This window comes from Amnibacterium endophyticum, from assembly GCF_042680685.1.
GTDB lineage: Bacteria > Actinomycetota > Actinomycetes > Actinomycetales > Microbacteriaceae > Amnibacterium > Amnibacterium endophyticum.
The window spans coordinates 1-53597 of record NZ_JBHUEA010000019.1 but is presented as its reverse complement, the minus strand read 5'-3'; the positions used below and the strand labels follow the sequence as shown (position 1 = coordinate 53597).

The following is a 53597-nucleotide window of genomic DNA, read 5'->3' as shown; positions in this document are numbered from 1 at the left end:
TGTTGTTGAACAGGAGCGGCCAGAAGGGCAGGTCCGGTCGGTCCGTCGGACTGGCGAACGCCGCGATCGTCGTGCCGTTCCGGCCGACCGCGGCGTCGAGGTCGATGTTCGCGCCGAACGCGACCTCGATGATCCGGTCGACGCCGTCAGGTGCCAGAGCGCGGATCCGCCCGACCGGGTCCTGGTCGAGCGCCACCGTGCGCTCGTCCAGGTCGCCGCCGTCAGGCGCGGAGCGCACCGTGCCGATGACCGTCGCACCGTTCCAGCCCGCCAGCTGCGCAGCGAGGCTCGAGACCGCGCCGCGCACGCCGTGCACGAGGACGGTCCGTCCCGCCACGGGGCCGTCGGCGAAGACGGCCCGGTGCGCCGTGATCCCGGGGATGCCGAGGCAGGCGGCGAGATCGTCCGAGAGGCCCTCCGGTGTGGGAACGGCCAGCTGCGACGGCAGCACCGTGTACTGGGCCGCGGTGCCGAACGGCCGGTACGACTGGGCTCCGTAGACCCAGACGCGCTCGCCGATGCGCCTCTCCTCCTCGGCGGAGCCCACCCGGTCGATGACTCCCGCGCCGTCGCTGTGCGGCACGATCCGCGGGTACGGCATCGGGAGCCCGAACGTCGCACGGCGCTTCTTGGTGTCCCCGGGGTTGATGCCCGACCGGGTGAGCCGCACCCGCACCTCACCCGGTCCGGGCAGAGGATCGGGCAGCTCGCCCACCTGGAGCACGGTCGAGGGGCCCTGCTCGTCGTACCACGCCGCCAGCACGTGGTGCAGTGTCGCACCGAGCGGCGCAGGGTTCCCCGATGATGCTCGAGCACGCTGAACCGGGCTGTGGTGGCGAGCAGCGATCGCGACGGCGTGGTTGCTCGCAACAACTATCGTCTGGCTGGTGCTGCTGGGCCGGACCCCCGAGTTGACGAGCCTCGCCCGGCTGGCCTCCGGAGTCGCGGTCGGCCGAGGCGGCGCCCGTGTCGTCCGCGGCCCGATCGGATCAGGCCGGACCTCCCTGCTCGATGAACTCGAGCGACGCGCGACGGACCTCGCCGTGCTCCGCCTGCAGGCGCCGACCACCTCGCAGTCGTCCCCGTACGCGGGCCTGCAGCAGCTGCTGCCCCAGCTCCGATGCCCCGAGGGCTCGATCGAAGGCGGGCCGGGGGCCGACCTCCTCATCGAGGTGGCAGGATCCGACCCGGAGCACGCCGAGCGCCCGGCGCGTCCGGACGCGGTGGGCGCAGCGCTGCTCGCAGCCCTCGATCGCCGAGCCCGTGACCGCCCCGTCCTCGTGCTCGCGGACGACGCGGACACCTTCGACGACGAGACGATGCTCGCACTGCGCTTCGTCGCCGGCCGGGCGTCCGCCCGTGCGATCGGTGTCGTCTTCACCACCACGCTGCAGCTGCGCGTCCTCGAGCAGATCGGCGAGCTGGAGCTGACACCGCTCTCCCCTGCGGACTCGTCCTCGCTGCTGGAGGAGCACCGTCCCGGCACATCAGCGGCGGAACGCGACGTGCTCGCAAGGACGGCGAACGGCAACCCGCTCGCGTTGCTCACGGTGCCCGTCCCGCGGACGCCGGAGAGCGGGCTGCATCCGATCGAGATCGGGGGCGCGCTTCGCGCAGCGTTCGCCCGTCGCGTGCCGCTCCTCCGACCGGAGGTGCGTGCGGCGCTCGCCGTGCTCACGCTCGTGCCCGACCTTCCGCTGCACCAGCTCGAAGCCGTCACTGCGCACCTCGGGCAGGACGTGCTGCCGCGGGTCGTACTCGGTGCGGCCGGCTGGGTCCGCATCGAGGCGGGGCGAGCAGGCCTGCCCGACGCGATCACGCGAGCCGCGCTCGTGGACGTGCTGCCCGCCGCTGTGCGTCGGGAGGCGGCGGACGCGCTGCTGGCGACGCTGAGCCGTGGGGACGACCTCAGAGCACGCGTCCTCGCCGCGGTGTCGACGGCTCCGGACGCCGCCGTGGCGGAGGAGATCGCTCGAGCGGCGAGGAGGATCGGCAGCCGGCGGGGGCCCGCCGAGAGCATCCCGCTCTGGTCGGCGGCGGCGCGCCTCTCCCCCGATGCCCGCTCGGCGAGCGCGCGGCTCGTGGCAGCCGGTGTCGACGAGTGGACGCGTGGATCCATGGGTGCAGCTCGTGAGCTGCACCGGCGGGGCCGCCTGGCCTCCCCCGATGCCGTCGTCGACGAGCTCGGCGCGCTGCTGGAGCTCACGGGAGGCGATTGCTCGACGGCGGCGAGGCTCGTCGCACGAGCCGCGCCGGGGCGCAGCGAGCCCGAGCTGCTCGCGGCCGCGGCGATGTGGATCACCGCGGCCTGGCGGGCGGGATCGTTCGATCCGCTCGCGATGCCCGACGACCAGGTGCTGCTGCAGTCCCTGGCCGGGCCCATGCGAGCGGCCGTTCGGCGGGTGCTGGAGGCGTGGCGGTTCGCGGGCGCCGACGCGGCGGACCAGCAGGAGCTGTGGCGCATCCCGCCCGCGGCCCTGGCCGCGGCGACGGGGGTGCAGGACGAGGCGCTGCGGCGGTACCGAGCCTTCGTCGAGGAGTCCCGTGCGCGAGGCGCGTCGACGCTGGTCAGCACGGCGCTCGCCGAGCAGTCGTTCCTCGAGGCGTTGAGCGGCCGACTGCCCCGGGCTGCGGCGGCGGCCGCGGAAGCCGCCGACCTCGCGACAGCGTCCGATGCGCCGGTCGTGCTCGCGCACGCGCTGCTCGCGCAGACCTGGATCGCCGCGCTCCGGGGCGACCGGACCGAGACGGAGCGGCTCGCTGAGCACGTCGGGGCGCTCGCGCGGGCTTCCGGCAACCGGGTCGCGCTCGGTCTGGTGCGATGGCATCGCGGTGCCGCCGCCCTGTTCACCGGGGCGACGGAGGCAGCAGTGGATCTCCTCGCACCCCTCCGCGACCCCCGGAGCGAGTCCCACCACCCGACCGCCGCGCTGCTCGCGGCGGTCGACCTCGGCGAGGCCGCCGTGCGCATCGGCGACATCGCGCTCGCGCAGCAGCAGCAGGCCCTCCTGCACCACGCGGCCACCTCCACGGGGTCGACGTGGTCCGGCGCGAGCGCGCGGTTCATCGGGGCGATGATCGCCGACGGGGACGCGGTCGAGTCCGAGCTGCACGGGGTCCGGGCGGACCTGATCGGCGAACGCGGTCCGTTCCTCCGCGCCCGCGTCGAGCTGGTGCTCGGCGAGTGGCTGCGACGGGCCCGCCGCCGCGAGGACTCGCGCGCGTTCCTCGCCAACGCCGCGGACGAGTTCGACGCCCTGGGCGCGCCGACACTCGCGGCCCGAGCGCGCGAAGCCCTCGCGATGACCACGGGTGCGCACCGCACGGGGAGCCCGGGCGAGGAGGAGGTGCTCACCGCTCAGGAGGCGCGGATCGCCGCCCTCGCGGCGGACGGCGCGTCGAACAAGTCGATCGCGGCCGCCCTCTTCATCAGCCCGAGGACCGTCGGGCACCACCTGTCCGTCGTCTACCGCAAGCTCTCCGTGGCGTCCCGGTCCGACCTCGCCGGAGTGCTCGCGCCGTCGGCGGAGGCCTGACGGCTCGCGCTCGGTGTCGGCACGGTCTCGAGGTCGTCGACGCCCGCTGCGCGACAGGAGCAGCGCGGTCGACGGGGCGGCCCGCAGGAGGTCGGTGACCCCGATCAGCGTCCGCTGCGCCTGCGGTCGGCGCGCGCGACGGCGACCTGCAGCTGCTCGAGGTCCAGGTGCGCGATGAACGCCGGCTGCCCCCGATCGATGCGCCACGCCTCGTCCAGCCCGCCCAGGTCGAGCGCGTCGAACCCGATCGCGTCGTACAGCGCGGCGACGGCGGCACCGGCGCTCGAGTCGTCACCCGCGAACGCGAGCGCGCGCCGGTGCGGAGTGCCCGCCGGCGACCCGTCCGTCGTGAGCTCGGCGGAGGAGATGTGGCTGAAGGCCCGGACCACCCTCGATCGCGGCAGCACGGCTTGCAGGATGCCCGGCACCGTCGTCCGCTGCTCGTCGATGGCGAGGACCGGTCCCTCGCGGTCCCGGTTGTAGTTGCTGGTCACCGCGACGACCTTCCCCGCGAGGGCGTCGGCCGGCAGGGCGGAGAACGCGCGCATCGGCACCGCGACCACGACCAGGTCCGCCCGCGCCGCGGCCTCGGGCACGGTCGCGGCGGTCGCGCGGGGGGCCAGCTCGGACACCAGGCCTCCGAGCGTCCCGACACCGCCGGCGTTGCTGAGGACGACGTCGTAGCCCGCGACGGCCACGGCGCGGGCGATCTGCGCGCCGACGTGGCCGGTGCCGATCATGCCGATGGTGCTCACGCGTGCTCCTCCGGTTCCGTTGGCGGTTCGACGGCGAGCGCGAGCTTGCCGCCCGGATGGTGACCCATCAGCCTCGCGAGCGCCTCCGGTGCCCGCGAGAACGGATAGATCTCGCTCACCGGGACGCGCAGGTCCCCGGAGGCGGCGAGACCGATCACCCGGCCTCGGACTCCGGCGCGGAACGGCGCGGAGCGAGGATTGCGCGCGCCCACGGCGGTGAACCCCGCTCGTGCTGCTCGAGCGAACGCGGCGGTCGTCGCGATCCGGGCGCGGTCGGCGACGAGGGCGATCGAGACGTCGATCGCCTCGTCGGTGCCGACGGTGTCGATCGCCGCCGTGATCCCCTCCGGAGCGAGCTGGCGGACCCGGGACTCGAGGCCGTCGCCGTAGGCGACCGGCTGCGCGCCGGCCGCTCGGACTGCGGCGAAGTGCTGCTCGCTCGCGGTGCCGATCACCCGAGCGCCGACCAGCGCCGCCTGCTGCGCGACGCTGGTCCCGACGGCCCCGGACGCGCCGTGGATCAGCACGGTGTCGCCCGGTCCGACGCCGGTGACGTCGACCAGCTCGGCGGCCGTCGACCCGGCCACGATCAGGTTCGCCGCCTCGGCCATGCTCAAGCGCTCGGGCTTGGCGAAGACGTCCGCGGCGCTCACGACCACGTGGGTCGCGTACCCACCCGAAATCTGCGCAGCGATCACCTCGTCGCCGACGGCCCCGCTTCCGGTCGCGATGGACGTACCCGACCCCAGCGCCGCGATGGTGCCGGCGACCTCGAAGCCGAGTGCGAGCGGCAGCAGGCGCGGGTCCTGGCCCGGTGCGATGTGCTTGTAGTCGGCGGGGTTCATGCCGACGGCAGCGACGGCGACCAGCACCTCGCCGCTCCTCGGCTCCGGTACCGCGCAGGGCTCGAGGCGCAGTGCCTCCGGTCCTCCGAAGGAGGCCGCGATCCAGCGTTCGGCCATCACTGCTCCGTCTCTCCCGACGACTGCGGGGGCCCGTCCTGCCGGGTGGACGAGCGGATGAAGGGGTCGATACGGCGGTGCTCGTAGGTGAGGCCGCTCGCCACGGAGGCGAGTCCGACGACGATCCCGATACCCACGGCCACCGCGGCCGGACCGTGGAGGGCGACCGCGACGACGAGGGCGGCGATGGCGCCGCCGAGCACGCCGTTGACCAGGACGATGAGGCTCGCCATCGTGAACAGCAGCGACCAGAACCCGTACACGGAGCCGCGCTGCCCGGTCCCCGGAGCGTCGGCCTCGAAGAACCACGATCCCGTCGGGTGCAGGCGGGCCCAGTGCGTCCGGATCCGCTGCGCCCGCCGGAGCGCGACGAGGTTCTCCACGCTGGTGTCGACGAGACGGACCGCGGTGAAGCATCCGAGCAGGAACACGGTCGGCAGCACCGTGAACGCGAGCGGCGCGAACGCTCCCCGGGCGGCGCTCGCGAACCCGATCGCGACGAGCCCGCTGGAGAGCGACGACAGGTAGAGCGCCGACCGCGACCCGCTCTCGCTGATCGTCGCGCCCGACACGGACTGCAGGATGAACTGCTCGTTCGCCAGCGCACTCGTGAACGCGGGCGGCAGCGCGTCGGTCGTCTCGTCCATGTCGTCCACGTCTCCGGCTGATCCGCGTGCGCTACTTCTGGCTGATCCGCAGGTTGAAGAAGGGACTCTTCAGCACGCCGATGGCGAGGAAGAACAGCACGATGTAGTGCTCCGGTCCACGCGCGGTCTGCACCCCGCCGAGGTCGAGGATGCCGTCGTCCGTCCAGCCCAGGTCGTGCAGGAGTCCGACCACCTGCTGCTTCGCGTCGGCGTCGTCGCCCGAGACGAACAGCGTCCCGGGGCCGGCGAGCGACGGATCCGCCTGCACCTCGATCGCTGCGGTGTTCAGCGACTTCACGACGTGCACGTCGGGCAGCGCCGCCTGCAGGTGCTCGGCGAGGCTCGAGTTCGGGTAGACGAGCTCCCCCGTCGCACTGACCGCGTTCGTCACGTCGAGCAGCGTCTTGCCGGCCATCGCCGACACGTCGAGCGCCGTGATCGCCTCGAGCGCGGCCGCGCCCGTGATCGCGTTCACGATCACGTCACCGAAGGCGAGGACGTCCTTGAGGAGCCCGACCTCCAGCCCCGAGTCGGCCGCGCTCGGCGTTCGTCCTCCGAGCAGGACCTCGTGCCCGGCCTGCTGCCATGCGCCGCCGAGCACGTGCGCCACCTTGCCCGTGCCGAGAATTCCGATCTTCATGTGGACCTCCTGGTCGTCGAGTCGTCGGACCGGTGTCGAAGATCCCTCGACCCGGTCGCACGCAGTGCGCTGCGCCTCGGCGCGACGCTATGAGGCGCAGCGCACGGGCCGCATCCGTCAGCGGATCGGTCAAGCGTCCGTCGACTCGGCGGGAGGTCGAGCGACACCGCCCCGCCGAGCGGGCTGGGCGCTCGCCGTCCGGCCTGCACCGAGCTCGTGCCCGCAGGTCGGTGCAGCGAGTCGGGCCGCTCGGCAGGTCCGCCGAACGCCGGCGCTCGGTCCGGGCGACCGATCCGTGACCGATTCGCCAGCAGCGATCGCTGTGTAGCGTCACGGAAGTCGGGCGTAGCGAACCCGGGGAGGAGAGCGGTGAGCGGTCCCACCGGTCTCGAGCCGAGATGTCCGACGAGCAGGTCCGCGAGACGACCGCGGTCACCCGGAAGAACACGGGCGGCGCGCCAGCCGACGTTCGGGATGGCGGTGCGCGGTCTGCGATGGCGTCTGCCGCTCGTGGTGATGGTGTTCGTGGCGGCGGTGGTGCCGGTGGGGGCCGCGGCGTTGGGTCCGTTGTACGGGCGGGCGGCAGCGGAGTCGACGTTGCGGGATGTGCTGGTGCAGGCGCCGGTGGCGTCGTCGGGGTTGACGTTGTCGGCGTCACAGGGGTCGACAGAGGAGCTCTCGGCCTCGCAGGCGGAGCGCTCCCTGACCGCGGCACCGCCGGGCCTCGTGGGATTCCGCGCACCGGTGACGCAGATGTTCCAGCACGCCTTCATGACGATGCCGGACGGAGAGGTGGTGGACTCGGCGCTGGTATGGCGGAGCGGCGCGTGCGGGCAGCTCCGGCTCACCGCGGGGCGCTGCGCGACCGGGCGCGGCGAGGCGATGCTGTCGGCGCGCGCAGCCGGTCCGTACCGGGTCCGTCTCGGCAGCGAGCTGGCGCTGGGTGCGGGGCGGATGGTCCGGGTGGTGGGCGTGTACCTGCCGCGCGACGCGTCAGCGACGTACTGGTTCGACCGGGACTACTTCCAGTCCGCGCCGGCGCTCCAGGGGCCGGCCCGGATCCCCGCGGTCTTCGTGGCGAGGAGCACCTTCCGCTCGGTGCCACCCGATGCGCTGGTGCGGGCATCGGTGGACTACCCGCTGGATCCGAGCCGGATCCGCCTCGCCGACGTGCGGCGGGTGGAGGCGCAGGTGGCGGCGGTGCGGACGCGGTTCACCTCGGGCGAGGTGTTCCAGGTCGGGACGGACCTGTCGGCGGTGCTGCGGCAGGCGGCCGCGCAGCGGCGCAGTGTGGAGATCGGCGCCGCGGCGGTGACGGGGCAGCTGGTGCTGCTGGGCTGGCTGGTGCTGTTCGTCGTGACGGCGGACGCCGTCGAGGCGCGCGGCGCGGAGCTCGCGGCGGCGAAGCTGCGCGGCTTCTCCCGCGCAGCGCTGTGGCGCTTCGGGTTGACCGAGCCGCTGCTGCTGATCGGCGTCGCGCTGCCCACGGGCATCGTTCTGGCATCCGGCGGCGCAGCGCTCTTCGCGGCGCTGGCACTGGCTCCGGACACACCGGTCGCGGTCCCGGTCGGATCGGTGGTGGCGGCGATCGGTGCGGCGGCGGGCGGTCTGGTCGCCGCGGCGGCGGCGGCGCGACGTGTGCTGCTGCGTCCGGTGCTGGAGCAGTGGCGAAGGACCGGCGACCCCGCTCCCGCGGGCGCCCGCCTGCTGGCGCTCGAGGTGGTCGTCGCGGTCGTGGCGGTCGCAGGGCTCGTCCTGCTGCGGTCGGTGCCGGACGTGCCCGGCGGACTGCTGGTCGCACCGGCGCTGCTGGTGCTGGCGGTGGCGCTACTGGGTGCCCGGCTCGTCCCGCGGGCGGCCGGACTCCTGGTCGCGCCGACGCGGGCGACGCGACGCATCGGGCTGTTCCTGGCGTCCCGACAGGTCGCCCGTCGTCCGGCGGGCCTCCGGTTGATCGCGCTGCTGACCGCGGCGGTCGGACTGGCCTGCTTCGGGGTGGCGGGCGAGGACGTCGCGGCGGGGAACCGTGCCGCGCGGGCGGAGGCGGAGCTCGGCGCCGCGACGGTCGTCTCGGTGCCCTTCGACCAGACCGCCGACCCCGTCGCGGTGACCCGACGGGTCGACCCCGATGGCCGGTGGGCCGCCGCGGCGGCGACCTGGCTGCCCTACGGCGGCGCGAGCCTGCGCGGCACGCTGCTGGCGGTCGACGCCGACCGGCTCGCATCGGTGGCGACGGCGGCGCGCGACCTGCCGAGTCCCGCCCGGCTCGCCTCGCTGCTGCGCGCGGGCACCGTGCCGGCCCTACGGGTCGTCGGTACCCGGCTGCAGGCGCGGATCACGACGGACGCGCTCGGGCGCGCCGGCGGCGCGCAGGTCGCCTTCGACCTGACCGACAGCAGTGGCAGGTCCCTGCAGGTCACGAGCGGTCCGCTGCGCCTCGGCGTGCACGACTACACCGCGACGATGCCCTGCACCGACGGGTGCGGATTCACCGGCATCACCTGGGCCCGCCCCGGCGTCGAGGACGGCGTCTTCAGCGGCGACGTCACCCTCACCGGAATCGCCGCGGGCAGCCCGGACGCGCTGCGGCAGTTGCCGGCCCGCACCACCCAGGCCCGTGCCTGGCGGGCCGCGATCACCACCGGTGGCGCGGTCGACCGCGTGCGGGTGACCGCCGCAGGTGTCCAGGACCGCTTCAGCGCCGACGACGGCGCCTCCAGCGCGATCGCCTACCGCTCGACCGCCGTGCCCCTCCCGGTCGTCGCCGCACCAGCAGCGGTCGTCAGCGGCATCGCCGCCGCGGACCGCAGGATCGAGGACGACACGGGCGCCGCCGCCGCGATCCGCATCGTGGACACCCGGGCGCTGCTGCCCGTCGTCCTGGACCAGGGCGCTGTCGCCGATCTGACCAGCATCCGCCAGCAGGTGCCCGACTTCGACGAGGACGCCGACTGGCAGGTCTGGCTCTCCCCCTCGGCACCCGCCGATGCCGTCCGGCGTCTCGAAGCCGCCGGCCTCACCGTCCAGCACGTCGAGACCGCAACGGATCGTGTCGCCCGGCTGGCCCGGGAGGCCCCCGCGCTGTCCCTGCTCCTGCTGCTGGTCGCCGCGTTCATCGGCGCGCTGCTGGCCATGGCCGCCACCGCGGTGGCGATCGCGGCCTCGGCCCGCCGCCGCTCCTACGAAGCCGCCGCCCTCGCCGTGATCCGGGTCCCCCGCCCCGCCCTGCACCGCGCCGCCGTGCTCGAGCAGCTGCTGCTGCTGGGCGCCGCGGTCGTGCTCGGCCTGCCCGCCGGCCTCGCCGCCGCCCTGGTCGTGCTCCCCGTCCTGCCCGAGTTCGCCACCCCCACCCCGATCCCGCTGCACTACCTCCCCGCGCCGCCATCGCTGCTGGCCTTCACCGCGCTGTTCGTCGTCCTCGTCACCGTGACCGCCTTCCTCGCCGCCACCCAGGTCCTGCGCGCCGCCCGCCCGTCCCGCCTCCGCGAGGACGCAGGATGAGCCGCGCCGCCGCGGAGTCGATCACCGTCGCCTGGCTGTCCCACCGCTACCCGGGCCAGGCGGTCGACGCCCTCACGGACATCGACCTGCACGTCCCCGCCGGCACCACCGCCGCGATCGTCGGTCCCTCCGGCTCCGGCAAATCGACCCTGCTCACCCTCATCGCCGGCCTGCACCGGCCGACCCGCGGCACCATCCACCTCGGCGACACCGACCTCACCACCCAGACCGAGACCCGCCTGCTGCAGATCCGCGCCACCCGGCTCGCCGTCGTCACCCAGGACCCCTTCCGCACCCTGCTGCCCTACGCCACCTGCCTCGAGAACCTCCACTTCGCTGCCCGAGCACCCCGCAGCCACGGCAGGGCGGCCCTCCCCGACCCGCACGAGCTGCTCCACGACCTCGGCCTCGACCTCGTCGCCGGCAGCCCCGCCGCGCGCCTGTCCGGCGGAGAGCGGCAACGACTCGCCCTCGCCGCGGGACTCGCCACCGGCCCCACCGTCCTCCTCTGCGACGAGCCCACCAGCCAGCTCGACGCCGCGAACCGGCACCGCACCACCGCCCTGCTCCAGCAGATCGCCACCGAGCGCCACGTCACCGTGGTCGCCGTCACCCACGACCACGACCTCGCCGCCGCCTGCACCACCGCGATCACCCTCGACCACGGCCACCTCCAAGGCACCCGCCATGACCGCTGACACCACGATCCGCATCGACGGCGTCGGCTACCGCCGCGACGGCCGCACCATCCTCGAGCACGTCACCGCCGTCATCCCGCCCGGTATCACCGCCGTCACCGGCCCTTCCGGCTCCGGCAAATCGACCCTCCTGGCCCTCGTCGCCGGCCTCGACACCCCCGACACCGGCACCGTCCACAACCCCTACCCGCCCGCGCAGACCGGCCTCGTCCTCCAGGCCTACGGCCTCGTCGGGCTCCTCACCGCCGCCGAGAACATCGAGATCGCACTGCAAGCGCACCCCGGCTCCACCCGCTCGAAGATCCGCGCCCGCGCCGCCGCCGCCCTCGACGACGTCCACCTCACCGCCTCCGCCGACCACCTCGTCGAGACCCTCTCCGGCGGGCAGCAACAACGCGTCGCCATCGCCCGCGCCCTCGCCACCCGCCCCCGCCTCCTCATCGCTGACGAGACCACCGCAGCACTCGACCACGACACCGCCGACCACATCACGGGCCTCATCAGCCGCGTCGCACAGCAGGGCGGCACCGTCCTCCTCGCCACCCACGACCGGGCACTCGCCAGCCGCGCCGACCACCAGATCGACCTCCAACCCACGTGACGCCCCAGGCTCGCAGCGCGCTCGTGCAGTAACTCCTTCCCGACTCCCGCTGCGTTTCGGGCAGAGCCCATCCGTGAGGTCTCAGGTCCCTGATGGTGCGAGACGCTGCCCGGCGGTAGGACACGGCCGCTCGGGTCGCGGCCGGTCGATCATGGGAGGAGGGCCACGAAGCCGAGCCCGTGAGTCTTCTCCGCTCGGGCGAGCACGGCTTCGGGGTCGTCGAGCCGTGCCGTCTCGACCTCGAGGGCGCTGAGGTCGAGCACGCCTGCGGCGATCTGTCGCCAGACGGCGAAGGCGATCTCGTTGCTCGCCATCCACGAGCCCCGCAGCGTGATGCGCCGGTGCATCAGCTCGTCGTACGGGATGGGCAGGACCTGACGCACCCCGCCGAGGAGCACCATGGTGCCGTCCAGCCGGAGTGCGTCGAACGCGGCCATGGTGAGGTCCGCGCTCGGCGCCGGGCCGAGCGCGTCGACCGCGACGTCGGCCTCCCCGCCCAGTGCCGCGACGATCGCGGCGGCGTCGGCGGTGCGGTCGCCGACGGAGCGCACCGGACGGACCCGCGGGTCGAGGGCCGCGAGGCGCTCGAGGCTCTTCTGGTCGCGGCCGACCGCGGCGATCGCGCCGACGCCGCGGGCGAGAGCGAGCAGCACCGCCGCTCCGCCGAGCTGGCCGCTGGCCCCCGTGATGACCAGGCGATCGCCGGCGGTGAGGTCGCTCCGCTCCACGGCGCCGGCCGCGACGCTCAGCCAGGGCAGGAACGCGAGCCGCGCGACGTCCGGGTACCGCTCAGCACCCGGCAGCGCGACCAGCGTGGACGCGGGCATCAGCGTCCGCTCCGCGAACGTGCCCGTCCGCCAGACCCGGCGCATCGAGTCCGTCGTCGAGGTGCGAGCGCCGCGCCCGCCGATGCCCGTCCAGCCGAGCAGCACCTCCTCCGGCTCTGCGATGCGCCCGGACTGGAGGAACCCGGTGCAGAGCGCGATGTCGCCGGGGCGCACGGAGTGCACGTCGTCCGCGACGTGCACGACGCGACCGATCCCCCCGATGCCCAGCACGGTCGGCGTCGCGATCCCGCCACGCCCGCCGATCGTGAGCACCCGCGTGTAGGCCGGCACCTGCACGGCGAGCATCCGCAGCACCGCCGCACCGCTGCGCACCTCCGGGTCCGGCACCTCCTCCAGGCGCAGCGCCGTGTCGGTCGAGTCGAGGGTCCACGCCTTCATCCCCCCAGCATCAGCAGTAGTCAGCCTGGTATCCAGATCCCGCTCATGCTGGTATCGAGTGCAGCAGGAAGGATCCTGGATCCGATGGTGGCGACCTCCGAGCGTCGGCGCGAGCTCGGCGCGTTCCTGCGCGCCCGACGGGAGCGGACCAGCCCGTCGGACGTCGGGCTACCGGGTTCCGGACGCCGGCGCACGCCGGGGCTGCGACGGGAAGAGCTCGCGACCCTCGCCGGGATCAGCACCACCTGGTACACGTTCCTGGAGCAGGGGCGGGACGTGCAGCCGTCCCGCCAGGTGCTCATATCGATCGCCGCCGCGCTGCGGCTGCAGGACACCGAACGCGCGCACCTGCTCGCGATCGCCGCGGAGGACGGTCCGCCGCTCGAGGACGTCGAGCACCTCGCTCCCGAGGTCGCCGCCGTCCCGGCGCTCGTCGCGCCGAACCCGGCCTACGTCACCGGCAGCAGCTACGACCTGCTGGCCTGGAACGCGGAGGCCGCGGCGCTGTTCCGGGGCGCCACCGACCTCGCCCGCCCCAACCTGGCCAGGTGGATCTTCACATCCCCGACCGCACGCGACGTCCTGCCGGACTGGACCGATGTCGCACAAGGAGTCCTCGCCCGACTCCGCGCCAACGCAGGGCGGCACCCCGGCTCGCCGCGCTTCCGCCTCCTCGAGCACGAGCTCCGCTCGCAGAGCCCCCAGGCCGACGCCTGGTGGCCCCGCTACGACATCGCCACCAGCCGCTCCGGCGTCAAGCGCGTGCGCGACCGCGAAGGAGCAGTGCACCCGATGACCTTCGCGTCATTCCAGGTCACCGACCAGCCCGAGCAGGTCCTCACCATCTACCGCCGGGTCTGACGCACAGGACCAGCCGACGATGAAGAGCGAGCCGCGCGAAGGAGCAGAAGGGCCTCTCGCTCCCCTGCTCGCGAGACGTCGGTCCGCAGCGGCCGGGCTCCTGGGTTGCAGTGATGTCGCGAAAGCTCGTACTCGTGCCTGCGGCGAGATCGTCCGTCGCTCGTCGACAGCGGAGCCGACCCGGTCGACCACGCCCGCGCCGTCGCCGTGCGGCACGATCCGCGGATACGGCATGGGCAGCCCGAACGTCGCTCGCCGCTTCTTCGTGTCGCCGGGATCGATGCCCGACCGGGTGATCCTCGCCGGGGCCCGGGGACGGATCGGGCAGCTCCCCCACCTGCAGCACGGATGAAGGGCCCTGCCCGTCGCACCGCGCGGCCAACACGTCTGCAGTGTCCCAGCCGACGACCTCGCCCTCGCACCGATGCCCGCCATCGCGCGTGCCGGCAGGGTCAGGAGGGGTGCGGCAGCAGGTTCCCCAGCACCGCGCGCAGCGGCTCGCTCAGCTGCTCCTTCGTCGCCGACGCGAGCGGCTCGAGGTCCGATGAGGTGCGCATGACCACGATGCCGAATCCCATCGCCATGGCGATCTGCGCACGCAGGAGCAGCGGGGCGGTGGAGGGGTCCTCGGGGCGCCATCCCGCGATGGTCGCCATGCGTTCCGTGTAGGTCTGCATCGTCCGCCGCCGGATCGCGTCGGCGCGATCGTCGCCGGAAGCCCGCAGGAGCAGCAGCAGCTGGAGCGGCTTGTCGGCGGCGGTGGGCGTGGTGATCTGCTCGACCATCGTCCGGACCAGCTCGTCCAGCGTCGGCGTGCGCACCTCCGCGTCGTCGAGCTCCTGAACCGTGCGGGTGAGGCAGGCCTCGAAGAGGCCCTCCTTCGAGGTGAAGTAGCGATTGATGAGCGCGACGTTGACCCCGGCGTCCGCGGCGATGTCCCGGCTCGTCGTCGCGCTGTACCCCTGGTGCGCGAATCGTCGGCGTGCCGCCTCCAGCAGCAGCCGGCGGGTGTTCGCGGCATCGCGGGACCTGCCCGCCTCCGCGGCGGCGCGGTTCATTCCCGCGTCCACCGCGACCGGGGGCTCCACCTCATCGTGCGTCCCGAGTGCCATGACTTCCTCCGGACGACACCGTAGCCGGAGCGCCGCGCGCAAGTGAACCCGCGTTGACATGCTGAGGACCGAGCCGTAGCGTCTAGTCAACGCTCGTTTACATGCAGACGGAGAGACATGACGCAGACCACTCGCCCCGCTTCCGCGGATGTCGAGCAGGCGGTGACGCATCGCCCCAACAGCACCTTGATCGTCATCTACCTCTCCCTCGGCGGCCTCTCGTTCGCGGTCCTCCAATCGCTGGTCGCTCCGGCGCTCGCGACCATCGGCAGGGACCTCGACGCGACCACGAGCGCCGTGAGCTGGGTGCTGACCGCCTACCTCCTGTCGGCCGCCGTGCTGACGCCGATCCTCGCCCGCCTCGGCGACATGGTCGGCAAGCGCCGGATCCTGATCGTCGTGCTCGCGCTGCTGCTCGTCGGCACGGTCCTCGCCGCACTCGCGCCGAACCTCGGCGTGCTCATCGCCGCCCGCGCCATCCAGGGAGCCGCGGGAGCCGTCCTGCCGCTCTCCATCGGCATCGTGCGCGACGAGCTGCCCCGGGAGCAGGTCAGCGTGACCATCGGCCTGCTGTCCGCGATCTTCGGCATCGGGGCGGGCGTGGGCATCGTCGCAGCCGGACCGATCGTGCAGAGCCTCTCCTGGCACTGGCTCTTCTGGCTGCCCGCGATCCTCGTGGTCGTCGCGCTGCTCGGCGTGGTCCTCGGGATGCCCGAGTCGCCGGTGCGCAAGCCCGGACGGCTCGACCTCGTCGGCACCGGGGTCCTCGCCGTGTCGCTCGTCTCGCTGCTGCTGGCCATCAGCGAGGGCGAGACCTGGGGGTGGGGCGACGTCCGGACCGTCGGTCTGCTGATCCTCGGCGCCGTCACGCTGGTCGTGTTCGTCCTCGTGGAGCTGCGCGTGCAGTCCCCGCTGATCGACGTCCGGCTGTTCCGGATCCGCGGCGTCTGGACCGCGCACGTCGTCGCGCTGATCTTCGGCTTCGTGATGTTCGGCACCTTCGTGCTCGTCCCGACGCTGCTGCAGCTGCCCGCGATCACCGGGTACGGGTTCGGGGAGTCCGTCTCCTCCGCCGGCCTGCTGCTGCTGCCGACGGTCGTCGCGATGGTCGTCGCGGCGCCGATCGCGGGCATGCTCGTGCGCAGGGTCGGCCCGAAGCCGCCGATGCTCATCGGCGGCGTCTCCGTCGTGCTCGCGTTCGCGCTGCCCGCGATCGCGCACGGCGAGCTGTGGCAGATCGTGGTCTCCGGACTCCTCACCGGTGTCGGGATCGGCATGGCGCTGGCGGCCTGCTCCAACGCCATCATCGAGAGCGTTCCCGCCACGCAGACCGGCGAGGCGATCAGCGCCAACACCGTCGTCCGCACCATCGGCAGCAGCATCGGCACCGCCGTCATCGCCGCCCTGATCACGGCGAACGCGACCCCGCAGGGCCTTCCGCTCGACAAGGCCTTCACCATCGGCTTCTGGGCGTGCGCCGGCGTCGGCGTCGTCGCGATCCTCGGGGCGATCGCGGCCCCGTCGCTGCTGAAGCGTCGAGAAGCCGCGCACCGGCTGGGCATCCAGGACATCGACGAGCTCGCGGTCTGACCGCATCCGGAGGGACGTGCCGAACCTGTTCGGCGCGCCCCTCCGCCTCCGTCCGAGCGCGCCGTCGGCGGAGCTCTCCGCGCCTCGCTCCCCCGACCGCAGGACGTCTCACCGTCCTGCTCGCGTGAAGCGGCTCACCTCCGTGGGGCCGTGCATCTCGACGATGCGCGACGCGTGGGCATCGCGTCAGCCGGTGCTGCCGGCGGTGCCGGTGACGAAGGCGCCGAAGTCGGTGGTGCCGTCGTAGTAGTGGCCGTCGACCAGCACGGTGGGAGTGGACGGGCCCTGCCACGTGGTCGGGAAGTCGACTGCGGCGAGCGGTCCGCGGTTGTGGGTGAAGTCGCGGGTGCGGGCCGCGATCCACCCGGTGAAGCGGCGGTCGTGCACCGCTCGGCGGATCTCGGGCAGATGGCCGGCGCCGACCTGCTGCGCGATCTGGACCAGGCGGTCGTCACCGAGTCCTGCGCCGCCCTCCGCGGGTTGCACGCCCGGCCGGAAGAGCGCGGCGTGGAAGGCGCGGTAGGCGTCCGGCGACCAGTTCGCGACGGCTGCGGCCGCGTTGGCCGCGCGGGTGGAGTAGTCGTCGCCGGGCGCGAACCGGTTGTCGAGGATCGCGACCGGGAAGTACTGCACCACCGCGGCGCCGCTGCGGACGAGCTGCTCGATCTGCGCGGCGTTGGTCTGCTCGAAGCGCTGGCAGGCCGGGCAGCCGAAGTCCTCCCACTCCTGGATCAGGACCTTGCCCTCGAAGGAGGTCCTCGATCCCGCAGAGGTGGTCGACGTCGCGGCCGGTCCACGCACCGCCTGCAGGTCCGGTCCACTGATCGTGATGCCACCGTCGGGCATGTGCTGCGGGATCGCGGTCACCGGCGGCTGCGCCTTCGTGAGGACGAGCGTGATCACGACCACCACCGCGATCAGGACCGCACCGATCGAGGCCTGCAGCGCGATCCGCCTGCGCCGGTCGCGGCGCTGCTGCGCCTCCCGCTGCTGCTGCGCCTTCGTCCGCGCGAGCTCGCGCCGTCGGGCGTTCGAGGGGCGGCGGCCTCCGGTCATCGTCGGCTCACGCGATCGAGGTCAGCCCGAGGCGGTGGCAGACCTGGCCGGATGTCTCGGACCGGTCGTCGATCGGGAAGACGGCGATCGCGCCGCCGACCAGACGGCACATCGCGGCCGAGATCGCCTCCGTCCCGCCATCGCTGCCGGTCGCGTCGCCCGAGCGCCAGACGTCGTCGCAGAGCCGGCGCTGCTGCGCGGCCGTGAGCGCGCTCGGCGACGCCCCCGCCGGGAGGCGCACGGTGTCGTGCGGCGCGGTCAGGTCGGCCGCCGTGTAGCAGGTCACCCGGGCTGCGACCACACCGGGCACCGCACCGCCGACCCCGTTGACGAGGCCCAGGCCGAGGATCAGCGCTGCAGCGCCGACCGCACCAGCGCGGTGGATCCGCTGCCTCCGCTGCACCCGCTGCAGCAGCCGTGACCGCCCTGCGGCCAGACGCAGATCGACCTCGACGTCGAGGTCCCTCTTCCGATCGGCCATCAGCAGCCTCCTTTTGACGTCTCAGCCGCAGTCCGCAGCCCCGCCCGCACCCGCGCCCGAGCGCGCTGCAACCGCTTCCCCACCGTCGCCACCGACACCTCGAGCCGCTCCGCCGCCTCGGCGTAGGACAGGCCGTCCACCAGGACCGCCTCCACCACCGCGCGGTCCGTCTCCGACAGGCCGCTGAGCACCTCCTGCAACCCGGACGGATCGGAGGACGCGGCAGCCCTGTCATGGACCGCCAGATCCAGGGGCACCACGCGCGACTCCCGTCGCACCCGACGACGCCGTGCCGCCAGCGCCTCGAAGCGTGCCGCGTTCAACAGCCACGGCAGGACCGATCCGTTCACCGCCACCACGCTCGAACGCTTTCGCCATGCGAGCAGGAACGTCTCCTGCACCACCTCGTCGGCCTCGTCACCGAGGCCGATCAGCGACACCGCGAACCGCATGACGGTCCTCGCGTGCCGGTCGTAGAGCACCCCGAGACCGGCCGGGCCCTCCAGCAGCAGCTGCGCGTCCGCGCACCGCACCAGATCGACCCTCACACCAAGAAGCGTCCCGCAGCAGCCGATTCCTGACATCTCCCGGGAACCATCTCCGCGCGCTGCTCGCCGAGGTCGCACTCCCCTGCCTGGAGACGGCCGCCTCCCCTGCGCAGGAGACTGCTTGCTCGTCCGCTCGGCAGCCGCGTCAGGCCCTGCGCCCGACGGGGTGCGTCACACCCCACCAAAGGGCGAGCACTGCGGCAGCGATCAGGAGCACGCCGAGGGCCAGCGCGAGGAGGCGCCGGCGGCGCTCCGCTCGACGAACTTCATCGGCGGGTGCGGGGCCGGGTGAGCGCGACGGCATGAGGCACCGTCTCAGACTCGGCCGCGGCTCGCACGCGGGACCTCGAGCGCCCGCTCGCGAGTCGCCGTCTCTTCCAGCCCGACAGCGCTCGGTGGAGCAGGAAGCAGACGGCCGGTTCGGTTCAGCTGCCGTCTTCCTGCCCCACTGGTGCGACTTCTCCTGTCGCATCCGAGCGATCACACCTCGCGGTGGAGCCGAAGTCGACTTACGCTCAGCCGATGGCAGCAGACGACGAGCAGTGGACCGACGAGCTCGTGCTGCGCGACCTCCCCGGCAAGCTCGCGGTTCTGGTCTTCACCATCGCGACGCTCGCACTCGTGTGGGAGGTCTGGGGCGTGCTCTTCAACTTCGGCTCGTTCCCCAAGCCGCTCGCAGCGCTCGAGCCCAGCGACCTCATCGGCGTCGGCATGTTCACGACCGGCTGGCTCGTGATCCTCGTCGGCCTGCTGGTGCTGCGCCACCGACGCCACAGCTCCACGAGCTGACCCCAGCTGTTCGGAAGCAGTCGAAGGCGCTCACTCAGCGGCCCGACCGCCCGCGCCCGTCTCCTGCAGGTGAGAAGTCGGCGACGCGTGCCGAAGAAGCCGTCTTCAGCGGGTTGCCCGTGGACAGCGGGCTCGGTAGGCGCCCACCTGTCGCAAGCGCGCGGTGAGGACGCGCCGCTTCAGAAACGGAGCTCCTGGTCCGAGGGCGGGAGCAGTGGCGCGTTCGCCTTCGCACTTCCGACCGAGAGCACCGCGAGGAAGACCATCAGAGCGCGCACCCCCATCCGCACCACGACTCGAAGCGCGCGAAGCATGCTGCACGGTAGATCCGCAGGAGGCCCGGGCACAACGCGGTCGCGCCCGTCTCGAGGCCCTGCTCGCAGGGCCTCTCAGTCCTGCGAAGGCGGGACGGTCGCCATGAGGCGATGGTTGAGGAACGGAGCAGTGCAGGCATGCCGCCCGAGTCCGGGCGGCGCGCGCGCTGGGCTGCAGCGTCGGCTGCGTCACCGGCTGCGAGTCCTCGCGGAGGCCGTGCGTGCACGGGTCGGGCGGACTCGGTCAAGCCGTCCAGGGCGCGGTCGCGATGGCCGAGTCAGCGCGGGAACGAGTAGTCGAGGAGCTTGGGCTGTGCATCGGTGCCGGTGACGACGCAGTACACCGAGCCACCGCTCGTCCCGGCCTTCTCCCCGCGTGCACCGCCGACCTGCACGTGCCAGCCGTGCCGCTCGCGCCACACGTCCGACTTCCGGTAGCGGTGCCGGAAGGATGCGACGGAGGTGCCGGCCTCGGCGTTCTGAGCGGTCCACTTCCACATCGCCGCCTGGCAGGCCTGATACGCCACGTACCGGCCCACCGGCTTCTGCGCGGTCGATGTCGAGGCCGCTTGCGCGGTCCCGGCGGAGGCGTCCGCCCCGATCGCCACCAGCGCGGCGACGGCGAGGTGAACGGGACGAATCCGCATGTGCTCTCCCCCAAGGGCTCCGGGCCTCACGGGCCTCCGGCCCGGCACATCCCGATGGCGCGAGTGTGACAGCGCACAGGACGGCCGTCGGTCACGGCACACCGCGCGAGATCCCCCACCTCAGGGGGCGTGGCCGCGTGCCGCAGACGCTCGTGACGACGGTCGAGGGAGGAGGCCATGTCATCCCGCCGCGGAGACGCTGCCTCCTCGGCCGTCCCAGCCGCCTGCCGCTGCCGCCGCGGCGAGGCGCTCGTGCTCGGCGTCGTCGCCTCTGCGCAACCCGTACGGCGCCAGCTCGACCAGCGTCACGCCCGCGACCTCCTCCCCGCGCGCGCTCGAGATGGCAGTGGTCAGGATCTCCTCGTCGAGGAAGACGGCCAGCATGCGCGCCGAGTCGACCGCGTCGTCGGGCGGCCTGTAGAGCCACGGTTTCAGAACGGGCGCGGACGGGAGCGGCAGCACGAGCGACCAGAGCCGGAGGTCCGACCTCGTCGCGAAGCGCAGCTCGAGCGTCCCGACGTCGCTCGGTCGGACGTCACGCACCGTGAACGCGTCCGTGTCGAGCGCTCGCAGCGCCCGGACGAAGTCCTCGTCACGCACCTCACCAGTGTCGTCCCGGTCCCTGGCCAAGAAGGTGTTCTTCCGAGGTGACCTCGGCTGTGATGCCTCGGGGCGTCGGAGCAGTGCGCACGGTCCCGCGCGTGCCGCCGTCTACCTGCGGACGTCCGGCTCGCTACCGTGCCCGCATGACCGCGGTGCGAAGCCCGTCCAGCCGGCGCCGGACGTCGCTCGAATGGACGGTCCGAGCAGCCTGGCTCCTCGCCTTCCTCGCTGCTGCGCTCAGTCTGGTCGGCGTGCTCGTCGCCGCCGGGGCCGCGATCGGGCCGCTGACGTCGGAGCCGCTGACGGTCTCCATCGCGACGGCGGAACCGCTGCACGCCGTCGGCCAGAACACCTACGGCGGCACTCCCTACGTCGCCGACGACGCCACCATCACCGCGACCCGGATCACCGCCCAGGTCAGCGATCTCGCCGTCGCGACCCGGGTCGGCCTCGCCTTCGGGCCCCTCGCCTGGGCTCTCACCGGGGCGGGCGTCGCCTGCAGCCTCGCCTTCGCCTTCGCGCGCCTCCTCAGGACCCGGGCCGCCCCTCGCAGGGCTGCCCGCTCCATCGTGATCGCGGCGCTCGTCACGGCGATCGGCACCTCGGCCGGGCAGATCCTCGACGGGATCGCGCAGACCGGCCTGCAGCACGTGATGTGGCACGGGCCCACCGGGGTGAACGCGCTCGGCTCCGGCGGCGACTTCACCTTCCAGCTCGGCTGGCTCTTCATCGCGATCGGCGGCGTGGCGATCGCTGCAGTCATCGCCCGTCAGGAAGGCGACGCGAGCCCGACCGCCTCGGAGTGGCGCTCCCCTCCGTCAGCAGGGTGAGCGACATGACGCCGAGTAGCAACCCGGTCGCGGATGCGCTCCGCCACCTCATCGCCGAGGGCTCCATGACGGAGACGGCGCAGCACTCTGCGTGGACTCGGTGGCCGAAGGGGTCGCGACGGCGAGGAAGGTCGGGTGGGGTCCCTTCATCAGCTGCACCGATGTGGCGCTGATCGACCCGGCGATCAGCGCCACGGGCTACGCCGTGACTACTGGGAGGTGCGACCGCACCCGTCGAGTGCGCCTGAGCGCGTCGTTCGAGCAGACGTGGTCGGCGGCGGGCCGTTCAGCCAGCACGAGACGCTCGGACGAAGGGCCAGCGACGCAGACAGTCACGCAGTACAACAGCGGAGCGCCTGCCCACCTCGCCGGCGCTGCCTTCCCCGCGACCCTGTTCGACCCCTCGTGCACGATCGACGGCCGGCTGCACGTACGACCGCACGCCTCGTTCGGCAGCGAGGACTTCTCCTACCGTGCCCGGTTCACGCTCGAGCCCGACGCTCGATGACGAGAGCGACCTGCTCCCCCGGGCTCGAGAACGGCGTCGCCCCCGTCGGCCGACGCCCGCGGACAGAGGAGGACGCGCAGCTTGACTCGCGTGGCTATGGCTAGTAGCTTCTGGCTATGAACAGTAGCCAGAAGCTGCAGCCGAAGACGCAGCGCCTCGCGGTGCAGGACGGAACCATCGCGTACGACCTGACCGGCACCGGACCGCTCGTCGTGCTGGCGCACGGCATGGGCGACTCCCGTCACTCCTACCGATTCGTGGTGCCCGAGCTGGTGGCGGCAGGCTTCCGCGTCGCGAACATGGATCTCCGGGGATGCGGGGAGTCGACCGCGACCTGGCCGGGCTACAGCCGCACCGACATCGCCGGCGACATCGCCGCGCTGATCCGTCACCTCGGCGGACCGGCGGTCATCGTCGGCCAGTCGATCAGCGGCGGGGCCGCGACGATCGCCGCGGCCACCGCGCCCGATCTCGTGACCGGCATCGTCGAGCTGGCACCCTTCACCCGCAAGCAGTCCATGGACCTCGTCGGGCTGCTGCGGAACCGCCACCACCGCAGCGCGACGATGCAGCTCGGCAGGGTGATGACGAGCGGGAGCCTGTCCGGCTGGCTGCGGTACCTCGACATCGCTTTCCCGACCAAGCCCGCCGACTGGCCCGAGGCGCGCGAGCGGTTCATCACCGAGCTCTCGCGGCCTGAGCGGATGGCCGCGCTGCGTGGGATGACCAAGACCACTCCCGCCGACGCCGGCGCACAGCTGCCGAATGTGCACCAGCCCGTGCTCGTGGTCGAGGGGTCCGCCGACCCGGACTGGGCCGATCCGCGCGCCGAGGGCGAGCGGATCCTCGCCGACCTGCCCGCAGGCGTGGGCGAGCTCGTCGTCATCGACGGCGCCGGCCACTACCCGCACACCCAGACCCCTGACGAGCTGCTCGCCGCCCTCATCCCGTTCCTGCGTCGCGTGCACCCGGTGCTCGACCGTGCCTAGGGCCGGGCTCGACGCCGCGGTCGTCACCGCGGCGGCCGCCGACCTCGCCGACGAGCTCGGCCTGCCCGCGCTGTCGATGAGCGTCGTGGCCGAGCGCCTCGGCGTGAAGGCGCCGTCGCTGTACAAGCACGTCGCCGGGCTCGACGACCTCGTCGACCGCGTCGGCGCCCTCGCCGCGACCGAGATCGCCACCGCCGTCGGCCGAGCGACGCAGGGACGATCCGGCTCGGACGCCCTGACGCACGCGGCGGACGCCTTCCGCTCCTACGTGCGGCAGCACGCGGGTCGCTACGCCGCGACGGTCGGCCCGCGCGACACCGCGGCCGATGCCCCGACGGCGACCGCGCTCCGCGACGCGCTCGATCCCTTCTCCGCGGTGCTCCGGGGCTACCACCTGCCCGAAGCAGACCACGTGCACGCCCTCCGCGCGCTCCGCAGCATCCTGCACGGCTTCACCACCCTCGAGACCGGCGGCGGCTTCCAGCTCGGCACCGACGTCGACCAGAGCTTCACCTGGCTCGTCGCCCTGCTCGACACCGGGCTGCGCAGCACGGGCAGCACCCCGCGCGACGAGTCCGCCCGCTGAACACGAAGCGGCCCGAAGAGCCGGAGACGCGATGAGGGTCACTACGACCACCGTCTCTCCCGCCGCGGAGCAGGTTCGCGCGGGTGTCCAGCGGTGACTCGACTTCGGAACGACGGCCGGGGGCAGCCGGACGACACCGGGGCGGCGCTCAGTGCCCGGCGGGCGCGACGGCCACGTAGGAGCCGAGCCCGACCAGGCAGAGGGCTCCTGCGCGGCCCGCTCGTCGTTGCGCGCGCGGACCGGAGAGGGCCTGGCGGGCCCTGCCGGCGCCGAGCGCCCACACCGAGTCCGTGACGAGCCCGATGCCGATCGGCACCAGCGAGAGCAGGAGCAGCTGGACCGGCAGGGGGCCCGCGGCCGGAGCGGCGAACTGCGGGACCACGGCGGCGAAGATCAGGTAGCTCTTCGGGTTCGTCATCCCGACGAAGGCGCCGCTCCTGATCGACTGCCAGCTCGTGACCGGCACCGCCACCGCTGGAACCTCAGCGGCGTCGCGCCCGGCGCGCCGGTACGCCCGGACCCCGAGCCAGATCAGGTAGGCGCCGCCGACGAGCTTCATCACGAGCAGCAGCCACTCGAACCGTGACAGCAGCACCCCCAGTCCGGCGGCGACCAGCGCGGCGGCCGCAGCGCAGCCGATCGCGTTGCCCAGCACGCCGCCGAGTGCGACCCGACGGCCCTGCGTCAGCGCGCGCCCGATGATGAACAGCACGCTCGGACCCGGGACGACGATGAGCAGCGCGCTCGCCGCAGCCAGGGCAGCGATCTGCTGGAGGCTCGGCACGTCCAGCACCGTACCGGGACGGCGCCGGGCGGGCCGCGCAGGCATCGAGCCCTGCACACGAGACGATTCTCGAGCCGCGCCCGCGGCCTCGTCGTGGCCGCTCGCCCCGGAGGGGGGCGGCTCCGCCGGCGCGGGTCAGCCGCGCCAGGTGAAGTGGAGCGTGGTGACCGGGCCGTTCGCCTTCTTGATGTGGGCCCCGCCCCAGCGCACCGTGCTGTCCATCGTCGAACGCCCGCGGATCTTCAGCGTCAGCTTCGTGCCCTTCTTCAGGCTCCCCGGCTCGACCAGCGTCTCGACCTTGTTCGGGTGCATGCCGAGGCAGTTGCCGTACCCGGTGATGCTGCGTCCGAGGCGCCGTTTACCCGCCGTCGTGACCATCGTGAGCTGGGTGTAGTACTGCGGCTCGGCGTAGTTGCAGCGCATGATCCCGCGGACCAGCACGGCGCGCCTGCCGTTGCCGGCCTCGCGAACCGCCTTCGCCCGCATCTTCGACAGCTGGAAGAAGACGGGGACGACGAACCTCCGCACCGCGGAGCGATAGGTGTTCCCCGCGGCGTCGCGCGCGGTGACCTGCCAGTAGTAGGTGTCCGGCGAATAGGAGTACCGCGCGTCCCTGAAGGTCCCGGCCGAGCTGTCGACGTACCCCGTGATGCTGTTCCTCCCACTCAGGGGCAGCAGGCCGCCCTTCGTCCGCTTCGAGCGCGAGACGCGCACGATCGCCTGCTCCTGGTCGGCGGGTGCCTGCCAGGTGAACGTGACGTACGGCGACGCCACCTTCACCCCGGTCGTCGGCGTCAGCAGCGTCAGCGGCTGCGGCACGGGGTCAGCGGAGGCGGAGACCGCGCCGCCGCCGAGCACGAGAGCGAGCGCGGTGGCAGCGGCGGCGAGCGCACGGGAGAACTTCACAGAAGGCCTTCGTTCAGGGCGGTTCCGCCGTTGACGACAGTAGGGAGGACCTTCCCGCCGGCCTACGCCCCCGTCCGAGCGCCGCCGAAGCATCCGTGACGAACCCGGCGCTCCGCCCCGCTTCTCCGCTCCCGGGGCGATGCAGCGTGTCACCCGGAGCGGACGACCTCCTCGTGTGATGCCCTCGCCGCTCGCACGACCGCGAGGCACGCGGCGCCGGCTCCCGCACCCGCCGCGGCGACGAGCCAGCCCACCGCGACGAAGATGTTCCCGCTCGTCCCCGTCTCGTCCGCCCTGATCCCGTCCTGGTAGGTCGCGGAGGCCCACACGACGAGGAGCACGGGGACCAGCGCGGCCAGGGCGACCGCCGGGATCCGCCCCTTCAGCACCACCGCAACCACGGCACCGGCGACGGCGAGGACGACCCCGAGCGGCAGCGAGGCGAGGGCGAGCCACAGCAGGATCTCCACGCCACCAGTGTCCTGGACTCCGCCGCCGGAGCGGGGACCGCCCCGACGACCAAGACTCCGGCGTCGGACGGCTCCGCGCCGGCGGCAGGAGCGGCTGCCCACCAGACGCCGGGCCCGCCGCTTGCCCGCATCGCCGCCGCTGAGCAGGGTGAGGGCATGGCAGTGGACGCCTCGACGTTTCTGGCGGGCCCCCGGGGCCGGCACCTGTGCCTGGCGGTCGCACACCGGCTGCACCAGCCGGTGGGGCGCGCCTGGACCGAGGCGGCCTGGCGACCGGGCGATGCCGCTCGACGGGACGCGCTGCGGGCGGCGCTTCGCGAGGTCGACGCGTCACCGGCAGCGCGCTGGGACGACCTCTTCGCGCTCGTCGACCCGATGGACGGGACGGTCAGCGCCGCCATGGGCTGGCAGGAGCCGCACGACGAGGACGTCGTCGCCGCCGACCCGACGCTCCTGCCGTTGCTGGAGCCGATCGCCGCGGCGCTCGGTCGAGCACCGGCGACGCAGTGGTGGGCGACGGGGCTCGATCTCGCGACGGTGCGGTACGCGGACCGGTACGACGAGCAGTCCCCCGCTGCGGCCGCGGGCCCGGAGACGACCGGCATCGGCGAACGCCTCGCACAGCTGCGCGCCGAGGAGGACGAGGGCGAGCGGCGAGCCCGGGCGGAGCGCCCCGACGACCCTCGAGCCGCCTGGTCGGGGCACTGGTGGTCCACCCCAACGCCGGCGGCGCTGCCCACCACCCGCGCGCTCGCCGAGGTGGGCTCGGTGAACCTGCTGTGGGAGGAGGACAGCTTCGGGCAGTGGGACGCGCTGGTGTGGGGTCTGCACCCGGTCCGCTCTCCACGCGTCTTCGAGATCGACGGCGCGGAGGCCTGGGTCGAGCTCGTCCGCCGCTACCCGCTCGACGTCACCTGGTCGCGCCGGCAGGACTGGTACCGGGTCACCGGGACCGACAGCACCTGGCTCATCCCCGACTGGCAGGCGGTCGGTCGGGACTTCGACGCGGTGCACCTCAGCGTGCTCGGCTACCTCAACGCCGCCACGCGGCGGCTGCAGGTCGGACCGGGCGCCGCGACCGTCCTCGCGGGGTGGGATCCCGACCAGACCTGGTGGCTCACCGACATCCTGGCGCCGCCGACCACGGCCGAGCACTGGCGGACCGACCAGGAGGCGGGCGACGTCCTCCACGGCTGGCACCTCGTCACGTGATGAGGAAGTACCGGTCCGCGCCGCAGTCGGGCGCTGCAGGAACCGCGCTGGATCCAGGACCGACCACGACCCCGACCAGACCAGGGGTCAGCGGCTCCCCCACCTGGAGCTGCCGATCCGCGCGGTGCAGCGCGGACGGGGCGATGACGATGATGCCGTCGTCGATCAGGCTCGAGCCCGGCGGCGCGACCAGGACGGCGCCGTCGACCGACACGCAGCCGCGGGAGTCGTAGTCCACCGACCCCTCGAGGTGCGTCGTTCCGACGGACCCGGGGACCCGACGCGCGACCACGAGCCGTTCGCTCGTGTACCGCGGACCGCTGCAGGCGGTCGCGAGCGCACCGAGCACCACGAGCAGAGCCACGAGGCGACGCACGCAGCCTGTGTACCGCTTCGGACACCGGGCGCCCTCGCACGCCACGGTTCACCCGAGGCGACGGTCGAGATCCGGGTGGTCGAGGGCGAGCAGGAAGCCGACCAGGACGAGCTGGCCGCTGAGCGGCCAGACGCTCCGCGACGGCTCCGGGTCGCAGGTCGATCCGACCGGCCAGGTGCGCGCCGTCCCCGCGACCGGTTCCGGCCCGGTCGACCCCTGGCGGAAGCGGAGGGCGACGGCGTCGATCCGCTGCACGCGCCCTCGGATGCGGAGGAAGGAGCACGGCGCCGTGGGCGCATCGAAGGGCGCGATCCACTCCGCCGAGGACTCGACCCCGGTCAGCAGCCTGCGCAGGGGCGGGTCCGCCGCTCGCACGAGGGTGTGCAGCTCGGCGCCGACGCGCAGGTGCCGCCGCTCCGCGCTGAGCGTGTCCTCGAGCGCCCACACGGACACGGGCATCCCCGCCGGCTCGGCCGTCCACCGCGTCGCCTCGTCCTGGGACATCGTCACCACATCTGGTCTATGTCCGGAAGCGGCCGAAACGTTGCAGCCGATCACAGATCCGGTCGAGCACCTCGCACGCTCCTCGAGGAGGCGGTCCTCGCCGCACCTGCGGCGAGAGACTTGCGGCGTGGTGGAGGCGATGGACGAGTTCCCGTCGGTGGTCGTCGGCGGGACGGAGATCGTGGTCGACCAGGGCCGCCCGGTCGCCGCGGTGGTAGACCCGGATGGGCGCGTCGCCTTCGCGTCGTGGCCCGACCTGCCGGTCGGCCCGGTCGAGCCCGAGCCCGTGCTGCTGCCGGCTCCGGACAGCGCGTGGGTCTTCTACCCGCCCGCCACCGTGGCGCTGATGGACGACAGCCACGAGGACGCCCTGCTCGATCGGGACTCCCCCGCGGTGCAGGTGCGCCCCGACGCCTCCGTCTCCGTCGTCCGGCTCGGCGACCGGAACGCGATCGGTGCGACGACCGGCCTCCTCTGGACGACGGTGCCGCGGCAGCAGCAGCTCGACGACGCCTACCGCGGCGATCCGCTGCCGCCGGACTGGGAGGACCCGACCCTGCTCGTGCCGGTGCGCCCGGACGGGACGACCTCCGAGCTGCGGGTCGACCGGCACGTGCTGGCCGTGTTCGAGGAGCGCGACCTCGTCCACGTCCTCGTCGCCCCGACCCCGCCGATCGCGGAGCACGACGGCTCCGGCGGCACGTCCTACGACTACCGGACCAGCGAGATCGCCCTCCCGGTGGGCGAGCCCCTGCCGACGCGGCTGCGATTCCTCGACCACCACCCCGACGGGCTCGGCCCGGCGGTGGAGCCCCGTCGGTGCTGGTGGACCCCGCACGCCTGGGGCATGCCGCCGGCCCCCGCCCGCACCATCGACCTCGCGGACGTACCCGGCAGCCGGTGGCGCCGAACCACCGTCCTGACCCCGGCGCAGATCGCGGACGCGATCGCCGCGGCACGGGGCTGGTTCGGTGATCCGAACGCGTACTGGCGCGGGGAGGACGGCACGGAGTTCCCGCTCGCCAGCGGGGTGCACGACGCCGAGGTCCACATCGAGGACGAGTGGCCCTCGACCCGGGTCGTCATCACCTTCCGTCACCACCACTGGCCGGAGGGTCGGCTCCGCCGCTCCGTCCGCGTCTTCGACGACGCGGGGCGCCTGACGAGCAACCCCTACGCCGACATCCACCTCATGGAGGACCTCGACACCGCGCACCTGCCCTCCCCGGCCGACGCCCGCGACGGTCACCTCGACGTCTGACGGCGCCGCCGACGAGGTGCTCCTGCGGCGGGTCCGACTGCAGCGCCGTCGCGCCCGGCCTCCCGGGGCCACCCGGTGCCGAGGAGGGCGAGGGTCAGGCTCGTCGCCGCCACGACGCTCAGCCCCACGCGGAGATCGGTCGCGGCGGCGAGACCTCCGACGACGAGGGGTCCGATGAGGAAGGAGATGTAGCCGACCGCCGTGGTGAAGGCGACGGCCTGACCCGCTCGGTCCGGCGCTGCTCGGCCCGCGAGGGACAGCGCGGTCGGCACGACCGGGCTGACGGCGAAGCCGACGACGAGCATGCCCGCGATCGACCCCCAGGCGACCGGTGACAGCAGCGCGATGCCCATCCCCGCCGCCGCGAGCGCCCCGGCTGCGGGGATCAGCCGCCGAGGAGGCAGGCGGTCCTGCGCCGGGGCCACGAGCGAACGGCCGAGGAACGACGCGAGGTGGAAGACCGCGATCCCGACCCCGCTCAGCAGGACCCCGCTGTCGAGCGCGCGGCGCAGGAAGACGGCGAGGAAGCCCTCCAGCACCCCGTCGCCGAGGAAGCCCACCAGCACCACGACCGCGGCGAAGAGCACGCCGCGGAGCCGCCACACCGGCCGGGAGTCCCCCTCCGCGGCCGCCCGCTGCTGAGCGGGCCGCTGGACCGGCAGCGGAAGGCGCGACGACGCCAGCGCGGCGACGACGAACAGGAGGGCGAGCCCCGCGTAGATCCACCGGTGGTCGACGCCGACGGCGAGCATGACCGCGGCGGCCAGGGCGCCGGTGAGCGCGCCGAGGCTGAAGCCGGCCTGCAGCCCCGTCAACGCGTCCGTCCGGTGGGCGTGCTCGAAGTCCGACCCGACCGCGTTCGCCCCGAGATCGATGAAGCTGATCGCGAGCCCGTAGACGACCACCGCCGCCACCGCCTGCGCGAAGGTCTGCGCGGCGGCGAGCCCGAGGAACGCGCCGCCGGTGACCGCGAAGCCGATCACCAGCACCGCCCGTCGACCGAACCGGTCCGCGATCCGGCCGCCGACGAACAGGGTGAGGATGCCGCCCAGCGCGGCACCGCTCAGCGCGACGCCGAGCCGGCCCGCATCGAGCCGCAGCGCCGCGGCGAGCGCACCGAGCTGGACGGCCCACACCCCGACGTGGAAGCCGAGCACGAGGAACAGGCAGAACGACACGGACCGATGGCGCCGCCGAAGCGCCGGAGAGACGGCAGACACGAGCACTCCTGAGCAGGACGGAACGGATTCCGCGTCCCAGCAGCACCGCAGACCGGTCGAGGACCGCCGGTCTCAGGGCGGTGCGGTGTCAGGAACGCGCGGGCGGGACCCGCACGTTTGTTCCTCCGCCGTCGCCGAGCTCGCCCGACTCCTGCCTGCTCACGGCGCACACGCTAGCGGGCGAGCGGACACCTCGCAGGCCTCGCGGGCGGCCGTCGCCGGGCAGGGCGAGCGGTCAGGCCTCGGAGCGCTCCGCCTCGACGTCCCTCGTCCTGCCGAGCTCGGCGGCGGCCGCGCGCAGGATCCCGCTCGTGGCGAGGAGGCACTCCGTCGTCGCACCGGCGAGCGCGGCTTCGACCGCGCTGCGGTAGCGGAGGCCCATCGCCTGCACGACGCTTGCACCGGCCTCGGTCAGGGTGATGTCGACGCTGCGCCGGTCCTGGTCGCTGCGCTGCCGGGAGATGAGCTCGCGGTCGGCGAGCCGCGTGACGAGCGTGGACGTCGAACCGGCGGTGAGCTGCAGCAGCCCGGCGAGACGCATCACCTGCTGCGTGCCGCTGCGGCCCAGGATGGCCAGCGCGGTGAGCTCCGTCGGGTTCAACCCGAACTGCCCACCCAGATCGGCATCCGCCAGGCGCTCCGCGATCTCGAGGTCGAGCAGCGCGTCGAGCACGCTCCCGACGGCCGCTTCGGCCCGGGCGAGGTCGGATTGCGAGGTCACGTCGTCCTCCTGATCGGCGGCGGGCGCTCAGAGCGCTGCGCTCCAAGAAGCACCAGCCTGGCGGCCGGAGCCCTCGACACGCCGGATCGGAGCCCCTTCTGGGGGTTCGTTCGATGTTCAATCTGTTTGGCGATCGAAGTACCTTCACACGAGGGGCAGATCGGTCCCGATATCACGTCTCGAAGGATCGACATGCCTGCAACACCGCGCCTGCACCGCAAGCGGTTCGCCCCGCTGGCGATCGCTGCGAGCCTGGTGGCGTCCACGACGCTCGGGCTGTCGGCGACCGGGACCCTGTCGGCGTTCACCGCCAGCATCACCAACAGCAACAACACCGCGGCCACCGGATCGCTGATCATGCAGGAGACCGACAGCGCCGGCACGACGTCGTGCCTGTCCACCTCGGGGACGGGCAACGCGTACACGTCCTGCAGCACCATCAACAAGTACGGCGGGACCACGAACCAGCTGACGCCGGGCGGCGCACCGAACGTCACGACCGTGCGGCTCTACAACACCGGGACCACTGCCGTGAACGGCTTCACGCTGGCTCCGGGCACCTGCACGAAGAGCGGCAGCGGCACCGGCGACCTCTGCGGGCAGCTGCAGCTGACCCTGACCTGCGCCCCGGTCACCGGCGGCACGGCCGGCACGGCGGTCACGCTGTACAACGCGGTGGCGCTCAACGCGCTCGGTGCGAGCAAGGACATCAAGGCCGCCTCCGCGACCTGCGTGCCGCCGACCAGCTCCACCGACTACGTGCGCTTCACCTTCTCCGTGCAGCTGTCGAGCAGCGCGGACAACACCGTCCAGGCGCAGTCCGTCTCGCAGCCGCTCGTCTGGACCTACACCGGCGCATGACCGGGATGAGCGGCCGCCCCGAATCGGGCCGGCCGCTCCCGGACCTCGCCCCGACCACCATGACCAGCACCGCGGACGCGACCGGCATCCTGGCCGAGCCACGGCTCGGGCCGAGCGGGGCGACCGCCGAGCGCCCAGGAGGCGGCCGGGCGCGCGTCGCGACGCGGCTCCTCGCCGCCGTCGCGCTCGTCGCGGTGGCGGCGTGCGCGGCCGCCATCGCCGTCACCGGGGCGCGGATCTTCGTCGTGGAGTCGCCGTCCATGGGCCGCGCCGCCCCCGTCGGCACCCTCGTCATCGGCCTCCCCGTGCAGGAGGGCCAGGCGCTGCGCGACGGCGAGGTCATCACCTACCACCCGCCCGGATCCGACTCGACCTACACCCACCGGATCGTGCAGGTGGAGGCCGACGGCTACCGGACCCGTGGCGACATCAACGGGACGGACGACCCGTGGATCGTCCGCCCGGACATGATCGTGACGCGGGCGGTCGCGCTGGTCCCGGTGGCGGGCTGGCTCGTGCGGCTCGCGCCGGCGGTCGCCGGAGGGTGCGCGGCCGTCTGGGCGCTCGGGCTCCTCCTCCGCGACCCGTCCCGCCGCGCCTCGATGCGGATGCTCGGGTGCTCGCTGGTGCTGAGCGCCGCGTTCTGGTTCTACAAGCCGTTCGTCGGCTACCTGCTGCTGCAGGCGCGCTCGTGCACCGGCGGCGTGGAGGCGACCGTCGTGTCGACGGGTGTCCTGCCGATCCGCCTGCAGGCCGCGGGCGATCCCGCCCACGCGATCGACCTCGTGTCCGGTCAGGTCGGGCGCCTGACCCTGCCGGGCGATGCGCACGGCCACGCCGGGTTCACTGCCGCCCCGCACCTCGACCTCCTCGGCTGGCTCCTGCTGGCCCTCCTCTGCCTCGCCCCGACCCTCTGGACGCTGCTCCGGGCCGAGCGCGTCGAGCCGGACGCCGTCGATGCGTGACCGCCGACGAGCCGGCCTCGGACTCCTCGCCGCGGCCGCCGTGGCGGCGGCTGCGTTGCTGGCTCCCGGCACCTCCGGCTCCTTCACCGCGGCCATCACGAACACGACGGACACGGCGAAGGCCGCGACGCAGTTCACCTGCTCGGACGTCTTCGCGGCGGTCAGGACGAAGGCGGCGAACACGTACTTCGAGTACACGCTCACGGAGGCCGCCGGCACCACGGGCGCCGCCGACTCGAGCGCCGCGGGCAACCCGGGGATCTACCAGGGCACGCACTCGACCGACACCGCCACCCCGACCGCCTGCCCGAACGACGCCCCGAAGGTCGCCTACGCCCCCGCGGGCACGGCCTCCGCCCCCCAGTACGTCACCACCACCAACACGGTCGGGGCATCCCCCACGACCTTCAGCCTGGTCGTCTGGTTCAAGACCTCGACGAAGAGCGGGCGGCTCATCGGGCTCGGGAACCAGCAGACCGGCGCGAGCGGCATCTACGACCGGCAGGTCTACCTGCAGCCGACGGGCCAGCTCTCGTTCGGCACCTACTTGAACGGCTATCAGATTATCACGAGCCCCTCCGGGCGGGACTACGCCGACGGGCTCTGGCACCAGGTCGTCGCCACGCTCACCCCGGGCACGCCGAACACGGGGATGTCCCTCTACGTCGACGGGGCGCTCGCCGCTGCAAACACCGCGTACACCTCAGCGCAGTCGAACACCGGCTACTGGCGCATCGGCTACGACAGCCTCGGCTCGTCGTGGACCGGCGGCACCGCCACCAACGCCTCCTTCGTCGGCAGCATCAAGTACGCGGCCGCCTACCGGTACGCGCTCTCCCCCGGCGAGGTCCGCTCGATGTACTCCATCGGCCTGCCCGCCTGACGGCCACGACCTGCGGGGGCCGTGTCCGGGCGGATGCCCGAGCATGGCGGCATGGCCGCGACCGACGACTTCGAGCCCATCGCCCTGCACCACGTGCAGCTCGCCATGCCGCGGGGCGAGGAGGAGGAGGCGCGCGCCTTCTACGCCGGTGCGCTCGGGATGACCGAGGTGGAGAAGCCGCCCGTGCTCGCCGCCCGCGGCGGCTGCTGGTTCCGCCGCGGCGGGCTCGAGCTGCACCTGGGGGTCGAGGACCCGTTCGCGCCGGCCAGGAAGGCCCATCCCGGCATCCTCGTCGAGGGCCTGGTCGGGCTCGCCGCCGCGCTCGAGGGCGCCGGCCGCACGGTGACGTGGGACGACGACTTCCCCGGCCACCGCCGCTTCTACGCGAGCGACCCGTTCGGCAACCGGCTCGAGTTCCTCGAACCCGAGCCGGCCTGACCCCGACTCGCCCGGTGTCAGAGCGCCCAGGGCAGCCGGTGGTGCATGAGGTGCATCGTGTCGTCGCCGCCCTCGGCAGGAGCCGTGCCGAACTCGTCGAAGCCCCACCGCCGGTACATCGCGTGGACCGAGGACGCGCGCTCGAAGACGCTGAGGACGACGTGCTCCTCGGCCCGGTCCCTCAGCAGAGCGGCGACGAGCGCCCGCGCGATGCCACGCCCTCGATGGGCGTCGTCGACCGCGAGCTCCTGCAGGATCACGGTCGACTCCGGGGGCAGGACGAGCCCGCCCTCCGGCCCGGCCGTGCTCGCGAGCATCTCCTGCCAGGGCCGATCCTGGTCGAGGCGTTCCGAGACGGCGAACCCGGCCACCTGGTCCTCGACCACGGCCGCGGTCAGGCGGCCTCCGGGAGCGGCCAGCATGGCCGGGCCCCATTGCGCGATCTCGCGGAGCTCGCCCCGCGCTTCGCGGTAGGGCGGCGACGCGAACGCCTCCTCGTAGAGCCCGGCGACGCCGGTCCAGATCGACGCCGGAGCATCGCCCTCGAACACGACGGTCTCGATCTCGTGCACATCGGTCATGGACCCGGGACCCTAGGCGTCCCGCCTGCTCCCTCCACTGGGCAGAGCGGGACCGCGCCCGATGCCCCTCGTCAGAGCCGGGTCGCGGGCGGCACCACCATGACGGGCGACCGGCTCAGCAGCATGCTGCTGTGGGTCACCGGGCGTCCGCGCTGCGGCCGCTCGACGTCGCGCCCCAGCACCAGCAGCGCGGCGTTGCGCGAGGCGGCGAGCAGCACGTCCGACGGGCGGCCGCGGACCGTGCGGCGCACCACGGGCAGGTCCGGGTGGGCGTCGCGCACCGGGGCGAGCACTTCGTCGAAGAGCGCCTCGGCCTCCTGGTGCTCCCGCGTGCGGTCCTGCCCGTCGACGAGGTCCGCGAGCCCCAGCATCGATGACGTCGCGTGCACGGCGATCAGCCGCTGGTGGCGGCGGGCGGCCTCCGCCGCCGCGGTGAGGGCGACGACGCGGGCGTCCGCGCGGTCGACGACCCCGAGGACGACGTCCCGACCGCTGCGGTAGCCGGCCGGGATCACCGCCACCGGGCCGTCGGCGCCGAGCACCACCCGGTACGCGGTGGAGGTGCGGTGGCCGAGCCGGCGCTCCTCGTTCCCCCGCCCGCCGAGCACGACCAGGCACTCCGCCGACGACCTCGCGGCGAGCGCCCGGCCGACGGCGCCGCGCTCCCGGACCACCTCCACCTCGAGCCAGGGATGCTCCTGGCGGACCGACGCCGCCGCCTCCTCCGGGTCGCGGCGCTGCTCGACCCGGTGCCGCCCGGCGTCGACCTCGACGACCTCGATCCGCTCGGCGTCCGGCGAGCGCCGGACCGCCCAGTCGAGCGCCGAAGCCGCCGCCGCCGACCCGTCCCAGCCCACCACGACCCTGCGCGCCATGAGCGCCTCCCTCTCGTGCCCGGGTGCGCCTGCACCCGACTCCGGGTGCTACGCCTCCTTCCTATGAGCCACCGATGGATCCGCTCGGTCCGCTCCCGGCCCTGCGGCCGAGCCGGGAGACGGAGGGCCTGCGAGGCTGGGGCGATGCCCTCCGGCGCGACCGACCTCGAACGGATGCTGCTCGAGCTGGAGGTGATCGCCCGAGAGGAGCCGTACGTCTACGCGGTCGTGCGTCCCGGCCATCCGGCGATCGCGTCGGCCGCGGCGACCGTCGAGGAGCCCGAGGGGACGACCGTCGTGCTCCGACAGGTCGACGCCGACCGCCTGGAGGTCGCCTACGACTTCGTCGCCGCCTGGCTCACACTGACCGTGCACTCCTCGCTCGCCGCGGTCGGGCTCACCGCCGCGGTCTCCGTCGCCCTCGCCGAGGAGGGCATCAGCTGCAACGTGCTCGCCGGCGCCTTCCACGACCACCTGCTCGTGCCCGTCCAGGATCGGACGCGGGCGCTCGACGCGCTCGCGTCGCTGCGCGAGCGCTACAGGACCGCGGACCGCTGACCCCGGCTCCCCGCCGGCACACAGCGCCGACTCGACGTCCGTCCGGCCCGCGGGGCGCTGGCATCCAGGTTGCTGTTCGTAGCGTGCAGTCCTCACCCGCCTGCACGAAGGAGCACCATGCCGCTGGTTCGGATCGACCTCACCGAGGGACGCACCGACGAGGAGCTGCGGACCCTCGCCGACACCGTGCAGGACGTGATGATGGACGTCTTCGCGGCCCCTGCGGGCGACCGCTACCAGGTCATCACCGAGCACCGCCCCGGCCGCATGATCTGCGAGGACACCGGGCTCGGCATCCCCCGCACCCGCGACCTCGTGCTGATCCAGGTGCTGCAGCAGGGCCGGGACCAGGACCAGAAGCTCGCGCTCTACTCGACCCTCGCGCAGCGGCTGCAGGAGCGCTGCGGGCTCGCGACCTCCGACCTCATCGTGGCGGTGTCGGCGAACGCGCCTGAGGACTGGTCCTTCGGGCTCGGGCGCGCCCAGTTCGTGGAGGGCGACCTCTGACCCGCCGAGCGGAGGCAGACGCGGACACGGCCGGGGTGCTTGCCGGGTCGACTGTCGAGTTCTGAGACGCGTCGCGCCGCCTGTTGCGGAGCGCGGGCCGGATGCGCGACGGTGGACGACGCCACCTGCCGCCGAGCCGCCGCATCACGCTCGCGACGACGGGCGCGCAGGAGGGAGCCGCTCGTGGCGCGACGTCGCAGCCTCGGGGCGAAGAGCGCGGTCGTGGCCGTCGCCCTCCTGCCGCTCGCGCTGACCGCCTGCACGAGCCCGGCCCCGGTCGTGGCGACGCCCGAGCCGTCGGCGTCGACGTCGGCTCGGCCGGTCGTCACCGCCTCGCCGGCGGCGGCGACGATCCCCGCGCGTGACCGCGGGCCCCGGGAGCACGCACGCGGCGTCGTGATCGAGCAGCAGGACGGCGTGCCCCGGCTGTACCGGGTCGCCGCCGACGACAACGCCGGGGCCATCTGCCACCGCTTCGGCCGACGCTGGTGGCAGCTCACCGACCGCGCCGGGACGCCCCTCGGCACCTACCCGATGCTGCAGATCGACGAGGTCGTCGGGATCACCGACGCTCCGCTGTCGGACTACGCCGACATGGATCTGTCGGACACCAACGCCCTCTGCTGAGAACGGTCCGCGCTGAGGCGGGTCCGCTGCCCGCGGGTCCGCGCAGTCGCTCAGTCGGTCCGCGCCCCCTGGTTGGACAGCTGCTGCCGGACGTAGGCGACCACCGCGTTCGCGTGACCGTGTCCCATGCCGTGCTCGGACTTGAGGAATGCCACGACCTCCATGTGCCGGTACCCGTCGAGACGGTCCACGACGAGGTCGAGCCAGTCCTGCATCGGGCGGCCGTAGGTGCGCTCGATGCTCGGGAAGTAGGACGCGGGCCCCTTCGCACCGGCGGCCACGCTCGGCGCCGGGACCTGCCGGAGGGACATGGCAGGACCGTAGCGACGGAAGGCCGACCTCCGCCACCGACGCGGCTGAGGCGTCTCACAACGGCGTTCCGCAGAGTGAACGACGGCGCGATCGAGCGGGCGCCGTCGGAGGAGCGATGCGCAGGAGCACGACAGCCGGAGCGATCGGCGCGGTGCTGATCGGGATCCTGCTGACGGGATGCACCGCCTTGGGCGGCGCGGCCGCGCCGGGCACCCCGACCGCTCCCCCGACCGGTCCCTCGGCGTCGAGCGCCGGCCCGACCGCCTCCCCGACGAGCGCGGCGCCGACGTCGACGGCCGGCTCGGCGTCCCCCTCCCCCTCGGCGTCGCCGCGACGGGACCCGAACGCGCCGGCGGGCCAGTGCGCCGATGCGCACCTCGCGGTCTCGGTGCAGAACGACCCGACCGGCTCGGGCGCCGGCCAGCGCCTCTCCTACGTGGTGTTCCGCAACACCGGCAGCAGCCCGTGCGTGCTGGAGGGCTGGCCCGGCGTCAGCCTGGTCGGCGACGGGAACGGCACGCAGGTCGGGCGCGCGGCGCGGGAGCAGGGCGCGCTCCAGCCCGGCGAGCGACCCATCATGATCGCGCCCGGCGCCACCGCGCTCGCGGCGCTCAGCTACCCGTACATCAACGCGACGGGTGGTGCCTACGGCGACGGGACGAGCGGCGGCGATCCGAAGTGCCGGGCGCAGGAGGTCGACGGCTACCGCGTCTACCCGCCGCACAGCTTCCACGCCTTCTTCAGCCCGGCGAGCGGGCTCTACGGCTGCAGCACCGATCTGCAGAACCTGTACGTCGCGCCGGTCACGGACGCCTCCGCCGCGAAGGGCTTCACACCGAAGACCTCCTAGGCCGTCGCCTCGACCCTCAGCCGCTCGAGGCGGACCGCGCGGTCGCGACCGCGCCGTCGAGCTCCTCGACCGACGGATCGCGCAGGACGATCGCGGCGGGCCTGCCGGCGAGGAAGCGCCCGAACTCCTCGTGCACGGCCGCGACCGGCTCCTCCAGCCGCCCCTCGGGGCCGGGGACCGCGGAGCCGGCCGCGCGGGACCGCAACCGCTCGGCCGCCACCGCCGCGTCGACCACCAGCGCGCACTCGACGAAGCGCGCGCCCGCCCGGTGCGCCGCGTCGGCGAGCTCGTCGAGGAAGTCGGCGCGGCGGAGGTACTGCGGCACGATCACATCGTGACCGGCGCCGAGGTGCACGCCGATCGCGGCGACCGCCATCGCCCGCGCGGCACGCCCAGCCGGCAGCGCGTCGTCCGACCATCGCCCGAGCATCCCGCGGACGACGTCGACGTCCAGCGCCATCGCGAGGGGGTCGTCGTGGCGCCGGGTCCACGCGCGTGCGAGCGTCGACTTCCCGCTGCCCGGGACGCCGTTCAGCAGCACGAGCACCGGGTCCGCCACCCGCCGATCATCCCCGACTCGACGTCGAGCGGAAGGGCCTGAAGAAGTCGCGGATCTCGCGGGCGTACAGCTCCGGGTCCTCCATCGGGGCGAAGTGGCCGCCGCGGTCGGGGCGGCTGACGGACACGAGATCGGTGGTGGTGCGGCGCAGCCACGCGTCCGGCGCAGGGGCCTCGACGTCGGCGGGGAAGAGCGTGTAGCCGGTCGGGACCTCGATGGTGCGGGCGAACTCGGACTCGGGCATCTGCTCGCAGGCCCGGTACATCCGCATGGAGGAGCCGATCGTCCCGGTCAGCCAGTAGATCGTCACGTCCGTGAGCATCGCGTCGCGTCCGAGCAGGCTGCTGCCGTCGGGGCGGTGATCGCTCCACGAGGTCAGCTTCTCGACGATCCAGGCCGCGAGGCCGGCCGGCGAGTCCGTCAGCCCGACCGCCGCCGTCTGCGGCTTCGTCGACTGCAGCGCGCTGTACGCGGACTCGTCGCGCTCCCACGGCTCGCGGCCCCGCAGCCAGGCGCGCTCCTCCTCCGCGAGCACCGCCGGGTCGTAGTCCGGCATCGAGACCGCGTCGGTGCGGTGCACGGCGACCACCTGCTCGGGATGGTCGAGCGCCACCCAGCGCACGACATCGCTGCCCAGGTCGCCGCCGGCCGCGCCGAAGCGGTGGTGGCCGAGCCGCTCCATCAGCCGCGCCCAGAGGCCGGCCACCCCGGCGAAGTCGAGATCCCGGGGCGCCGCGTCGGAGTAGCCGAACCCCGGCATGTCGGGCACGACGACGTCGAAGGCGTCCGCGGGGTCCGCGCCGTGCGCTCCCGGGTCGGTCAGCAGGGGCACGACCTCCGAGTAGCGCCAGAACGAGTCCGGCCAGCCGTGCGCGAGCAGCAGCGGCATCGACGACGGCGACCCTGCGGCCGCGCGGGCATGGACGAGGTGGATGCCGATCCCGTCGAGCTCGGTGCGGAAGCGGGGCAGCGAGTTCAGCCGCGCCTCCGCCGCGCGCCAGTCGAAGCCGTCCGCCCAGTACGCGACCAGCTCGCGCAGCTCCGCGACGTCGACGCCCGCTGCCGAGCCCAGCCCGGCCGGCGCGTCCGGCCAGGAGGTGGCGCGGAGGCGACGGCGCAGCTCGTCCAGGTCCGCGTCGCTCGCGCGAGGAGCGAAGGTGGTCAGGTCGTGCGAGGAGGGCACGCGCGGACCCTACCGAGCGGCGCGCGTCAGGCCGTGAGCGCGGCGATCACGTCGTGCGCGGTGGTGACCTCGCCGAGCCTCGGGAAGACGGTCGTGACGCTGTGGTCGTGGCTGGCCCGGTCGGGGTCGAGCATCGCGTCGACGGCGAGGACGACGTGATAGCCGTGCTCGTGGGCGGCGCGAGCGGTGGACTCGACCCCCGTGCTGGTCGCCACCCCGCCGATCACGACCTGGGTGACCCCGCGGCTGCGCAGCGCCTCGTCGAGGCCGGTGCCGTGGAAGGCGCCCCACGTCCGCTTCGCGATCCGGATGTCGTCGTACCCGTCGAGGGCGGGGGCGATGTCGGCCCAGCCCTCCGGACGATGCCGGGGAGCGGTGCGCGCCGCCGCGGCGTCGGTGCGCCCCGGTGCGCCGCCGATGACGGTCACGAGCACGACGGGCAGCCCGCGGGAGCGGAACGCGTCGGCGAGGGCGACGGCGGTGTCGAGGACGGCGGGGACGTCCGGATGCGCGCTCCCGACGACGCCCTGCTGCAGGTCGACGAGGACGAGGGCGGCGGTGGGGTCGAGTCGGGTGAGCGGCATGGGCGGTCCTTCGTCCGGGGTCAGCGAGCCGGGTCGGTGGCGGATCGCTGCCGGGCCGCGGCGGCCACGGTGCGGCGGTGGAGGTGCGGGAGCATGACGAGGCCGAGCAGGACCGTCGAGGCGCCGCCGACGATGAGGCCCCAGCGCGGTGTCAGGACCTCGGCGACCCACCCGACGAGCGGTGCGCCGATCACGCTGCCCCCGCCCCAGACGAGCGCCCAGAGGGACATGACGCGGCCGCGGAGCTCGGGCTTCGACGCCAGCTGCAGGGCGGTCTTGGCGGTGGAGTTGAAGGTGATGCTGCCGTAGCCGACCAGGACCAGGAGGACGCAGGCCGTCCACACCGAGGGGGCGAGGCCGACGAGGAGGATCGCCGCGCCCCAGCCGATGCAGGTGATTGCGAGGCTCCGCTCGGTGGGCCGGCCGGGCCGCGCCGCGGCGGCGACGCCGCCGACGACGGCACCGCCGGCCATCACGGCGGCGAGCAGCCCGTAGGTCGCGGCCGTGCCGTGGAAGGTGCCGGTCGCGAGCAGCGGCAGCGTGGTCGGGAACTCGTAGGCGAGGACGCCGGTGAGCGTGAGCATGCCCAGCGGGATCGCGAGCTCCGGCGTGGAGAGCGCGTACCGGAAGCCCTCGCGGATCTGGCCGCGCGCCCGAGGCGCGCGCTCCGGGCGGGCGATGTCGTCGGTACGCATCCTCGCGAGGCTGACGATGACCGCGCCGAACGAGGCCGCGTTCAGGACGAAGGACACCGGCGTGCCGATCACGGTGACGAGTGCGCCCCCGACGGCGGAGCCGAGCACGCGGGCGACGTTCAGCGAGACGGAGTTCAGGATGACGGCGTTCGCGAGCACGTCCCGGTCGACGAGATCGGCGATGAGGCTCTGCCGGGCGGGGTTGTCGACGACGGTGAGGCAGCCGAGCACGAGGCTGAGGCCCAGCACGAGCGGATAGGTGATCGCGCCGGTCCAGTCGAGCAGGGCGAAGACGAGGGCCCCGACGGCCGAACCTGTCTGGGTGAGGAACAGCAGCCGCCGCTTGTCGTACCGGTCGGCGATCACGCCGCCGAGCGGCCCGAGGAGCACGAAGGGCAGCAGCCTCGCAGCGGCCGCGACCCCGAGCGCGGCGCCGCTGCCGGTGAGGTGCAGCGTCAGGAACGCGATGGCGAGGCTCGCCATGTAGGTCCCGGCGACCGACACCGACTGCCCGACGAAGTAGAGGCGGTAGTTCCGCACCCGCAGGGACGCGCTCGCCGCGCCGAACCGCCGGGCGGCCGTCTGCACCGCACTGCTCATCGTGCGCAGGCTGGGACGACGGGCGGGGGGACCGTCACCGGCGACCGTCCTGCTGGTCCGCGTCGACCACCCGGTCGAGGAGCGCCCCCGCGTCGAGCAGCAGCTGCTGCTCCGCCGGGCTCAACGCCTGCTCCAGGGCCACGCGCAGCCACGCGGCGCGGGCCGCTCGGTGCGCGACCACTACCGCCTCGCCGTCGGGCGTGAGCTCGAGCCGCACTCGGCGGCCGTCGACCGGGTCGCGGTCGCGCCGCACCAGGCCGGCCTCCTCCAGCTCGCGCAGCACCGCGGCCACATTCGGTCCGGCCATCTGGAGCGCGTCCGCGATGGCCCCCGGGGAGGCGTCCTCCCCCGCTCGCGCGACGCCGCCGAGCACCTGGGCGGCCCGGTCGCCCACGCCCTCGAGCCGCGGTCGCCGCGACCGCTGCTGCCGCGCGAATCGCCGCAGCTGCTGCTCGAGCACGAGCGCCTGGTCGTCACGCATCTTTTGGTAGGTACAAGTGGGATCTCGACTCTCCCTCGGTGCCCGGTCCCCCTTCCACCGCCCTCGGATCCGAGGGGCCGACCCGGCGCGCGCTGCTGCCCCTTCCTAGACTCGTCGGGATGATCGAGGCGAGCGGGCTGGTCAAGCGGTACGGCGCGAAGACGGCGGTCGCCGGCATCGACCTCGCGGTGCGGCCCGGTCGTGTGACGGGCTTCCTCGGCCCGAACGGCGCGGGCAAGTCGACGACGATGCGGATGATCGTCGGCCTCGACCGGCCGACCGCCGGCACCGTGACCGTCGACGGCCGGGCGTACCGGGACCAGCCGGCGCCGCTGCGCGAGGTCGGCGCGCTCCTCGAGGCCAGGGCCGCGCACCGCGGGCGGACCGCCCGCAACCACCTGCGGGTCCTCGCCGCGACGCACGGCATCCCCGACAGCCGGGTGCAGGAGGTGATCGACCTCGCGGGCCTGGACGCGGTCGCGGGCAAGCGGGTCGGCGGCTTCTCGCTCGGGATGGGCCAGCGCCTCGGGATCGCCGCGGCGCTGCTGGGCGACCCCGCGACCCTGATCCTCGACGAGCCGGTGAACGGGCTCGATCCGGACGGCGTGCGCTGGGTGCGGACCTTCGTCCGGGGGCTCGCGGCGGAGGGGCGGACCGTCTTCCTCTCCTCGCACCTGATGAGCGAGATGGCGCAGACCGCCGACGACGTCGTCGTCCTCGGCCGGGGCCGGGTGCTCGCGGCGATGCCCGTCGCGCAGCTGATCGCCGGCGCGGGATCCCGCGTCGTCGTCGCCTCGCCGCGGGCGACGGACCTCGCCGACCTGCTGCAGCGGAACGGCGCGACGGTGTCGCCCGGCGAGGAGGGGCGGCTCGACGTCGCCGGGCTCGCCGCATCGGCCGTCGGCGACCTCGCCGCATCGGCGGGCATCGCCCTGCACGAGCTGACGACCGTCGGCTCGTCCCTCGAGGAGGTCTACATGTCCATGACCGCCGACGACGTCGAGTACCGCAGCAGCGCCGCGCCGAGTGCGAGCGACGCATGACCGCGACGATCGAGCGCGACGGGCAGCAGATCCGGCTCTCGCCGGGGCGCGTGCTGCGGGCCGAGTGGTTGAAGCTGACGACCGTCCGCAGCACGTTCTGGACCTCGGCGGTCGCCCTGGTGCTCGCCGCCCTCGCCGCCGTCGCCCTCGGGCTGACGTTCTCGAGGCAGGAGGGCGCGGCGAACGGCGGGGTGAGCACGTCCGTGCTGCTGATCGGCTCGACGATCAGCCTCAGCTTCGTCGGGCTCGTCGTCGGCGTCCTCGGGGTGCTGTCCATCGGCGGCGAGTACGCGACCCAGCAGATCCGCTCCTCCTACACCGCCGTGCCGCGGCGGTGGCCCGCCCTGGTCGCGAAGGGCGTGGTCGTCGGGCTGTGGTCCTTCGCCCTCGGCCTCGTCATCACCTTCGGGTCGTTCGGCCTGCTCGCCCTCTTCTTCGGCGCCCGCGGCCTGACGGTGTCGCTCACCGGGGACGTGGTCGGCGGCCTCGTCGGCGGCGCCGCCTACCTCGCGGTGATCGGCGTGTTCGCCGTGGGGCTCGGTGCGCTCGTGCGCAGCTCCGCCGCCGGCATCACCGCTCTGACGGCCCTGCTGTTCGTCGCGCCGATCATCCTCAACCTGCTCGCCGCGCTGCTGCGCGCCGACTGGGCCGCCCGCGCCGGCGACTTCCTGCTCTCCTCCGCCGGCAGCGACCTGTACGCGGCGCCGGGCAACGGCGGCCTGCAGCTCTGGGCCGCCGCCCTCACCCTCGCCGTGTGGGTCGCCGCGGTCTGGCTGGCCGGCATCGTCAGCACGCAGCGCCGCGACGTCTGAGCGGCAGGAGCGGCGGGCACGGCCTCGTCGACCGCCGAGCAGACCGGTCGTCGCTCAGCGAGCCGGGCGGAGGATCGTCCCGAGACCGGCCGAAGGGATGATCCGGACATGCGCGGAGGCGGGTACGACGCCGTCCTCCTCGACCTCCTCACGGGCGTCCTCGATTCGTGGACGCTCTGGAGCTCGGTCGCCGGGGACGAGGGCGCCGGGACGGGATGGCGCCGCCGCTACCTCGAGCTCACGTACGGCCAGGGCGACTACGCGCCCTACGAGCTGCTCGTGGCCCGGGCCGCGGAGGACGTCGGACTCCCCCGCTCGCTCGCGGACGACCTCCTGGCCCGCTGGGCCGAGCTGACGCCGTGGCCGGAGGCTCCGGCCGTGCTGGGCGCGATCGCCCGCGAGCTGCCGATCGGGGTCGTCACGAACTGCTCGGCCGCCCTCGGGGCAGCGGCCGCCGCGCAGGTGCCGGTCGCCTTCGCCACGGTCGTGACGGCGGAGCGGGCCGGCGCCTACAAGCCGCGGCCGGCCGCCTACCTGCTCGCCCTGGCGGAGCTGGGGCTGCCGGCCGATCGGGTGCTCTTCGTGGCGGGATCGGCGTTCGACCTCCCGGGCGCCACTGGTGCCGGCATGGACGTGTGGTGGCACAACCGGGCCGGCATGACCGCGCCGGCGGGCGCGCCCGCGCCGATCGGGGAGGCGCGGTCGCTCGAGCCGCTGCTCGAGGTGCTCGGCGGCAGCGCGCGGCACTGACGGCTCGACCGGGCCGGGCGACGACCCGTCGGTCGCTGCAGCGCCGCGCTCAGGGGCCGACGACCGGTCGCGGGCGCAGGGCCCCCGCCGCGAGGAACGCGGCGGCGAGGAAGGCGGCGACCAGCCAGAAGGCGTTGAGGAGCCCCACGGACTCGGAGAGCGCGCCGATCACGGGCGGCCCCGCGAGGTTCGCGAGGTAGCCGATCGAGGCGACCGCGCTGACCCGTGCGGCGGCGTCCGCGCCGCTGTCCGCCGCGGCGGACATGCCGAGCGGGAAGCCCATGGACACGCCGAAGGCCCAGAGGACCACGCCGACGAGCACCAGCCAGGTCGGTGCGCCCAGGACGAAGACGACGAGGCCGAGGACGCCGAGCGCCGTCGTGATCCGGATCATCCGCACCCGCCCGATCCGGTCGACCAGCGGCCCGCCCGCGACCCGGGCCGCGGTCTCGGACACGGCGAAGACCGTGAAGAACAGCGCGGCGGCGGTCTCGGTCTGGCCGTGCCCGTCGCGCGCGGAGAGGGAGAGCCAGCTGTTCGCCGTGCCCTCGCCGAGCTCGGCGCCGAACATGACGAGCCCGATGAGGAGCAGGCGGGGGTCGAGCAACCGACGCGCGGCGCGGCCGACCCGGACCGGCAGCGGCGGGACGTCCTCGACCGCGGCCGCCACCTCCGCCTTCGCCGGCACGTGGAGGAACCTCGTCGCGGCCAGGCCGGCGACGGCGATGAGCAGCGCCTCGCCGAGGAACTGCCACTGGAAGTCGATCCGCAGCGCCGCCGCTCCCGCCGCGATGGCGGACCCCACGACCGCGCCGGCGGACCAGGCCGCGTGCAGCAGCGGCATGAGCGTGCGGCCCGCAGCCGCCTCGACCGCGGCGCCCTGGACGTTGATCATCACGTCGAACGCGCCGACGCCGAACCCGACCACGATGAAGCCGATCACGGTCGCGGGGAGCGAGCCGGCCAGCCCGGCGCCGGCACCGATCAGGACGATGCCGGCGACGATGACGACCACCGCCCCGCGCATGGCCGCGACGGGCCCGAAGCGGGCCAGCCACGCGGCGGACAGGCCGAGCCCCGTGATCGAGCCCACGGTCACGCCGGCGAGCGCGAGCCCGATGACGCCGTCCCCGACGCCGAGCGAGTCCCGGATGCTCGGGAGGCGCGGCCCCCAGGTCGACAGCGCGATGCCCCCGAGCGCGAACAGCACCATGATCGCGTTCCGCCAGGGCGCCACCCGCACCAGCGACTGCTGCGGCTGCGGCTGCGGCTGCACCCGACCGGCTCCGTGAACGTTCACGCTGCGACCGTACGGCCTGCGGTGCGCGCCGCGTCGCCACGGCGCCGGGTGCGTCGCCGCGGGCCTGTCGACGGAACGGCGGACGATGACGTCGTGGAACCGCTCCCCCGGGACGTCGTCGCGCTGCTCGAGAAGCCGAACCCGGCGGTCGTCGCGACCGTCCGCAGGGATGGCGCGCCGGTGAGCGCCGCAGTCTGGTACCTCTGGGACGACGGAGACCTGCTGCTGACCATGGGCGCCGCCAGTCCGCGCCGCAGCCATCTGCAGCGCGACCGACGGCTCACGCTCACCGTCCTCGACGCGGCCGGCTGGTACCGGCAGGTCACGCTCCACGGCGAGGTGGTCGAGCTCGCCGACGACCCGGACCGCGCCGTGATCGACCGGCTGTCACGGCACTACGACGGGCGCGACTTCGCGGACGCCGGGCAGGCGCACGCCTTCGCCCGCGTGCGGGTCGTCGGCTGGAACACGTTCGGCATCTGAGCGCGACGGGAGCGCGTGAGGCAGCCCGCGCGGCCACCGCATCGGATCAGGCGGAGCGGTACCGGCTCGCGAGCGACGAGGTCGCTCGACGCCTCCCACTGCCCGTTCCTCTCCGACCCTGCAGGGCTCGTCGACGTGCTGGCCGGGCTCTGAGCGGTGCGGGCGGGGGCGGCGAGCTACCGGCTCGGGGTGACGAGCTCGGCCATCGCTCGACGGATGGTCGCGAGGGAATCGCTCGCGAGCTCCGGGAACGTGCTCGGCTCGGCGACCTCGGCCCAGCGGGCGTGGGCGCGCCGGAACGCCTGCACCCCGGCCTCCGCCGCCTGCTCCGCGACCGCCGCCGAGACGCCGCGGGCGACGAGCGCGTCGAGGAGCGTCATCGCCAACCCGCTGTACTTGGCCTGGGTGCGCTCCTGCAGCTCGACCGAGCTCGCGACGACGGCGCGGCGCCGGCGCGCCACCTCGCGACTCGACTCCGGGAAGAGCTCGGCCGCGCGCGCCAGCGCGCCGTCGACCACCGTCCACGGGGTCGCGCCGTCGCCCACCGAGGCCGCCCCCTCCCGCAGCAGCTCGTGCAGGCGCTGCTGGTCGAGGAGGAGGATCTCCCGCTTGTCGGGGGCGCTGCGGAACAGCGTCGCGCGGCTCACCCCGGCCCGGTCGGCGATCTGCGCCGCGGTCGTCGAGGCGTACCCGTGCTCCTCGAACAAATCGAGCGCCGCCGACATCAGACGGTCCCTCGCAGCGGTCGCAGATCCGGCCATCGCCCCAGTCTAGTGAGACGCAGTCTCACAGGAGCGTAGGGTGAGACTCAGTCTCATCAGCCGTCTCTCGAGGAAGCAGGTCCGCCATGCGCGTCTTCATCACCGGAGCCACCGGTCACATCGGATCGGTCGTCGTCCCCGAGCTGCTGCGAGGCGGGCACGAGGTGCACGGCCTCGCCCGCAGCGACGAGGGGGCCGCAGGCCTGCGCGCGCTCGGGGCGCTCGCGGTGCGCGGCTCGCTGTCGGATCACGACACCCTCGCCGCCGCCGCCGTCCGCGCCGACGCGGTGCTCCACCTCGCGCTGTTCGACACCGCACGCCTGCGGGCCGGGGACGGCGCCGGTGCCGCGGCTGCGGGCATCGACGCCGTGCGCGCCATGGGCGAGGCGCTGGCGGCCACCGGGACGGCGCTCGTCTCGGTCTCGGCGGTCGCGCGGTCGGCGAGCTCGGGCACGTCGCGACGGAGCAGGACGCGGCACCTGCCGCCGGCCCCGCCGCCATCGAGCACGCGGTGCTCGGGTTCGCCGACCGCGGCGTCCAGGCGCAGATCGTGCGCCTCCCGCTCGTGACGCACAGCCGCCCCGCCCGGCCCGGCCTCGTCGGCGGCATCATCGCCGCCGCACGGCGCAGCGGCCGCTCCGGCGTCGCCGGGGACGGCGCGAACCGCTGGCCCGCGACGCACTCCCTCGACGTCGCGACCCTCCTGCGGCTCGTGCTCGAGCGCGGGGACACCGGGCGCCGGTGGCACGCGATCGCCGAGGAGGGGATCCCCGTCCGGGCCATCGCGGAGCGGATCGGCGAGCGGCTCGAGATCCCCGTGGCGACGATCCCGGACGAGCAGCTGCAGCAGCACTTCGGGTTCGTGGGCGACCTGATCGGGTCGGACGTCCCCGCTGCGAGCCGCATCACCCGCGAGGAGCTCGACTGGACGCCCGCCGGCCCGACCCTGCTCGACGACCTCGCGGCCGACGACTTCTTCCGGTGAGCCCGGCCGCCTCCCGCACCCGTCACCGACCACGACCGACCACGACCCCGGACCCGCTTCCGGGAAGGAGCATCGACATGACGACCCCCTCCGCACTCCCCGACACCGCTCGCGCCGTCCGCTTCGACCGCTACGGCGGCCGGGACGTGCTGCAGGTGCAGGACGTCCCGATGCCGCAGCCAGGCGCCGGCGAGGTCCTCGTCGCCGTCCGCGCCGCCGGCATCAACCCCGGCGAGGCGATGATCCGGCAGGGTCTGCTGCACGACCGGCTGCCCGCGACGTTCCCGTCCGGCCAGGGCACCGACTTCGCCGGGACCGTGGCGGCGATCGGCGACGGGGTCGCCGACTCCTCCGTCGGCGACGAGGTGCTCGGCTACTCCTGGAAGCGGTCCAGCCACGCCACCCACGTCGTCGTCCCCGCCGGGCAGGTCGTGCCGAAGCCTGAGGGGCTGCCCTGGGAGGTCGCGGGCGCCCTCGACGTCGCGGGCACCACCGCCTGGGCGGTCGTCCGCGGCATCGACCCGGTGGCCGGCGAGACCGTCGCCGTCTCGGCCGCGACCGGCGGCGTCGGCACCCTGGTCGTGCAGCTGCTGGTCGCGCGGGGCGTGCACGTGCTCGGCATCGCGTCCGCCCGCAGCGCGGGGTGGCTCGCCGACCACGGCGTCACGCCGGTCGAGTACGGACCGGGGCTCGCCGATCGGCTGCGCGCCGCGGCGCCGGACGGCGTCGACGGCTTCATCGACCTCTTCGGACCCGAGTACCTGCACCTCGCCGCCGAGCTCGGGGTCCCCGCCGACCGCACCGACACGATCGTGTTCTCCGACGCCGCGGCCGAGCTCGGCATCCGCGTCTCCGGAGCCGCAGCCCTCACCGAGGAGGAGGCTCCGCAGGTCCTGCAGCGGCTCGCCGGGCTGCTGCAGGAGGGCGCCGTGGAGATGCCGATCGCCGGGACCTACCCGCTCGACCGGGTCGCGGACGCGTTCGAGGACCTCGAACGACGCCACAGCCTCGGCAAGATCGTGCTGATCGCCTGATCACGGCGGCGGGGCGCGCCCGGCTCGTGCGGCGCGCTGCCGCCGTTCAGCCTCCGCTGGCAACACGCCTCGGACCGTCGGCGGCCTGCTGGCGCGGTCGCACCATGAGGTGATGAGGACCGCCCCCAGCACCCGGACGTCGCTCCGTGCCGCGATCGCGATGACCGCGGCAGCAGCGAGCCTCGCCCTGCTGGCCGGCTGCTCGACCGGCACCGGCACCACGCCGACCGCGACGCGGACCGTCACCGCATCCGCGCCTGCCGGGACGGCGTCGGCCACCTCCTCGCCGTCCCGGAGCACCGCGGCGACTCCCTCGAGCTCGTCCAGCCCGAGCAGCGCCGCGTCCGCGTCCGCCGCCTCGAGCACCACGAAGGTCGACCCGAATGCGCCCGCCGGGCAGTGCGAGGACTCCGCGCTGCAGGTCTCCGTGCAGAACGATCCACGCTTGTCGGGGATGAGCCACCGCGGATCCTTCGTCGTGTTCCGCAACACCGGAGCCGGCTCGTGCACCCTTGACGGCACACCGGGGCTCTCGCTCGTCGGCGGCGGCGACGGCACGCAGATCGGTCGGCCCGCCACCCGGGCCACGCAGGGGGCGAAGCCCGTCTCGATCCCTGCGGGCGGCGACGCCCTCGCGAGCGTCACCTTCACCGCGATCGACGAGCGCGGCGGCCCCTACGCCGACGGGCAGGGCCACGACCCCGCGTGCCGGGCCGAAGCGGCGGACGGGTACCGGGTCTACCCGCCCCACTCCTACCGCGCCTACTTCTCTGCCTTCAGGACCTACGCCTGCAGCACCGACCTCCAGTGGATCTCCGTCGGCCCGGTCCGGCCCGCGGCCGACTTCCCGTACTTCACGCCCGAGTCGTGATCCGCCGTCCCGCACACGGGCGCAGCCCGACAGTCCGGGCGCGCAGCGACGCCCGTGCAGTCGGAGGTCGCCCGTGCTCCTCGCTCGGGCCGGAGGGTCAGGGCTCCGGGTCGAGGCGGCCGTCGCGGAGGGCGAGGACCCGGTCCGCCTCGGCCCGCACGCTCGGGTCGTGCGTCGAGATCAGCATCGTCATCCCGCTCGATCGCGACAGGTCGCGCAGGAGCCGCAGGATGGCGGCGCCGGTCTCCGAGTCCAGCTGACCGGTGGGCTCGTCGGCGATGAGCACGCTCGGCCGGGCGGCGAGGGCGCGGGCGATCGCGACGCGCTGCTGCTGCCCGCCGGAGAGCTCGCCCGGGCGCTGGCGCGCGTGCTCGGCGAGCCCGACGAGCTCGAGCAGCTCGGCGACCCGCTCGCGGCGCTCGCGCACGGGCGTGCGGCGCATGCGCAGCGGCAGCCCGACGTTCTCCGCGGCGGACAGCACCGGGATCAGGCCGAACGTCTGGAAGACGAAGGCGATCGCGTCGCGACGCAGGTCGGTGCGGCCGTCGTCGTCGAGCGCGGCCACGTCGCGGCCGTCGACCACGATCCGGCCCGCGGTCGGCCGGTCCAGGCCGCCGAGGCAGTTCAGGAGGGTCGTCTTCCCCGACCCCGACGGGCCGATGAGCGCGACGAACTCGCCCGCCTCGATCGCGAACCCGACGTCCTGGAGCGCGTGGAAGTCGCCGGAGGGCGACGCGAAGGTCCGCGTCAGCCCGCACACCTCGATCACGCTCATCGGACGCCCTCCTCGTCGTGGTCGTCCGCCCACACACCGAGGTGGTCCTCCTCGAGCTCGAGCCGGACGCGCTCGTGCAGGCCGAGCGCCCGACGGTGCGCGGCGGGCACCTGCATGCGGCCGGCCCGGTCGATCAGGGCGTACTCGCGCCCGGGGCCGCCGCCCTCCCCGCGGAGGACCTCCGACGACGTGCGGCCGTCGCGGATGGCGACGGTGCGGCGGACCTGCGAGGAGACCCCCGCGTCGTGGGTGACGATGACGACGGTGGTGCCGAGCACGGCGTTCACCTCCCGCAGGGCGGCGAAGACCTCGTCGCCGGTCGCGCGGTCGAGCTCACCCGTCGGCTCGTCCGCGAACAGCACCTGCGGACGGTTGGCCAGCGCGGTCGCGATCGCGACCCGCTGCTGCTCGCCGCCGGACAGCTCGGCGGGCCGGCGTCCCGACCGGTCCGCGAGCCCCACCGAGTCGAGCAGCTCCTGCGCCCGCCGTCGGCGTTCGCCGCGGCCGACGCCCACGACCGCCATCGGGAGCTCGACGTTCTCCGCGGCGCTGAGGAACGGGAGCAGGTTCCGCGACGTCTGCTGCCAGATGAAGCCGACCGCGGTGCGCCGGTACCGCAGCCGCTGGGCGGACGTCATGGCGAGCAGGTCCCAGTCGGCGACCCGGGCACGCCCCGCGGTCGGCGCGTCCAGCCCCGACAGCACGGCGAGCAGCGTCGACTTGCCGGAGCCTGAGGCCCCGACGACGGCGACGAGCTCGCCCTCGTCGACGAGCAGGTCGAGGCCCTGCAGCGCCTGCACCTCGACGTCGTCCGTCTGGTAGATCCGCACCAGGCTGTCGCACACGATCAGCGCGTCCGCGCCGTACTGCGTCGGCGTCATCATCGCCCTCCCACTCTGAGCACCTCGGCGAACCGGTCGCGCCGCCAGCTGAGCGCCTCGACCCCGACGCCCGCCGCGAGCACGACGAGCGCCCCCGCGAGGACGACGCCGAGCACCGCACCGGAGATCCCGACCGGAGGGTCCCCCCGCCCGCCGGTCAGCCCGGACAGGGCCAGCGCCGGATCGAAGACCTCCGCGGCGACCACGCCGATCGCCGCCCCGCCCGCGAGGCCGCCGAGCACGAGCGGGACCAGGTCGGCGACGAGCAGCCACCAGCCGACGCGGCGGCGCATCCCGAGGGTCCGGAGCAGCGCCAGCGTGCGCCGCCGGTCGGGCGCACCCGCGAGGACGGTCGCCGCGAGGGCGGCTCCGGCGAGGAGCGCGAGGAGGCCGGCGGCGAGGAGCGTCGCCCGCCGTGTCCCCGCCACGATCGGCGCGTCGCGCAGCGCGCGCAACCAGCCCGTGCGGGTCAGGACGTCGTCCTCCGGCACGCCCGCGGCGACGAGGGCCGCGCCCGCAGCGGGCCCGACGACGAGCGCCGCGTCGGCCTGCACGTCAGGCGCCCGCCTCCGGAGGGCGTCGAGGTCGGCGAAGAGGAACGGGCCGTCCGCCCAGCCGGCCGGGCCGCCTGCGACGGTGCCGGCCACGCGGGCCGGGACGTCGCCGGCGTCGAGCTGCAGCGTGAGCGCGCGGCCCGCCATGAGGCCGGCGAGCTGCTCGTCGACGACGACGGGCAGCGGGCCGCTGGGGTCCCCCAGCCGCCGCAGCACCGCGGCGGTGTCCTGTGCGGAGGCCGGCAGCGCCCCCACGACCCCCGCGTAGCCGGGGTCGACGCCGAGCAGGGTTGCGCGCGCGCCCGTCGTCCCCAGGTCGAGGCTGGTGCCCGGCTCCACGGCGACGACGGCGGCGTGGCGCACCCCGGGCTCCGCGCGCAGCCGCTGCACGTCCGCGGCGGTGGTCGCGCGGGCGTCCGCACCGATGCGGTCCCACGCCGCCGCCTCCTGGCCCGCCGCGACCGACGCCAGCAGCATGCCGTCGTTCAGCGCCAGCCCCAGGGCGATGCAGAGCGCCAGCAGCGGCAGCGCGGCGCGGGCCCTGCCGGCGCGAGCGGCGACGAGCACGCCGGACACGCCGTGAGCGCGCCGGGCGACGACGACCCCGCCTCGCACGACCGGCGGCACGACGCGCAGCACGACGAGGGTCGCCGCCGCCGCGACCAGCAGCGGCGCGACGAGCAGGAGCGGGTTCGGCGCGGAGCCGTCGAACCCGGCGCCCGCGTCGAGCACGAGCAGCGCCACCACCGCGACGGCGACCACGGTCGCCTCGACGGCGATCCGCCGAGCGCGGCGCAGGCGCAGCAGCCGGGCGCGGTCCGAGCGGTTCGCCGGCGCCCGCCGCACCGCACCGCT

At 74.2% G+C, this 53597-nt stretch carries 61 protein-coding genes and 1 pseudogene (1 of these 62 running past the window's edge); 29 read left to right on the top strand and 33 right to left on the bottom strand.

The features are described from left to right. Positions 1 to 763, bottom strand: the 5' portion of a protein-coding gene (locus ACFSBI_RS12395) for an NADPH:quinone reductase (protein ID WP_377935372.1). Its footprint begins 206 nt before the window's first position; 763 of the gene's 969 nt are visible here — the first part of the coding sequence; it begins with the start codon at positions 761 to 763; the stop codon falls past the left edge of the window. Positions 764 to 887: 124 nt separating this feature from the next. On the opposite strand from ACFSBI_RS12395, the gene ACFSBI_RS12390 reads away from it, so the two are divergent. Continuing rightward, positions 888 to 3536 carry a helix-turn-helix transcriptional regulator gene (locus tag ACFSBI_RS12390; RefSeq protein WP_377935370.1) on the top strand — a complete coding sequence of 883 codons (2649 nt, stop codon included), beginning with the start codon at positions 888 to 890 and terminating at the stop codon, positions 3534 to 3536. A 104-nt stretch (positions 3537 to 3640) separates the two neighbouring features. Here ACFSBI_RS12390 and ACFSBI_RS12385 read toward each other — a convergent pair whose 3' ends face one another. From ACFSBI_RS12385 to ACFSBI_RS12370, 4 genes are all read right to left on the bottom strand, one after another. Then, positions 3641 to 4291, bottom strand: coding sequence for an NADPH-dependent F420 reductase (locus ACFSBI_RS12385; protein WP_377935368.1), 651 nt, complete (start codon positions 4289 to 4291; stop codon positions 3641 to 3643). Next, positions 4288 to 5163 carry an NADP-dependent oxidoreductase gene (locus ACFSBI_RS12380; RefSeq protein ID WP_377935367.1) on the bottom strand — a complete coding sequence of 292 codons (876 nt, stop codon included), beginning with the start codon at positions 5161 to 5163 and terminating at the stop codon, positions 4288 to 4290. Before ACFSBI_RS12380 ends, ACFSBI_RS12385 begins: the two co-directional genes overlap by 4 nt. An 89-nt stretch (positions 5164 to 5252) precedes the next feature. Continuing rightward, on the bottom strand, positions 5253 to 5900 hold the full coding sequence (locus tag ACFSBI_RS12375) for a hypothetical protein (RefSeq protein WP_377935366.1): 648 nt from the start codon (positions 5898 to 5900) through the stop codon (positions 5253 to 5255). A 31-nt stretch (positions 5901 to 5931) separates the two neighbouring features. After that, positions 5932 to 6540: an NADPH-dependent F420 reductase gene (locus tag ACFSBI_RS12370; protein WP_377935365.1), complete on the bottom strand. Its 609-nt coding sequence runs from the start codon at positions 6538 to 6540 to the stop codon at positions 5932 to 5934. 744 nt (positions 6541 to 7284) lie between these two features. Here ACFSBI_RS12370 and ACFSBI_RS12365 point away from each other — a divergent pair. The 3 genes from ACFSBI_RS12365 to ACFSBI_RS12355 are packed head-to-tail and all read left to right on the top strand — an operon-like array spanning position 7285 to position 11340. Next, complete coding sequence (locus ACFSBI_RS12365; protein ID WP_465252517.1) at positions 7285 to 10041, top strand: hypothetical protein; 2757 nt, start codon at positions 7285 to 7287, stop codon at positions 10039 to 10041. Continuing rightward, positions 10038 to 10739, top strand: coding sequence for an ABC transporter ATP-binding protein (locus tag ACFSBI_RS12360; protein ID WP_377935363.1), 702 nt, complete (start codon positions 10038 to 10040; stop codon positions 10737 to 10739). Before ACFSBI_RS12365 ends, ACFSBI_RS12360 begins: the two co-directional genes overlap by 4 nt. Then, positions 10729 to 11340, top strand: coding sequence for an ABC transporter ATP-binding protein (locus ACFSBI_RS12355; protein ID WP_377935361.1), 612 nt, complete (start codon positions 10729 to 10731; stop codon positions 11338 to 11340). The genes ACFSBI_RS12360 and ACFSBI_RS12355 overlap by 11 nt, the downstream gene beginning before the upstream one ends. A 149-nt stretch (positions 11341 to 11489) precedes the next feature. Here ACFSBI_RS12355 and ACFSBI_RS12350 read toward each other — a convergent pair whose 3' ends face one another. Further along, positions 11490 to 12566, bottom strand: a complete 1077-nt coding sequence (locus tag ACFSBI_RS12350; protein ID WP_377935359.1) for a zinc-binding dehydrogenase — start codon at positions 12564 to 12566, stop codon at positions 11490 to 11492. Between the two features lie 84 nt (positions 12567 to 12650). Between ACFSBI_RS12350 and ACFSBI_RS12345 the strand changes: the two genes are divergently transcribed. Beyond that, a complete protein-coding gene (locus ACFSBI_RS12345) occupies positions 12651 to 13427 on the top strand; it encodes a helix-turn-helix transcriptional regulator (protein WP_377935357.1) in 777 nt (258 codons plus the stop codon). Positions 13428 to 13879: 452 nt separating this feature from the next. Here ACFSBI_RS12345 and ACFSBI_RS12340 read toward each other — a convergent pair whose 3' ends face one another. Then, on the bottom strand, positions 13880 to 14539 hold the full coding sequence (locus ACFSBI_RS12340) for a TetR/AcrR family transcriptional regulator (protein ID WP_377935355.1): 660 nt from the start codon (positions 14537 to 14539) through the stop codon (positions 13880 to 13882). A 162-nt stretch (positions 14540 to 14701) separates the two neighbouring features. Between ACFSBI_RS12340 and ACFSBI_RS12335 the strand changes: the two genes are divergently transcribed. Beyond that, positions 14702 to 16129 carry an MFS transporter gene (locus ACFSBI_RS12335; RefSeq protein WP_465252516.1) on the top strand — a complete coding sequence of 476 codons (1428 nt, stop codon included), beginning with the start codon at positions 14702 to 14704 and terminating at the stop codon, positions 16127 to 16129. A gap of 186 nt (positions 16130 to 16315) precedes the next feature. On the opposite strand, the gene ACFSBI_RS12330 is transcribed toward ACFSBI_RS12335, so the two are convergent. From ACFSBI_RS12330 to ACFSBI_RS12320, 3 genes are read right to left on the bottom strand one after another with little or no spacing between them, the layout of a single operon-like run. Beyond that, positions 16316 to 17185, bottom strand: coding sequence for a DsbA family protein (locus ACFSBI_RS12330; protein WP_377935351.1), 870 nt, complete (start codon positions 17183 to 17185; stop codon positions 16316 to 16318). Positions 17186 to 17192: 7 nt separating this feature from the next. Next, a complete protein-coding gene (locus ACFSBI_RS12325) occupies positions 17193 to 17666 on the bottom strand; it encodes a hypothetical protein (RefSeq protein WP_377935349.1) in 474 nt (157 codons plus the stop codon). After that, on the bottom strand, positions 17666 to 18250 hold the full coding sequence (locus ACFSBI_RS12320) for an RNA polymerase sigma factor (protein ID WP_377935347.1): 585 nt from the start codon (positions 18248 to 18250) through the stop codon (positions 17666 to 17668). Before ACFSBI_RS12320 ends, ACFSBI_RS12325 begins: the two co-directional genes overlap by 1 nt. Before the next feature lie 486 nt (positions 18251 to 18736). On the opposite strand from ACFSBI_RS12320, the gene ACFSBI_RS12315 reads away from it, so the two are divergent. Further along, positions 18737 to 19003: a hypothetical protein gene (locus ACFSBI_RS12315; RefSeq protein ID WP_377935345.1), complete on the top strand. Its 267-nt coding sequence runs from the start codon at positions 18737 to 18739 to the stop codon at positions 19001 to 19003. Positions 19004 to 19595: 592 nt separating this feature from the next. On the opposite strand, the gene ACFSBI_RS12310 is transcribed toward ACFSBI_RS12315, so the two are convergent. Both ACFSBI_RS12310 and ACFSBI_RS12305 read right to left on the bottom strand, forming a co-directional pair. Beyond that, positions 19596 to 19964 carry a hypothetical protein gene (locus ACFSBI_RS12310; protein WP_377935343.1) on the bottom strand — a complete coding sequence of 123 codons (369 nt, stop codon included), beginning with the start codon at positions 19962 to 19964 and terminating at the stop codon, positions 19596 to 19598. A gap of 180 nt (positions 19965 to 20144) precedes the next feature. Continuing rightward, positions 20145 to 20564, bottom strand: coding sequence for a hypothetical protein (locus ACFSBI_RS12305; protein ID WP_377935342.1), 420 nt, complete (start codon positions 20562 to 20564; stop codon positions 20145 to 20147). A gap of 146 nt (positions 20565 to 20710) precedes the next feature. Between ACFSBI_RS12305 and ACFSBI_RS12300 the strand changes: the two genes are divergently transcribed. From ACFSBI_RS12300 to ACFSBI_RS12285, 4 genes are all read left to right on the top strand, one after another. Then, positions 20711 to 21397: a hypothetical protein gene (locus tag ACFSBI_RS12300; protein ID WP_377935340.1), complete on the top strand. Its 687-nt coding sequence runs from the start codon at positions 20711 to 20713 to the stop codon at positions 21395 to 21397. A 91-nt stretch (positions 21398 to 21488) separates the two neighbouring features. After that, positions 21489 to 21905: a hypothetical protein gene (locus ACFSBI_RS12295; RefSeq protein ID WP_377935338.1), complete on the top strand. Its 417-nt coding sequence runs from the start codon at positions 21489 to 21491 to the stop codon at positions 21903 to 21905. A gap of 116 nt (positions 21906 to 22021) precedes the next feature. Beyond that, positions 22022 to 22894, top strand: a complete 873-nt coding sequence (locus tag ACFSBI_RS12290; protein WP_377935336.1) for an alpha/beta fold hydrolase — start codon at positions 22022 to 22024, stop codon at positions 22892 to 22894. After that, positions 22887 to 23480 carry a TetR-like C-terminal domain-containing protein gene (locus tag ACFSBI_RS12285; RefSeq protein WP_377935334.1) on the top strand — a complete coding sequence of 198 codons (594 nt, stop codon included), beginning with the start codon at positions 22887 to 22889 and terminating at the stop codon, positions 23478 to 23480. Before ACFSBI_RS12290 ends, ACFSBI_RS12285 begins: the two co-directional genes overlap by 8 nt. 148 nt (positions 23481 to 23628) lie before the next feature. On the opposite strand, the gene ACFSBI_RS12280 is transcribed toward ACFSBI_RS12285, so the two are convergent. From ACFSBI_RS12280 to ACFSBI_RS12270, 3 genes are all read right to left on the bottom strand, one after another. Beyond that, positions 23629 to 24264, bottom strand: a complete 636-nt coding sequence (locus tag ACFSBI_RS12280; RefSeq protein ID WP_377935332.1) for a LysE family translocator — start codon at positions 24262 to 24264, stop codon at positions 23629 to 23631. Between the two features lie 135 nt (positions 24265 to 24399). Then, positions 24400 to 25170 carry a hypothetical protein gene (locus tag ACFSBI_RS12275; RefSeq protein ID WP_377935330.1) on the bottom strand — a complete coding sequence of 257 codons (771 nt, stop codon included), beginning with the start codon at positions 25168 to 25170 and terminating at the stop codon, positions 24400 to 24402. A 149-nt stretch (positions 25171 to 25319) separates the two neighbouring features. Further along, positions 25320 to 25640 carry a hypothetical protein gene (locus tag ACFSBI_RS12270; RefSeq protein WP_377935328.1) on the bottom strand — a complete coding sequence of 107 codons (321 nt, stop codon included), beginning with the start codon at positions 25638 to 25640 and terminating at the stop codon, positions 25320 to 25322. A gap of 156 nt (positions 25641 to 25796) precedes the next feature. On the opposite strand from ACFSBI_RS12270, the gene ACFSBI_RS12265 reads away from it, so the two are divergent. Then, entirely contained in the window at positions 25797 to 26852 is a 1056-nt protein-coding gene (locus tag ACFSBI_RS12265; protein ID WP_377935326.1) for a hypothetical protein, read from the top strand. Here the strand turns inward: ACFSBI_RS12265 and ACFSBI_RS12260 are convergent. Further along, positions 26845 to 27228, bottom strand: a complete 384-nt coding sequence (locus ACFSBI_RS12260) for a hypothetical protein (RefSeq protein ID WP_377935324.1) — start codon at positions 27226 to 27228, stop codon at positions 26845 to 26847. The genes ACFSBI_RS12265 and ACFSBI_RS12260 overlap by 8 nt on opposite strands. A gap of 48 nt (positions 27229 to 27276) precedes the next feature. Further along, a complete protein-coding gene (locus ACFSBI_RS12255; protein ID WP_377935322.1) occupies positions 27277 to 27738 on the bottom strand; it encodes a hypothetical protein in 462 nt (153 codons plus the stop codon). Between the two features lie 121 nt (positions 27739 to 27859). On the opposite strand from ACFSBI_RS12255, the gene ACFSBI_RS12250 reads away from it, so the two are divergent. After that, positions 27860 to 28993, top strand: coding sequence for a hypothetical protein (locus ACFSBI_RS12250; protein ID WP_377935320.1), 1134 nt, complete (start codon positions 27860 to 27862; stop codon positions 28991 to 28993). Here ACFSBI_RS12250 and ACFSBI_RS12245 read toward each other — a convergent pair. Further along, positions 28978 to 30171, bottom strand: a complete 1194-nt coding sequence (locus ACFSBI_RS12245) for an MFS transporter (RefSeq protein ID WP_377935318.1) — start codon at positions 30169 to 30171, stop codon at positions 28978 to 28980. The genes ACFSBI_RS12250 and ACFSBI_RS12245 overlap by 16 nt on opposite strands. Positions 30172 to 30448: 277 nt before the next feature. Then, positions 30449 to 30934: a MarR family transcriptional regulator gene (locus tag ACFSBI_RS12240; RefSeq protein WP_377935316.1), complete on the bottom strand. Its 486-nt coding sequence runs from the start codon at positions 30932 to 30934 to the stop codon at positions 30449 to 30451. A gap of 192 nt (positions 30935 to 31126) precedes the next feature. Between ACFSBI_RS12240 and ACFSBI_RS12235 the strand changes: the two genes are divergently transcribed. The 4 genes from ACFSBI_RS12235 to ACFSBI_RS12220 are packed head-to-tail and all read left to right on the top strand — an operon-like array spanning position 31127 to position 34081. Continuing rightward, positions 31127 to 31795, top strand: a complete 669-nt coding sequence (locus ACFSBI_RS12235) for a hypothetical protein (protein ID WP_377935315.1) — start codon at positions 31127 to 31129, stop codon at positions 31793 to 31795. Positions 31796 to 31800: 5 nt separating this feature from the next. Next, the gene (locus ACFSBI_RS12230; RefSeq protein ID WP_377935313.1) at positions 31801 to 32760 is read left to right on the top strand and encodes a S26 family signal peptidase; all 960 of its coding nucleotides are present in this window, start codon (positions 31801 to 31803) and stop codon (positions 32758 to 32760) included. Continuing rightward, the gene (locus ACFSBI_RS12225; protein ID WP_377935311.1) at positions 32753 to 33643 is read left to right on the top strand and encodes a LamG-like jellyroll fold domain-containing protein; all 891 of its coding nucleotides are present in this window, start codon (positions 32753 to 32755) and stop codon (positions 33641 to 33643) included. Before ACFSBI_RS12230 ends, ACFSBI_RS12225 begins: the two co-directional genes overlap by 8 nt. Positions 33644 to 33694: 51 nt before the next feature. Next, a complete protein-coding gene (locus ACFSBI_RS12220) occupies positions 33695 to 34081 on the top strand; it encodes a VOC family protein (RefSeq protein WP_377935309.1) in 387 nt (128 codons plus the stop codon). A 17-nt stretch (positions 34082 to 34098) separates the two neighbouring features. Here ACFSBI_RS12220 and ACFSBI_RS12215 read toward each other — a convergent pair whose 3' ends face one another. Together ACFSBI_RS12215 and ACFSBI_RS12210 are read right to left on the bottom strand one after the other, a co-directional pair. Beyond that, on the bottom strand, positions 34099 to 34662 hold the full coding sequence (locus ACFSBI_RS12215) for a GNAT family N-acetyltransferase (protein ID WP_377935307.1): 564 nt from the start codon (positions 34660 to 34662) through the stop codon (positions 34099 to 34101). 71 nt (positions 34663 to 34733) lie between these two features. Further along, a complete protein-coding gene (locus tag ACFSBI_RS12210) occupies positions 34734 to 35537 on the bottom strand; it encodes a universal stress protein (protein WP_377935305.1) in 804 nt (267 codons plus the stop codon). Between the two features lie 144 nt (positions 35538 to 35681). Between ACFSBI_RS12210 and ACFSBI_RS12205 the strand changes: the two genes are divergently transcribed. From ACFSBI_RS12205 to ACFSBI_RS12195, 3 genes are all read left to right on the top strand, one after another. Beyond that, positions 35682 to 36095 carry an ACT domain-containing protein gene (locus ACFSBI_RS12205; protein WP_377935303.1) on the top strand — a complete coding sequence of 138 codons (414 nt, stop codon included), beginning with the start codon at positions 35682 to 35684 and terminating at the stop codon, positions 36093 to 36095. A gap of 117 nt (positions 36096 to 36212) precedes the next feature. Then, on the top strand, positions 36213 to 36602 hold the full coding sequence (locus ACFSBI_RS12200) for a tautomerase family protein (protein ID WP_377935301.1): 390 nt from the start codon (positions 36213 to 36215) through the stop codon (positions 36600 to 36602). 183 nt (positions 36603 to 36785) lie between these two features. Then, complete coding sequence (locus ACFSBI_RS12195; RefSeq protein WP_377935300.1) at positions 36786 to 37229, top strand: hypothetical protein; 444 nt, start codon at positions 36786 to 36788, stop codon at positions 37227 to 37229. A 50-nt stretch (positions 37230 to 37279) separates the two neighbouring features. Here the strand turns inward: ACFSBI_RS12195 and ACFSBI_RS12190 are convergent, their stop codons facing one another. After that, entirely contained in the window at positions 37280 to 37540 is a 261-nt protein-coding gene (locus ACFSBI_RS12190; RefSeq protein ID WP_377935298.1) for a DUF4287 domain-containing protein, read from the bottom strand. 116 nt (positions 37541 to 37656) lie between these two features. Here ACFSBI_RS12190 and ACFSBI_RS12185 point away from each other — a divergent pair, with 116 nt between their 5' ends. Further along, a complete protein-coding gene (locus ACFSBI_RS12185; protein ID WP_377935296.1) occupies positions 37657 to 38391 on the top strand; it encodes a DUF4232 domain-containing protein in 735 nt (244 codons plus the stop codon). Positions 38392 to 38407: 16 nt separating this feature from the next. On the opposite strand, the gene ACFSBI_RS12180 is transcribed toward ACFSBI_RS12185, so the two are convergent. From ACFSBI_RS12180 to ACFSBI_RS12160, 5 genes are read right to left on the bottom strand one after another with little or no spacing between them, the layout of a single operon-like run. After that, positions 38408 to 38950, bottom strand: coding sequence for a P-loop nucleotide/nucleoside kinase family protein (locus ACFSBI_RS12180; RefSeq protein ID WP_377935294.1), 543 nt, complete (start codon positions 38948 to 38950; stop codon positions 38408 to 38410). Positions 38951 to 38957: 7 nt separating this feature from the next. Then, positions 38958 to 40133: an epoxide hydrolase family protein gene (locus tag ACFSBI_RS12175; protein ID WP_377935293.1), complete on the bottom strand. Its 1176-nt coding sequence runs from the start codon at positions 40131 to 40133 to the stop codon at positions 38958 to 38960. 26 nt (positions 40134 to 40159) lie between these two features. Next, positions 40160 to 40717 carry an isochorismatase family protein gene (locus ACFSBI_RS12170; RefSeq protein WP_377935291.1) on the bottom strand — a complete coding sequence of 186 codons (558 nt, stop codon included), beginning with the start codon at positions 40715 to 40717 and terminating at the stop codon, positions 40160 to 40162. A gap of 20 nt (positions 40718 to 40737) precedes the next feature. Then, positions 40738 to 42012, bottom strand: coding sequence for an MFS transporter (locus ACFSBI_RS12165; RefSeq protein ID WP_377935289.1), 1275 nt, complete (start codon positions 42010 to 42012; stop codon positions 40738 to 40740). A gap of 34 nt (positions 42013 to 42046) precedes the next feature. Further along, the gene (locus tag ACFSBI_RS12160) at positions 42047 to 42493 is read right to left on the bottom strand and encodes a MarR family winged helix-turn-helix transcriptional regulator (protein ID WP_377935287.1); all 447 of its coding nucleotides are present in this window, start codon (positions 42491 to 42493) and stop codon (positions 42047 to 42049) included. A 119-nt stretch (positions 42494 to 42612) separates the two neighbouring features. On the opposite strand from ACFSBI_RS12160, the gene ACFSBI_RS12155 reads away from it, so the two are divergent. The 3 genes from ACFSBI_RS12155 to ACFSBI_RS12145 all read left to right on the top strand — a co-directional run bounded on the left by ACFSBI_RS12155 (position 42613) and on the right by ACFSBI_RS12145 (position 45098). Next, the gene (locus ACFSBI_RS12155) at positions 42613 to 43536 is read left to right on the top strand and encodes an ABC transporter ATP-binding protein (protein ID WP_377935285.1); all 924 of its coding nucleotides are present in this window, start codon (positions 42613 to 42615) and stop codon (positions 43534 to 43536) included. Continuing rightward, positions 43533 to 44348 carry an ABC transporter permease gene (locus ACFSBI_RS12150; protein WP_377935283.1) on the top strand — a complete coding sequence of 272 codons (816 nt, stop codon included), beginning with the start codon at positions 43533 to 43535 and terminating at the stop codon, positions 44346 to 44348. Before ACFSBI_RS12155 ends, ACFSBI_RS12150 begins: the two co-directional genes overlap by 4 nt. 108 nt (positions 44349 to 44456) lie before the next feature. Then, the gene (locus ACFSBI_RS12145; RefSeq protein ID WP_377935282.1) at positions 44457 to 45098 is read left to right on the top strand and encodes an HAD-IA family hydrolase; all 642 of its coding nucleotides are present in this window, start codon (positions 44457 to 44459) and stop codon (positions 45096 to 45098) included. A gap of 49 nt (positions 45099 to 45147) precedes the next feature. Here the strand turns inward: ACFSBI_RS12145 and ACFSBI_RS12140 are convergent, their stop codons facing one another. Next, positions 45148 to 46398: an MFS transporter gene (locus ACFSBI_RS12140; RefSeq protein ID WP_377935280.1), complete on the bottom strand. Its 1251-nt coding sequence runs from the start codon at positions 46396 to 46398 to the stop codon at positions 45148 to 45150. A gap of 93 nt (positions 46399 to 46491) precedes the next feature. On the opposite strand from ACFSBI_RS12140, the gene ACFSBI_RS12135 reads away from it, so the two are divergent. Next, positions 46492 to 46881 carry a TIGR03618 family F420-dependent PPOX class oxidoreductase gene (locus ACFSBI_RS12135; RefSeq protein WP_377935278.1) on the top strand — a complete coding sequence of 130 codons (390 nt, stop codon included), beginning with the start codon at positions 46492 to 46494 and terminating at the stop codon, positions 46879 to 46881. A gap of 176 nt (positions 46882 to 47057) precedes the next feature. Here ACFSBI_RS12135 and ACFSBI_RS12130 read toward each other — a convergent pair whose 3' ends face one another. After that, positions 47058 to 47642, bottom strand: a complete 585-nt coding sequence (locus ACFSBI_RS12130) for a TetR/AcrR family transcriptional regulator (RefSeq protein WP_377935276.1) — start codon at positions 47640 to 47642, stop codon at positions 47058 to 47060. A gap of 86 nt (positions 47643 to 47728) precedes the next feature. Here ACFSBI_RS12130 and ACFSBI_RS12125 point away from each other — a divergent pair, with 86 nt between their 5' ends. The 3 genes from ACFSBI_RS12125 to ACFSBI_RS12115 all read left to right on the top strand — a co-directional run bounded on the left by ACFSBI_RS12125 (position 47729) and on the right by ACFSBI_RS12115 (position 49661). Beyond that, complete coding sequence (locus tag ACFSBI_RS12125; protein WP_377935274.1) at positions 47729 to 48211, top strand: NAD-dependent epimerase/dehydratase family protein; 483 nt, start codon at positions 47729 to 47731, stop codon at positions 48209 to 48211. Beyond that, positions 48193 to 48627 (top strand): Rossmann-fold NAD(P)-binding domain-containing protein, encoded by a 435-nt coding sequence (locus ACFSBI_RS12120; protein WP_377935272.1) that lies wholly within the window; start codon positions 48193 to 48195, stop codon positions 48625 to 48627. Before ACFSBI_RS12125 ends, ACFSBI_RS12120 begins: the two co-directional genes overlap by 19 nt. A gap of 77 nt (positions 48628 to 48704) precedes the next feature. Then, on the top strand, positions 48705 to 49661 hold the full coding sequence (locus tag ACFSBI_RS12115; RefSeq protein WP_377935270.1) for an NADP-dependent oxidoreductase: 957 nt from the start codon (positions 48705 to 48707) through the stop codon (positions 49659 to 49661). Here ACFSBI_RS12115 and ACFSBI_RS12110 read toward each other — a convergent pair whose 3' ends face one another. Then, positions 49662 to 50030 (bottom strand): hypothetical protein, encoded by a 369-nt coding sequence (locus tag ACFSBI_RS12110; protein ID WP_377935430.1) that lies wholly within the window; start codon positions 50028 to 50030, stop codon positions 49662 to 49664. Between the two features lie 43 nt (positions 50031 to 50073). Between ACFSBI_RS12110 and ACFSBI_RS12105 the strand changes: the two are divergent. Further along, a pseudogene (locus tag ACFSBI_RS12105) lies at positions 50074 to 50532 on the top strand (DUF4232 domain-containing protein); the annotation flags it as partial. Between the two features lie 97 nt (positions 50533 to 50629). On the opposite strand, the gene ACFSBI_RS12100 reads toward ACFSBI_RS12105, so the two are convergent. From ACFSBI_RS12100 to ACFSBI_RS12090, 3 genes are all read right to left on the bottom strand, one after another. Continuing rightward, the gene (locus tag ACFSBI_RS12100; protein WP_377935268.1) at positions 50630 to 51307 is read right to left on the bottom strand and encodes an ABC transporter ATP-binding protein; all 678 of its coding nucleotides are present in this window, start codon (positions 51305 to 51307) and stop codon (positions 50630 to 50632) included. After that, positions 51304 to 52188 (bottom strand): ABC transporter ATP-binding protein, encoded by an 885-nt coding sequence (locus ACFSBI_RS12095; RefSeq protein WP_377935266.1) that lies wholly within the window; start codon positions 52186 to 52188, stop codon positions 51304 to 51306. The genes ACFSBI_RS12100 and ACFSBI_RS12095 overlap by 4 nt, the downstream gene beginning before the upstream one ends. Further along, positions 52188 to 53597, bottom strand: a 1410-nt coding sequence (locus ACFSBI_RS12090) for an FtsX-like permease family protein (protein WP_377935264.1), incomplete at its 5' end; no start/stop codon positions are given. The genes ACFSBI_RS12090 and ACFSBI_RS12095, both read right to left, overlap by 1 nt.

Bases quoted from the DNA above. Each gene is read 5' to 3' on its own strand.
- ACFSBI_RS12320 (WP_377935347.1), bottom strand. From the start codon at position 18,250: ATGTCAGGAATCGGCTGCTGCGGGACGCTTCTTGGTGTGAGGGTCGAT.
- ACFSBI_RS12340 (WP_377935355.1), bottom strand. From the start codon at position 14,539: ATGGCACTCGGGACGCACGATGAGGTGGAGCCCCCGGTCGCGGTGGAC.
- ACFSBI_RS12235 (WP_377935315.1), top strand. From the start codon at position 31,127: ATGCCTGCAACACCGCGCCTGCACCGCAAGCGGTTCGCCCCGCTGGCG.
- ACFSBI_RS12185 (WP_377935296.1), top strand. From the start codon at position 37,657: ATGCGCAGGAGCACGACAGCCGGAGCGATCGGCGCGGTGCTGATCGGG.
- ACFSBI_RS12200 (WP_377935301.1), top strand. From the start codon at position 36,213: ATGCCGCTGGTTCGGATCGACCTCACCGAGGGACGCACCGACGAGGAG.
- ACFSBI_RS12125 (WP_377935274.1), top strand. From the start codon at position 47,729: ATGCGCGTCTTCATCACCGGAGCCACCGGTCACATCGGATCGGTCGTC.
- ACFSBI_RS12375 (WP_377935366.1), bottom strand. From the start codon at position 5,900: ATGGACGAGACGACCGACGCGCTGCCGCCCGCGTTCACGAGTGCGCTG.
- ACFSBI_RS12150 (WP_377935283.1), top strand. From the start codon at position 43,533: ATGACCGCGACGATCGAGCGCGACGGGCAGCAGATCCGGCTCTCGCCG.
- ACFSBI_RS12345 (WP_377935357.1), top strand. From the start codon at position 12,651: ATGGTGGCGACCTCCGAGCGTCGGCGCGAGCTCGGCGCGTTCCTGCGC.
- ACFSBI_RS12290 (WP_377935336.1), top strand. From the start codon at position 22,022: ATGAACAGTAGCCAGAAGCTGCAGCCGAAGACGCAGCGCCTCGCGGTG.
- ACFSBI_RS12130 (WP_377935276.1), bottom strand. From the start codon at position 47,642: ATGGCCGGATCTGCGACCGCTGCGAGGGACCGTCTGATGTCGGCGGCG.
- ACFSBI_RS12115 (WP_377935270.1), top strand. From the start codon at position 48,705: ATGACGACCCCCTCCGCACTCCCCGACACCGCTCGCGCCGTCCGCTTC.
- ACFSBI_RS12350 (WP_377935359.1), bottom strand. From the start codon at position 12,566: ATGAAGGCGTGGACCCTCGACTCGACCGACACGGCGCTGCGCCTGGAG.
- ACFSBI_RS12100 (WP_377935268.1), bottom strand. From the start codon at position 51,307: ATGAGCGTGATCGAGGTGTGCGGGCTGACGCGGACCTTCGCGTCGCCC.
- ACFSBI_RS12220 (WP_377935309.1), top strand. From the start codon at position 33,695: ATGGCCGCGACCGACGACTTCGAGCCCATCGCCCTGCACCACGTGCAG.
- ACFSBI_RS12165 (WP_377935289.1), bottom strand. From the start codon at position 42,012: ATGAGCAGTGCGGTGCAGACGGCCGCCCGGCGGTTCGGCGCGGCGAGC.
- ACFSBI_RS12330 (WP_377935351.1), bottom strand. From the start codon at position 17,185: ATGACCGGAGGCCGCCGCCCCTCGAACGCCCGACGGCGCGAGCTCGCG.
- ACFSBI_RS12095 (WP_377935266.1), bottom strand. From the start codon at position 52,188: ATGACGCCGACGCAGTACGGCGCGGACGCGCTGATCGTGTGCGACAGC.
- ACFSBI_RS12355 (WP_377935361.1), top strand. From the start codon at position 10,729: ATGACCGCTGACACCACGATCCGCATCGACGGCGTCGGCTACCGCCGC.
- ACFSBI_RS12210 (WP_377935305.1), bottom strand. From the start codon at position 35,537: ATGGCGCGCAGGGTCGTGGTGGGCTGGGACGGGTCGGCGGCGGCGGCT.
- ACFSBI_RS12315 (WP_377935345.1), top strand. From the start codon at position 18,737: ATGGCAGCAGACGACGAGCAGTGGACCGACGAGCTCGTGCTGCGCGAC.
- ACFSBI_RS12170 (WP_377935291.1), bottom strand. From the start codon at position 40,717: ATGCCGCTCACCCGACTCGACCCCACCGCCGCCCTCGTCCTCGTCGAC.
- ACFSBI_RS12310 (WP_377935343.1), bottom strand. From the start codon at position 19,964: ATGCGGATTCGTCCCGTTCACCTCGCCGTCGCCGCGCTGGTGGCGATC.
- ACFSBI_RS12265 (WP_377935326.1), top strand. From the start codon at position 25,797: ATGGCAGTGGACGCCTCGACGTTTCTGGCGGGCCCCCGGGGCCGGCAC.
- ACFSBI_RS12325 (WP_377935349.1), bottom strand. From the start codon at position 17,666: ATGGCCGATCGGAAGAGGGACCTCGACGTCGAGGTCGATCTGCGTCTG.
- ACFSBI_RS12230 (WP_377935313.1), top strand. From the start codon at position 31,801: ATGAGCGGCCGCCCCGAATCGGGCCGGCCGCTCCCGGACCTCGCCCCG.
- ACFSBI_RS12145 (WP_377935282.1), top strand. From the start codon at position 44,457: ATGCGCGGAGGCGGGTACGACGCCGTCCTCCTCGACCTCCTCACGGGC.
- ACFSBI_RS12300 (WP_377935340.1), top strand. From the start codon at position 20,711: ATGACCGCGGTGCGAAGCCCGTCCAGCCGGCGCCGGACGTCGCTCGAA.
- ACFSBI_RS12360 (WP_377935363.1), top strand. From the start codon at position 10,038: ATGAGCCGCGCCGCCGCGGAGTCGATCACCGTCGCCTGGCTGTCCCAC.
- ACFSBI_RS12205 (WP_377935303.1), top strand. From the start codon at position 35,682: ATGCCCTCCGGCGCGACCGACCTCGAACGGATGCTGCTCGAGCTGGAG.
- ACFSBI_RS12370 (WP_377935365.1), bottom strand. From the start codon at position 6,540: ATGAAGATCGGAATTCTCGGCACGGGCAAGGTGGCGCACGTGCTCGGC.
- ACFSBI_RS12215 (WP_377935307.1), bottom strand. From the start codon at position 34,662: ATGACCGATGTGCACGAGATCGAGACCGTCGTGTTCGAGGGCGATGCT.
- ACFSBI_RS12160 (WP_377935287.1), bottom strand. From the start codon at position 42,493: ATGCGTGACGACCAGGCGCTCGTGCTCGAGCAGCAGCTGCGGCGATTC.
- ACFSBI_RS12225 (WP_377935311.1), top strand. From the start codon at position 32,753: ATGCGTGACCGCCGACGAGCCGGCCTCGGACTCCTCGCCGCGGCCGCC.
- ACFSBI_RS12155 (WP_377935285.1), top strand. From the start codon at position 42,613: ATGATCGAGGCGAGCGGGCTGGTCAAGCGGTACGGCGCGAAGACGGCG.
- ACFSBI_RS12190 (WP_377935298.1), bottom strand. From the start codon at position 37,540: ATGTCCCTCCGGCAGGTCCCGGCGCCGAGCGTGGCCGCCGGTGCGAAG.